The organism is Marinomonas sp. 63XJN7_7_ISO-PGPR-S23-202 (assembly GCF_056173505.1).
In genome coordinates this window covers 2104558-2162228 of record NZ_CM149677.1, presented here as the reverse complement: position 1 = coordinate 2162228, position 57671 = coordinate 2104558, and the positions used below count along the sequence as shown (strand labels likewise).

The 57671-nt window shown below is 44.2% G+C and carries 52 protein-coding genes, 15 tRNA genes and 1 pseudogene (2 of these 68 only partly in view); 19 read left to right on the top strand and 49 right to left on the bottom strand.

Features of this window, described 5'->3' with window-relative positions:
- The 9 genes and pseudogenes from AC0VYG_RS09955 to AC0VYG_RS09915 all read right to left on the bottom strand — a co-directional run.
- A pseudogene (locus tag AC0VYG_RS09955) lies at positions 1 to 1294 on the bottom strand (sulfatase-like hydrolase/transferase); it reaches 188 nt to the left of the window's first position.
- A gap of 15 nt (positions 1295 to 1309) precedes the next feature.
- Positions 1310 to 1441 (bottom strand): hypothetical protein, encoded by a 132-nt coding sequence (locus AC0VYG_RS09950; protein ID WP_475432122.1) that lies wholly within the window; start codon positions 1439 to 1441, stop codon positions 1310 to 1312.
- A 602-nt stretch (positions 1442 to 2043) separates the two neighbouring features.
- Positions 2044 to 2823: a cyclase family protein gene (locus AC0VYG_RS09945; RefSeq protein WP_475432121.1), complete on the bottom strand. Its 780-nt coding sequence runs from the start codon at positions 2821 to 2823 to the stop codon at positions 2044 to 2046.
- A gap of 7 nt (positions 2824 to 2830) precedes the next feature.
- Complete coding sequence (locus AC0VYG_RS09940; protein ID WP_475432120.1) at positions 2831 to 3991, bottom strand: alpha/beta hydrolase family protein; 1161 nt, start codon at positions 3989 to 3991, stop codon at positions 2831 to 2833.
- 800 nt (positions 3992 to 4791) lie between these two features.
- The gene (gene catA / locus AC0VYG_RS09935) at positions 4792 to 5709 is read right to left on the bottom strand and encodes a catechol 1,2-dioxygenase (RefSeq protein WP_475432119.1); all 918 of its coding nucleotides are present in this window, start codon (positions 5707 to 5709) and stop codon (positions 4792 to 4794) included.
- Between the two features lie 72 nt (positions 5710 to 5781).
- A complete protein-coding gene (catC, locus tag AC0VYG_RS09930; protein WP_199477639.1) occupies positions 5782 to 6060 on the bottom strand; it encodes a muconolactone Delta-isomerase in 279 nt (92 codons plus the stop codon).
- Between the two features lie 36 nt (positions 6061 to 6096).
- Entirely contained in the window at positions 6097 to 7215 is a 1119-nt protein-coding gene (locus tag AC0VYG_RS09925; protein ID WP_199477638.1) for a muconate/chloromuconate family cycloisomerase, read from the bottom strand.
- A 157-nt stretch (positions 7216 to 7372) separates the two neighbouring features.
- Complete coding sequence (locus AC0VYG_RS09920; protein ID WP_475432118.1) at positions 7373 to 8428, bottom strand: Rieske 2Fe-2S domain-containing protein; 1056 nt, start codon at positions 8426 to 8428, stop codon at positions 7373 to 7375.
- 142 nt (positions 8429 to 8570) lie between these two features.
- The gene (locus AC0VYG_RS09915; protein WP_475432117.1) at positions 8571 to 9530 is read right to left on the bottom strand and encodes a PDR/VanB family oxidoreductase; all 960 of its coding nucleotides are present in this window, start codon (positions 9528 to 9530) and stop codon (positions 8571 to 8573) included.
- A gap of 259 nt (positions 9531 to 9789) precedes the next feature.
- On the opposite strand from AC0VYG_RS09915, the gene AC0VYG_RS09910 reads away from it, so the two are divergent.
- Both AC0VYG_RS09910 and AC0VYG_RS09905 read left to right on the top strand, forming a co-directional pair.
- The gene (locus AC0VYG_RS09910; protein WP_475432116.1) at positions 9790 to 11547 is read left to right on the top strand and encodes a sigma 54-interacting transcriptional regulator; all 1758 of its coding nucleotides are present in this window, start codon (positions 9790 to 9792) and stop codon (positions 11545 to 11547) included.
- Between the two features lie 17 nt (positions 11548 to 11564).
- A complete protein-coding gene (locus AC0VYG_RS09905) occupies positions 11565 to 12467 on the top strand; it encodes a LysR family transcriptional regulator (RefSeq protein WP_475432115.1) in 903 nt (300 codons plus the stop codon).
- An 18-nt stretch (positions 12468 to 12485) separates the two neighbouring features.
- Here the strand turns inward: AC0VYG_RS09905 and AC0VYG_RS09900 are convergent, their stop codons facing one another.
- Positions 12486 to 13286, bottom strand: coding sequence for an IclR family transcriptional regulator domain-containing protein (locus tag AC0VYG_RS09900; protein WP_475432114.1), 801 nt, complete (start codon positions 13284 to 13286; stop codon positions 12486 to 12488).
- Positions 13287 to 13471: 185 nt separating this feature from the next.
- Between AC0VYG_RS09900 and AC0VYG_RS09895 the strand changes: the two genes are divergently transcribed.
- From AC0VYG_RS09895 to AC0VYG_RS09880, 4 genes are read left to right on the top strand one after another with little or no spacing between them, the layout of a single operon-like run.
- Positions 13472 to 14287: a CoA transferase subunit A gene (locus tag AC0VYG_RS09895; RefSeq protein WP_475432113.1), complete on the top strand. Its 816-nt coding sequence runs from the start codon at positions 13472 to 13474 to the stop codon at positions 14285 to 14287.
- Position 14288: 1 nt separating this feature from the next.
- A complete protein-coding gene (locus AC0VYG_RS09890) occupies positions 14289 to 15122 on the top strand; it encodes a CoA-transferase subunit beta (RefSeq protein ID WP_475432112.1) in 834 nt (277 codons plus the stop codon).
- Complete coding sequence (pcaF, locus tag AC0VYG_RS09885) at positions 15119 to 16330, top strand: 3-oxoadipyl-CoA thiolase (RefSeq protein WP_475432111.1); 1212 nt, start codon at positions 15119 to 15121, stop codon at positions 16328 to 16330. Before AC0VYG_RS09890 ends, pcaF begins: the two co-directional genes overlap by 4 nt.
- Positions 16330 to 17100, top strand: coding sequence for an alpha/beta fold hydrolase (locus tag AC0VYG_RS09880; protein WP_475432110.1), 771 nt, complete (start codon positions 16330 to 16332; stop codon positions 17098 to 17100). Before pcaF ends, AC0VYG_RS09880 begins: the two co-directional genes overlap by 1 nt.
- A gap of 168 nt (positions 17101 to 17268) precedes the next feature.
- Here the strand turns inward: AC0VYG_RS09880 and AC0VYG_RS09875 are convergent, their stop codons facing one another.
- The 6 genes from AC0VYG_RS09875 to AC0VYG_RS09850 form a co-directional block, all read right to left on the bottom strand.
- Entirely contained in the window at positions 17269 to 17772 is a 504-nt protein-coding gene (locus AC0VYG_RS09875) for a GNAT family N-acetyltransferase (protein ID WP_475432109.1), read from the bottom strand.
- 110 nt (positions 17773 to 17882) lie between these two features.
- Positions 17883 to 18185 carry a DsrE family protein gene (locus tag AC0VYG_RS09870; RefSeq protein WP_475432108.1) on the bottom strand — a complete coding sequence of 101 codons (303 nt, stop codon included), beginning with the start codon at positions 18183 to 18185 and terminating at the stop codon, positions 17883 to 17885.
- A 37-nt stretch (positions 18186 to 18222) separates the two neighbouring features.
- Entirely contained in the window at positions 18223 to 18954 is a 732-nt protein-coding gene (locus tag AC0VYG_RS09865) for an ABC transporter ATP-binding protein (RefSeq protein ID WP_475432107.1), read from the bottom strand.
- Complete coding sequence (locus AC0VYG_RS09860; protein WP_475432106.1) at positions 18939 to 19721, bottom strand: ABC transporter permease; 783 nt, start codon at positions 19719 to 19721, stop codon at positions 18939 to 18941. Before AC0VYG_RS09860 ends, AC0VYG_RS09865 begins: the two co-directional genes overlap by 16 nt.
- Before the next feature lie 9 nt (positions 19722 to 19730).
- Positions 19731 to 20750, bottom strand: coding sequence for an ABC transporter substrate-binding protein (locus AC0VYG_RS09855; protein ID WP_475432105.1), 1020 nt, complete (start codon positions 20748 to 20750; stop codon positions 19731 to 19733).
- Between the two features lie 231 nt (positions 20751 to 20981).
- On the bottom strand, positions 20982 to 22160 hold the full coding sequence (locus AC0VYG_RS09850) for a BaiN/RdsA family NAD(P)/FAD-dependent oxidoreductase (protein WP_475432104.1): 1179 nt from the start codon (positions 22158 to 22160) through the stop codon (positions 20982 to 20984).
- A 367-nt stretch (positions 22161 to 22527) separates the two neighbouring features.
- Between AC0VYG_RS09850 and AC0VYG_RS09845 the strand changes: the two genes are divergently transcribed.
- Together AC0VYG_RS09845 and AC0VYG_RS09840 are read left to right on the top strand one after the other, a co-directional pair.
- A complete protein-coding gene (locus AC0VYG_RS09845; protein WP_475432103.1) occupies positions 22528 to 23112 on the top strand; it encodes a hypothetical protein in 585 nt (194 codons plus the stop codon).
- 345 nt (positions 23113 to 23457) lie between these two features.
- Positions 23458 to 25746 (top strand): EAL domain-containing protein, encoded by a 2289-nt coding sequence (locus tag AC0VYG_RS09840; RefSeq protein WP_475432102.1) that lies wholly within the window; start codon positions 23458 to 23460, stop codon positions 25744 to 25746.
- Between the two features lie 199 nt (positions 25747 to 25945).
- Here AC0VYG_RS09840 and AC0VYG_RS09835 read toward each other — a convergent pair whose 3' ends face one another.
- The 23 genes from AC0VYG_RS09835 to thrS form a co-directional block, all read right to left on the bottom strand.
- A complete protein-coding gene (locus tag AC0VYG_RS09835; RefSeq protein ID WP_475432101.1) occupies positions 25946 to 27295 on the bottom strand; it encodes an OmpP1/FadL family transporter in 1350 nt (449 codons plus the stop codon).
- A gap of 403 nt (positions 27296 to 27698) precedes the next feature.
- Positions 27699 to 27775, bottom strand: a tRNA-Asp gene (locus tag AC0VYG_RS09830).
- A 34-nt stretch (positions 27776 to 27809) separates the two neighbouring features.
- Positions 27810 to 27885 (bottom strand) — tRNA-Val (locus AC0VYG_RS09825).
- Between the two features lie 326 nt (positions 27886 to 28211).
- Positions 28212 to 28288, bottom strand: a tRNA-Asp gene (locus AC0VYG_RS09820).
- Positions 28289 to 28322: 34 nt separating this feature from the next.
- Positions 28323 to 28398: transfer RNA gene (locus tag AC0VYG_RS09815), tRNA-Val, on the bottom strand.
- Between the two features lie 47 nt (positions 28399 to 28445).
- Positions 28446 to 28522: transfer RNA gene (locus AC0VYG_RS09810), tRNA-Asp, on the bottom strand.
- Positions 28523 to 28555: 33 nt separating this feature from the next.
- Positions 28556 to 28631: transfer RNA gene (locus tag AC0VYG_RS09805), tRNA-Val, on the bottom strand.
- A gap of 47 nt (positions 28632 to 28678) precedes the next feature.
- Positions 28679 to 28755, bottom strand: a tRNA-Asp gene (locus tag AC0VYG_RS09800).
- 34 nt (positions 28756 to 28789) lie between these two features.
- Positions 28790 to 28865 (bottom strand) — tRNA-Val (locus tag AC0VYG_RS09795).
- Positions 28866 to 29005: 140 nt separating this feature from the next.
- A tRNA-Asp gene (locus AC0VYG_RS09790) sits at positions 29006 to 29082 on the bottom strand.
- Positions 29083 to 29116: 34 nt separating this feature from the next.
- Positions 29117 to 29192, bottom strand: a tRNA-Val gene (locus tag AC0VYG_RS09785).
- A gap of 218 nt (positions 29193 to 29410) precedes the next feature.
- A tRNA-Thr gene (locus AC0VYG_RS09780) sits at positions 29411 to 29486 on the bottom strand.
- Positions 29487 to 29531: 45 nt separating this feature from the next.
- Positions 29532 to 29607, bottom strand: a tRNA-Thr gene (locus AC0VYG_RS09775).
- 44 nt (positions 29608 to 29651) lie between these two features.
- Positions 29652 to 29727, bottom strand: a tRNA-Thr gene (locus AC0VYG_RS09770).
- A 52-nt stretch (positions 29728 to 29779) separates the two neighbouring features.
- Positions 29780 to 29855: transfer RNA gene (locus AC0VYG_RS09765), tRNA-Thr, on the bottom strand.
- Between the two features lie 12 nt (positions 29856 to 29867).
- Positions 29868 to 29944, bottom strand: a tRNA-Pro gene (locus AC0VYG_RS09760).
- A gap of 344 nt (positions 29945 to 30288) precedes the next feature.
- Entirely contained in the window at positions 30289 to 30585 is a 297-nt protein-coding gene (locus AC0VYG_RS09755; protein WP_067016604.1) for an integration host factor subunit alpha, read from the bottom strand.
- A gap of 4 nt (positions 30586 to 30589) precedes the next feature.
- Positions 30590 to 32974 carry a phenylalanine--tRNA ligase subunit beta gene (pheT, locus tag AC0VYG_RS09750; RefSeq protein WP_475432100.1) on the bottom strand — a complete coding sequence of 795 codons (2385 nt, stop codon included), beginning with the start codon at positions 32972 to 32974 and terminating at the stop codon, positions 30590 to 30592.
- Between the two features lie 22 nt (positions 32975 to 32996).
- The gene (gene pheS, locus AC0VYG_RS09745; RefSeq protein ID WP_067016600.1) at positions 32997 to 33992 is read right to left on the bottom strand and encodes a phenylalanine--tRNA ligase subunit alpha; all 996 of its coding nucleotides are present in this window, start codon (positions 33990 to 33992) and stop codon (positions 32997 to 32999) included.
- A gap of 128 nt (positions 33993 to 34120) precedes the next feature.
- Positions 34121 to 34477, bottom strand: a complete 357-nt coding sequence (rplT, locus tag AC0VYG_RS09740) for a 50S ribosomal protein L20 (RefSeq protein ID WP_067016598.1) — start codon at positions 34475 to 34477, stop codon at positions 34121 to 34123.
- Between the two features lie 51 nt (positions 34478 to 34528).
- Positions 34529 to 34723, bottom strand: coding sequence for a 50S ribosomal protein L35 (gene rpmI, locus AC0VYG_RS09735; RefSeq protein WP_067343164.1), 195 nt, complete (start codon positions 34721 to 34723; stop codon positions 34529 to 34531).
- 95 nt (positions 34724 to 34818) lie between these two features.
- Positions 34819 to 35352, bottom strand: a complete 534-nt coding sequence (gene infC, locus AC0VYG_RS09730; protein WP_067016596.1) for a translation initiation factor IF-3 — start codon at positions 35350 to 35352, stop codon at positions 34819 to 34821.
- Between the two features lie 26 nt (positions 35353 to 35378).
- Positions 35379 to 37298 (bottom strand): threonine--tRNA ligase, encoded by a 1920-nt coding sequence (thrS, locus tag AC0VYG_RS09725; protein WP_475432099.1) that lies wholly within the window; start codon positions 37296 to 37298, stop codon positions 35379 to 35381.
- A gap of 245 nt (positions 37299 to 37543) precedes the next feature.
- On the opposite strand from thrS, the gene AC0VYG_RS09720 reads away from it, so the two are divergent.
- Both AC0VYG_RS09720 and AC0VYG_RS09715 read left to right on the top strand, forming a co-directional pair.
- On the top strand, positions 37544 to 38170 hold the full coding sequence (locus AC0VYG_RS09720; protein WP_475432098.1) for an O-methyltransferase: 627 nt from the start codon (positions 37544 to 37546) through the stop codon (positions 38168 to 38170).
- Between the two features lie 95 nt (positions 38171 to 38265).
- Positions 38266 to 38988, top strand: coding sequence for a GIY-YIG nuclease family protein (locus tag AC0VYG_RS09715; protein ID WP_475432097.1), 723 nt, complete (start codon positions 38266 to 38268; stop codon positions 38986 to 38988).
- A gap of 128 nt (positions 38989 to 39116) precedes the next feature.
- Here AC0VYG_RS09715 and AC0VYG_RS09710 read toward each other — a convergent pair whose 3' ends face one another.
- The 4 genes from AC0VYG_RS09710 to AC0VYG_RS09695 all read right to left on the bottom strand — a co-directional run bounded on the left by AC0VYG_RS09710 (position 39117) and on the right by AC0VYG_RS09695 (position 42045).
- Entirely contained in the window at positions 39117 to 40460 is a 1344-nt protein-coding gene (locus AC0VYG_RS09710) for a class II 3-deoxy-7-phosphoheptulonate synthase (RefSeq protein ID WP_475432096.1), read from the bottom strand.
- A gap of 97 nt (positions 40461 to 40557) precedes the next feature.
- On the bottom strand, positions 40558 to 41169 hold the full coding sequence (locus AC0VYG_RS09705) for a helix-turn-helix domain-containing protein (protein WP_475432095.1): 612 nt from the start codon (positions 41167 to 41169) through the stop codon (positions 40558 to 40560).
- A gap of 136 nt (positions 41170 to 41305) precedes the next feature.
- Complete coding sequence (locus tag AC0VYG_RS09700) at positions 41306 to 41740, bottom strand: protein tyrosine phosphatase family protein (RefSeq protein ID WP_475432094.1); 435 nt, start codon at positions 41738 to 41740, stop codon at positions 41306 to 41308.
- 26 nt (positions 41741 to 41766) lie between these two features.
- Positions 41767 to 42045, bottom strand: a complete 279-nt coding sequence (locus tag AC0VYG_RS09695; protein WP_475432093.1) for a peptidylprolyl isomerase — start codon at positions 42043 to 42045, stop codon at positions 41767 to 41769.
- A 101-nt stretch (positions 42046 to 42146) separates the two neighbouring features.
- Here AC0VYG_RS09695 and AC0VYG_RS09690 point away from each other — a divergent pair, with 101 nt between their 5' ends.
- Positions 42147 to 42944: a response regulator transcription factor gene (locus AC0VYG_RS09690; protein ID WP_475432092.1), complete on the top strand. Its 798-nt coding sequence runs from the start codon at positions 42147 to 42149 to the stop codon at positions 42942 to 42944.
- A 109-nt stretch (positions 42945 to 43053) separates the two neighbouring features.
- Here the strand turns inward: AC0VYG_RS09690 and AC0VYG_RS09685 are convergent, their stop codons facing one another.
- On the bottom strand, positions 43054 to 44295 hold the full coding sequence (locus tag AC0VYG_RS09685) for a GGDEF domain-containing response regulator (protein ID WP_475432091.1): 1242 nt from the start codon (positions 44293 to 44295) through the stop codon (positions 43054 to 43056).
- 166 nt (positions 44296 to 44461) lie between these two features.
- Here AC0VYG_RS09685 and AC0VYG_RS09680 point away from each other — a divergent pair, with 166 nt between their 5' ends.
- Together AC0VYG_RS09680 and AC0VYG_RS09675 are read left to right on the top strand one after the other, a co-directional pair.
- A complete protein-coding gene (locus AC0VYG_RS09680; RefSeq protein WP_475432090.1) occupies positions 44462 to 44746 on the top strand; it encodes a YkgJ family cysteine cluster protein in 285 nt (94 codons plus the stop codon).
- Complete coding sequence (locus AC0VYG_RS09675; protein WP_475432089.1) at positions 44743 to 46416, top strand: L,D-transpeptidase family protein; 1674 nt, start codon at positions 44743 to 44745, stop codon at positions 46414 to 46416. The genes AC0VYG_RS09680 and AC0VYG_RS09675 overlap by 4 nt, the downstream gene beginning before the upstream one ends.
- A gap of 109 nt (positions 46417 to 46525) precedes the next feature.
- Here the strand turns inward: AC0VYG_RS09675 and rlmM are convergent, their stop codons facing one another.
- The 5 genes from rlmM to puuE form a co-directional block, all read right to left on the bottom strand.
- Positions 46526 to 47578: a 23S rRNA (cytidine(2498)-2'-O)-methyltransferase RlmM gene (gene rlmM / locus AC0VYG_RS09670; RefSeq protein WP_475432088.1), complete on the bottom strand. Its 1053-nt coding sequence runs from the start codon at positions 47576 to 47578 to the stop codon at positions 46526 to 46528.
- Between the two features lie 49 nt (positions 47579 to 47627).
- Positions 47628 to 48299, bottom strand: a complete 672-nt coding sequence (locus tag AC0VYG_RS09665; RefSeq protein ID WP_475432087.1) for a TIGR01621 family pseudouridine synthase — start codon at positions 48297 to 48299, stop codon at positions 47628 to 47630.
- 99 nt (positions 48300 to 48398) lie between these two features.
- Positions 48399 to 49472, bottom strand: a complete 1074-nt coding sequence (locus AC0VYG_RS09660) for a GGDEF domain-containing protein (protein ID WP_475432086.1) — start codon at positions 49470 to 49472, stop codon at positions 48399 to 48401.
- A gap of 200 nt (positions 49473 to 49672) precedes the next feature.
- On the bottom strand, positions 49673 to 50239 hold the full coding sequence (gene uraD, locus AC0VYG_RS09655; protein ID WP_475432085.1) for a 2-oxo-4-hydroxy-4-carboxy-5-ureidoimidazoline decarboxylase: 567 nt from the start codon (positions 50237 to 50239) through the stop codon (positions 49673 to 49675).
- A gap of 37 nt (positions 50240 to 50276) precedes the next feature.
- Positions 50277 to 51188 (bottom strand): allantoinase PuuE, encoded by a 912-nt coding sequence (gene puuE, locus AC0VYG_RS09650; protein WP_475432084.1) that lies wholly within the window; start codon positions 51186 to 51188, stop codon positions 50277 to 50279.
- Between the two features lie 332 nt (positions 51189 to 51520).
- Between puuE and AC0VYG_RS09645 the strand changes: the two genes are divergently transcribed.
- From AC0VYG_RS09645 to xdhC, 6 genes are all read left to right on the top strand, one after another.
- Complete coding sequence (locus tag AC0VYG_RS09645) at positions 51521 to 53095, top strand: ABC transporter ATP-binding protein (RefSeq protein ID WP_475432083.1); 1575 nt, start codon at positions 51521 to 51523, stop codon at positions 53093 to 53095.
- Positions 53092 to 54159, top strand: a complete 1068-nt coding sequence (locus AC0VYG_RS09640) for an ABC transporter permease (protein ID WP_475432082.1) — start codon at positions 53092 to 53094, stop codon at positions 54157 to 54159. Before AC0VYG_RS09645 ends, AC0VYG_RS09640 begins: the two co-directional genes overlap by 4 nt.
- 9 nt (positions 54160 to 54168) lie before the next feature.
- On the top strand, positions 54169 to 55101 hold the full coding sequence (locus tag AC0VYG_RS09635; RefSeq protein ID WP_199477607.1) for an ABC transporter permease: 933 nt from the start codon (positions 54169 to 54171) through the stop codon (positions 55099 to 55101).
- 104 nt (positions 55102 to 55205) lie between these two features.
- Complete coding sequence (locus AC0VYG_RS09630) at positions 55206 to 56273, top strand: BMP family ABC transporter substrate-binding protein (RefSeq protein WP_475432081.1); 1068 nt, start codon at positions 55206 to 55208, stop codon at positions 56271 to 56273.
- 239 nt (positions 56274 to 56512) lie between these two features.
- The gene (gene uraH, locus AC0VYG_RS09625) at positions 56513 to 56866 is read left to right on the top strand and encodes a hydroxyisourate hydrolase (protein ID WP_475432080.1); all 354 of its coding nucleotides are present in this window, start codon (positions 56513 to 56515) and stop codon (positions 56864 to 56866) included.
- Positions 56867 to 56869: 3 nt separating this feature from the next.
- Positions 56870 to 57671, top strand: the 5' portion of a protein-coding gene (gene xdhC / locus AC0VYG_RS09620) for a xanthine dehydrogenase accessory protein XdhC (protein WP_475432079.1). 2 nt of this gene lie beyond the right edge of the window; 802 of the gene's 804 nt are visible here — the first part of the coding sequence; its start codon is at positions 56870 to 56872; only part of the stop codon is in view: it crosses the right edge, with 1 base visible at position 57671.

Sequence of the window (57671 nt, the reverse complement as noted above, 5' to 3'; positions counted from 1 at the left end):
TTGGTTGGTAGATCTTACGGCCTTTGTATTCTTTCCCCGGCAAACTAACATCCGCTGCGGCTAATAAGGTCGGCACGATATCTGTCACTTGAACTCGCGCATCTGACGTGGGTTTGGCCTTCTCTTCACCGTTTAACTTCACAATAAAGGGCGATAACGTACCACCTTCCGTTCCAGTAAAACCTTTAAATAATTTAAACGGAGCAGAACTTACCTGAGCCCAGTTTGCGCCATAAGCCACCACAGAACCTGGTCGCCCCATATTCTCTAATGAGTTATTCACCTTAGTGCCCGGAATTGGCAATTGAAACGATGGCGCGCCTTCTGCTCCGTTATCAGACATAAACATAATCAGCGTATTGTTGTACTCATGAATCGCTTTTAGATGCGCAATCAATTTGCCTACATTGCGGTCCAAGTTACTGACCATAGCCGCGTAAATTTCCATCGAACGCGCTGACTTTTGTTTTTCTTCGGATGTTAGTTAGTTCCAATGTTTAAGAATTTTCTGCCCTTGATCTGGCTTAATAACATCCTTCAACAAACCAAGTTTCTTCATACGCTCTAGACGTTGCGTCTTGATCACATCGTACCCCACATCGTAACGACCCTTCTGCGCATCAATATCCGCTTGCGGCGCCTGCAAAGGCCAATGGGGTGCTGTGTATGCAACGTAGGCAAAGAAAGGCTTTTCATCTTTGTGACTTGAATCAATGTACTCGATCATCTTCTGCGTATAGAAGGTGGTTGAGTAGAAATTCTTAGGAAGCTGTTTCGCGGGGAAAACATGATCGTTATCCGCATACATAGTTAAGTCCAGTGGAGTAGGAACCGTTGGCGGTGCATAATGAGAACCCGCACCATCAATAAGCGTGAACGATTTTTCAAAGCCACGCGCATAAGGCAGGGCACTTCGATCAATTCTAAACCAACGTTTATGCTTTGCATCCGACCAAAGCTCAGCAATAGTCTCAGTATTCTTGCTCAAATGCCCATCGTATTGATCTGGAATATTATCAAAATCATAGGTATTGGATTTTCCCCAAGGCGCATTGATAGGTTGGTTTTGAACAATGTTTAGCCCAACCACCTCAGCCATGTTGCCAATCCCAGCAAAATGATGATATCCCCCTGTCATTTAGCTTGAGCGGGTTGGCAAACACACGGCAGCGGTATGAAAGTTGCTCAGTACGCGACCTTGTTTTGCTAGCGCATCAATATTAGGTGTCTGGATTTCGCTGCCAAAAGCACTTAAATCGGAATAGCCCAAGTCATCCGCAACAATGAGAAGAATATTAGGACGAGATGTTTAGTGAGTGGTATCGGCTTGAACCGATGGTGAAAAAGACACAATGGAGGCCGTGACCAAGATAAAGCAAAGGTGAGGCACTTTAAAACGTAATAGTGTATTAACGTGATTACCAGTAAATCTATTGAACATAGTTACTTTCCACTCCCATAACAGTAATTATTTTTATAATCTCCCCAAATTAACAGGAGTATAAATAATGGGAAGCCATTAAAATTGCACATTCACATTGATAAAACAGAATCATAAAAACCGCTTTACTCGTTTAAAAAAAGCGGTGTTTTAGTGGATTTATTCACGTTTAAGGTGCAGTTCATACATGGCAAGACTCATTTTTCAGCGTCACTAAAATAGTCTTTAGCGAGCGAATTCCACATAATGATTCACATACTCAACACGCTCGTCACACCTTTCAGTAATACAAAGGCATGTCACCTTCTCTTTTTAGAAAAACCTTTTATCAGTGTTAACTCACCATAATGCCGATGCACTCACAAATAGCTTGTGAACCGTTGTGGTTATTTTGAACTTATTCAACAAGGAGTCAATATACAATGAAATTTCGACTCATCCTATTATTCACCTTGAACTCCCCCTTTATATTAGCTTTTTCAATTTCTAACCTTGGCATATAAATGCTTTTAGAGGGGGAACCAATAATGTTTCTCGAACAATCTAGTAAGTTTTTACTAATGTTATTAATCCAAAAATATTATCGCTGTTGGCGATTTACTTCAGTCATCAATAATAGCAACAGCGCGAGTCCAACCCGCTGAGCCACCGCGTACTTTATGAGGAAAACAAACAACGGTATAGCCAAAGGGTGGAAGGACTTCGAGATTATGAAGCTTTTCCAAATGACAGTAGCCTATGTCCCTACCGGCTTTGTGCCCTTCCCAAATCAGCGAATTATCACCCGTTTCAGCGACGCGTTTGGCAGTATGGCTAAATGGTGCATCCCAAGACCAAGCACCTGTGCCCGTCACGCGCACACCACGTTCAAGTAAATACATCGTTGCTTCATAGCCCATACCACAACCAATATTGACAAAATCAGGATCGCCAACCGCACTACCCGCAGCGGTATTCACCAAAACAATGTCCATGGGTTGCAGCTCATAGCCAATACGTTTCAGTTCCGCCTCGACGTCCGCTGCGGTCACAACATAGCCGTTTTCGAAATGACGAAAATCCAACTTCACCCCAGGACGAAAGCACCAGTCTAATGGCACCTCGTCAATGGTAATCGCTCTTTCACCATTGTTCATAGTGGGATGAAAGTGCCAAGGAGCATCCAAATGTGTACCATTGTGCGTGGTGAGCTTCACGGTCTCAGCCGCCGCAAATCCATGACCACCGGGAAACTCATCCGCCGCAACACCGGGGAAAAAGTGGTTCGCCTCTGGAACCGTTTCCTCATGCGTCTGATATGTAATCTCTGGACGCATAAACGGCGGATCAGTGATCACATCGTTCTCAAGATAAATCGATAAATCAATAAATTGACGAGCCATCTCTTTCTTACCCCCGTTTGCCACCCAACGTTTTGGCGAACCAATCAGCAATATAATCGCAACCAAAACTCATATTATCTGCACCAACATGCTCGACCCCGCCTTCACGTTCCGTAAAGATTTTAAATTCACGATTTGGTGAGTTGATTAGCTGGTCATAGCTTTGGTAAGCGTAATCCAAATTAATTTGACGATCTTTTTCTCCATGAGTAACAAGGAACGGCACCTTAATTTTGTCCATCACACCATTAAGATTCATCCCTTCTGTTTTAACAAAGAAATCATCCATATCTTTTGCTCCAAACACCCACATGACATGCGCCCAATAATGTGGAACAGGGTTTTCACCCTCACGCTTTAAGCGTTTCTGCTGCACTTCTGCCCAGTTATGATTTGCTCCCCATACAGCACCAGCTGCGAACCTTGGCTCATAGGCGACAGCTCTAGGCGCATAATGACCACCTAAAGAAATTCCCGTCATACCAATACGAGATGCGTCTACATCGTCTTGTTGCTCTAGCCAGTCAACCGCTTTGGATGCCCAAACTTCACTGTTATAAACCGCAGGCAAACCGTAAGTGCGCAATGTTTCACCAGTACCAGGTTGATCAACACAAAGCGTCGATATTCCTCGTTTGGCCAGAGACTGTGGTAGATTTGACCAATAGAGCATCTCTTTACAACTGTCCAAACCGTTACAATAAACGACTGTTGGGTGAGGGCCCTCTCCTTCAGCTCGAACATACAACGCAGGCATAATACCGCCGTTATCAAGTGGCACTTTTACATACTCACAATTATCTTTGCTGAGCCTAATGCTTTTACGGAATGTCTCTTGCGCTTTATCCCAAGTCTCTTTTCGATTCGGATGTCCTTGACCTTGCATTCGCTCAGCCACCATTAAATACAGCGCCGCTCTCTTTAGCTTGGTACCAGCCGAAAAGTAATTCCCTGCGTCTTCATCTTCATCAGCTAGTCCAATCAGTTTATCCGCCATATTGACCCACTGAATCAGAAATTCTGCTGTCCCCGCATCTTCGCCATTTTCTGCGGCTTCGCGTAAAGGCTTACACATATCAATAACTTCACCAATTTTGGCTCCGCTTCCTAATGCAATAGAAACGGATAAATTCCAAACATAGTTTGGGAAATATTCAAATAACGCCATAAGCTATTCCTCTCATTTTTATAGTTTTTTTAAAACAATATCCCATTCAGGAAAAACCAATATGATGACTTATTCTTTAGGATGCAGGTTTGGTTAATCAATAAAATCCAGAAATATTAAAAAAACACAATCAAATTTTTTATACGATGGTGAAAGCTTTTATTAAAGCTATAATATCGACTAATTTTTTTTAATCATCATATCCCTATCAAATACGTGGGCTAAACTTACACCTGAAGATATTGCATAAGTAGTGACCATCAACATAAATGGCTAAAAATAATAAACTACGTTTATGAATAATGAATTTTTATTCTCTTGTTAAGATCAACTTAATATAAACCACTGTGATATCTCACAAAAATCCTTTAAACAGAATCGTTCATTCGATCTCATAGAAAGATGGACATAACAAGGATTCGAATGATGACAACCATACTGTCTGCAAGAGATGAAAGGCTCATGTTGTAGAAGAGTTTTTCAGGAACTTGTTGATGACTGAAAAAAATCGCTGTTTTTAGTCCCCTTGCGTTACGGGCATTCAGCGCCTAAGGCTTTATTATGAGGGTTACAAATCAAAGAGACACGGCTTATCCAGCTGTTTATATGAAAGGATTTTTCTCTAAAAACAACCGGATTTTTTTCATTGTAGATTACATCGTTGGCAACTTTCGGGGACAGAAGTAAAGCGTTTTAGGCTCACTAGAGCCTAATGGCGTAAATTAAAAATCCCTTGTTGAGATCAACAAGGGATTTTCATTAAAAGCTAATTAGTCGACCAGAAGCAGTACTAATTAAAGTTAAGCTACTGTTGCTCGTGCACGAGCATGTTTGTCTTCTAATTCTGGCTTATCAGTTTTACAAATTTCAATATTGAACTCAACGTCCAAATATTCGCTATCAAAGCCATGGGCTTTGTCATTCAACGGTGTTGCCTCAACAACCAATTCATCTCGAGTCGCAAAAGCGAAGTCATCGTATGTATATGCATCACCAGCCAAGTTAATCTGTGTGGTTAGATGCTTGAAGCCTGGTTTAGATACAAAGTAATGAATATGAGCGGGGCGGTTACCATGACGACCAAGACTCTGAAGTACTTTAATGGTATTACCTTCTGGTGGAACGCCGTAGCCGTTTGGCACAATACTACGAGCGCTGTAGCAACCTTGAGCATCCGTTATCACTTTACGACGTAGATTGAATTTGCTTTGTGTAGGGTCAAAATGAGAGTAACCACCTTTAGAGTCAGCGTGCCAAAGGTCGACAACAGCTCCCGCTACAGGGTTACCCTCTTCATCCAACACTTTACCGTGAAGCCACATGCCTTGGCCCGGTGTTTTGCCATCATCCATACGTGCCTCACCTTCTGAGACTGGTGCATCCTGAACATATAGAGGGCCTTCAATAGTACGTGGTGTACCACCCGCTAGGCCTGCTGCTTCATCTTTAGCATCTTCACGAATATCTAAGAAATGATCAAACCCTAAACCTGGCGCAAGCAAAACGGCTTCTTTAGTCGTACCAAGGTCATTTACATAATTCACGCACATCCAAAACTCATCTGGCGTAATATCTAGGTCTTCAATCATTTTGTAAAGATCAGAAACTAGGCGATAAATGATTTCTTTCATGCGAGGATTGCCTTGGTCTTTATCCAAGCCAGCCACTTTTTTCAATAACGCTTGTACTGCTTCTGTTTGAATTGTTTTAACAGTCATTTCAATCTCTCCGCTTCTATGTGCCATCACAGCACTTTTATTAAATTTTATTTTTGTTCTAAATAGTTAGCGCTATTTTATGGAAGATGGATGTTGACATAAGGCTGTCACTTCCATCGTCATAAAAGGATACAAAGGTAAGCCTGTGAGGACTTCATGCAAATGAGCATTGTCTTTGACATCAAATATACTCACATTTGAATACTGTCCAACGACACGCCATAAATGCAGCCAAATACCCGCTTTTTGTAATTCTTGTGAGTAATTCTTCTCCTTCAATTTGATCGCATCTGCCTCTGCAACCGGAAGGTCTTTAGGAATATTTACTGTCATTTCAACTTTAAAAAGCATGTTCATTTCCTCATGATTGTTTGCGTTGGTGCTGTATTATTTACGTCGATAAAGCGCCAGCTTTTCTTCGTCAATTTCAATACCTAAACCAGGTGAATCTGGAACATCCACACCATTGTTATGGTAACGAAGCGGCTGTTTAATGATGTCATCTTGCAAAAGAAGAGGACCAAACATTTCACTGCCCCAATGCAATTTCGGTAAAGTAGACCAAGCATGAATTGAAACCGCTGTACCAATAGAACCTTCTAGTAAAGTACCACCATATAATCCCATACCTGACGCAGATGAAACGGTAGCCGCATAAAGTGCTTCAATAGGTCCACCTGCTTTGGCAATTTTCAAAGCGATACCGCCATTAAAACCACGTTGAGCAAGCTGGAAAACATCTGAGGCATCAGCAACACCTTCATCGGCTAAAATAGGAATCGTAAATTTTTGCGATAATCGAACCAAGGCATCCCATTCTTTTGCTGGAGTTGGCTGTTCAACTAAATCCACACCGGCTTCTTGAAGCGCCGCCATACCTTTTGTTGCCGTTGATTCATCCCACGCTTGATTCACGTCGACTCGCACACTTGCGCTATTACCCAAGGCCGCTTTAATAGCCGCCACATGGGCCACGTCATCATTCACATGTCGAGAGCCGATTTTAAGCTTGAAGTCGCAATGTCGACCGCTAGCGATAAGCGCTTTCGCTTCGGTAATATCTTTATCCGTATCACCCGATGCCAACACCCATAGACAGGGGATATGTTGGTGAATAGCGCCACCTAATAAAGTGGAAACAGGAACGCCTAAATGTTTGCCTTGCAAATCCAACAACGCGGTTTGCAAAGCCGATTTGGCAATCATATTACCCCGTACAGACATGCTTAAACGTTGGATAAGTAGCTTTATGCTATGAAGTGGCTGATCGATAAGTAGAGGCGCAAGGTAGGTATCGATGTTCATTTTAATGCTTTCTGGGCTTTCAGGACCATAGGCCAAACCACCAATAGTCGTGCCCTCGCCTAAGCCTTCACGACCTTGATCATCTTTGATACGAACAATCACCATGGTTTGCACGGCCATAGACGTCATAGATAATTTATGAGGGCGAATCGTGGGAATATCCACAAGCATTGTTTCAATATGAGTAATTTTCGATGTCATGCTAAGGTGCATCCGTTTATTGTTTTTACCTACACTAGACTCACCCGAAACAGAGAACAAATATCAATTTAGTTCCTAGCGATACCTATAAGGTATGGATTACCCATCGCTCAACTAAGCCTTTACTTCTAGAAGAACGACGGGTAACTGGTTGGCGTTAACGGCTCTCTTGCTCAGCCTCTACCATTTTTTTTAATAAGCGTCGCACTTTGACAGGCGCGGCATCGCTGGTAAGCAACACTGGGTTGAGACTAAATAGATCTGACGTACCCATCTCTTTATGGACAGCATCCAATACGGGGCCATCTTCCGCGACAAACGCTTCGTGCATGGCTTTGATCTTCATCTCGTTGTATTCAGCGTCTTCCTCAAGATGATTACGACGCGTTGCAAAGAAGTAATGGGTATAATTTTGAGAGCCTGGCGTACTGGTGTGGAGATCGTACTGACCGACAGTATGTTCTAGGTCTAAAGCCCCTTTATTTTGGTTTGCTCCCACAGTTAATTGGATATTGGCAGGTGGCGTCCATGTGATATCGAAGAAATGATCGGCTTCATCATCAGGCTTTGATAGGTGCTGATTAAAAATCAGCATGGCGGGCTTTTGCACCCATTCCCATCGCGCTGAAAGACTCCGCTCACCTTCTCGAATCAGAGGCACCTTTGGCGATAATTGACCTCGAGTGGTAATGATTTCGCCGTGTAAATGATCAATGTGACTCAGATCCATAACATTGTCGGTAATCAGCTCGTAGTGACATTCACGTGGCATGTAAGTGTAACCAACCGAGTTAGGATGCCCTTCGACCAATGTACTAAAATCAGGAAGCAAAGCTGGATCGGCTGCGTCTTCGCCCATCCAAATCCAGATGAAGCCATACTTTTCAATAATTGGATAAGACCGCACTTGAGCAGCCGTCGGTATACGATTATTCCCATGGGGGTTATGGTTACATTTACCCTCACAATTAAATTTCAGGCCGTGGTAGGCGCAGACGATGTCATCCCCTTCTCGTCGCCCCATACTCAGCGGTACAAAACGATGAGGGCAGCGGTCTTGCATCGCAACGGCGGTACCATCTTCAGTTCGGTAAATGAGAACCGATGTATCCAGCAATGTACGACTGAACAGTTCTTCTTTGCCTACTTCTGTAGACAAAGCGGCGACGTACCATACATTCATTAGATAAGGATTTTTATTATCTGAAGTCATAATTTCTCTCTCTTTTATTATTGTTTTACAAACGTACTTCATTTGAAAAATGGCTGACTGACGAGCCACCATAAACGACTAAGATGCCTTAGCCATTGGACCATTAAGTCCAAATTTGTATCGTCGTAGCGCTAGTTATTCACTAAATATCTAACACCAAGATTTGGCTGTGTGAGCGTGAGCAGCAGGGAGTAAACTGATTATTCCTTTTCTTCTCTGCCTCAGACTGAAACATGTCTCGATGATCAGGAATCCCCTCAACAACAGGGATCATGCAGGAACCACAAATGCCCTGTTCGCAGGACATGGCGACATCAATACCATGGTTAAGTAATGTCTGAGCGACAGTTTGATCAGCTCCAATCTCGATCACTTTGCCACTTTTTTGAAGACGAATTTCAAACACGCTGTCTTGGCCGCTAGTATTGCTTTGCTCCATATTAAAACGTTCAAAGTGAATACGCTCACTCGACCATTGGTTGTTGATCGCGACATCATTAATCCAATTGATAAAACCCGACGGGCCACAGCAATACAGGTGCGTGGTCGGCGCAGCATTCGCAATGAGCTCTTCTGCATCGATTTTTTGATCATCTTCGTTAAAATAGAAAGTCACCCTATCCACCCAAGGCTTCTGCGATAGAACCTGTAAAAATGCCATTTTCGCTCTTGAGCGGCAGGAATAGTGAAGCTCGAAACTTCTTCCAGATTGATACAGTAATTCGGCCATCGCAAAAATGGGCGTAATACCAATCCCCCCAGCAAATAACATGACATGCTCGGAATTAACTAACGGGAAATAGTTGTAAGGAGTTGAGACGGATATCTCATCACCTTGTTTCAGCGATTTATGAACATAGGCAGAGCCGCCACGGCTATTGGGATCAAGTAAAATACCTAATTTATACAACCCCACTTCGTCAGGGGAATTGGTAAGCGAATATTTCCGAGTGATACCATTGGGAAGTTTAACATCGATGTGAGCCCCAGCTTCGGCCGGAGGTAATGTCTCATCGTGAATAGCTTTCAACTCAAGACCAATAACATCTTCTGCTAGAAGATACTTATTGTGTACAGCAACCTGTAACCAAGAATCAGCCATACGTATACTCCTCTCTTATTTTTATAGTTTTGGGCGTCATTCAATGCATTAAGACACTGGCATTTATGTAGAGAACTAGAGCGAAAGATATGCCAGTTTCTTAAACCCTATCTAACTATATGTTTTATATGGAATTTATTTTTATCAACTGATACAGTAAAAATTATGAGAAATATTTTTCTACGCAAATGATGAAATTTTTATCTGTCTATAACGTGTTTTTTCTGCTATTGCTGAAAAAATAAGTGTGGAGATAACAATGAATAAAAATAATAAAACCTTGCACAACATAAATGAGATGATCGATGACGACGTACTGGCACAGTACTTAAGATTCACGCCTGATAGCGGCCATATCCACCTATTCGATCAGCGGATGCTCCTCATGCACTGCTTTTCAATGACGTCATTAAGACAAGAATTAATTGAACGGCTAGGCCTAGATAAGACCCGAGAGATATTCACCCGCATCGGTTATCAGCAAGGTGTCGTGGATGGTCGTTGCTTGCGACAACATGAAGGGGGAAACCTCAAGCACAGTATGGCGCTTGGACCTAGGTTGCGTGAGATAGAAGGCTTCATGCACAATCAAGCTGTCAACCGAATGGCCTACAATACAGACACGGGGGAATTTCATGGGGATTACTATTGGCAATCCTCATGGGAAGGAGAAGCGCACCATAACCACTTTGGGGTCGGAGGGAAACCGGCTTGCTGGATGATGACAGGGTACGCCAATGGCTTTACGACAACCATGATGGGGCGCCCAATCATCTGGCGTGAAGTTGAGTGTGTCGCCATGGGGCACTCACGCTGTCGAGTCATTGGTCAGCCACTGGAAGAGTGCGAGGATATCGAGCACGATCTTTCCTTTATGAAGCTGGAAAGTTTTGTGTCGGCTCCGGGCAGCCCTCCCCATACTAACAACTCCTTGCAAACAGGACGAACAGAGACAGCCGAACCCTTACCCGAACTCATCGGTGTGTCGGCTCCATTCAATGCCGCCATTCATTTGCTCAAGCGCGTCGGCTCAACCGATGCAACAGTGTTACTAAACGGTGAGAGTGGCGTTGGTAAAGAGCGCTTTGCTAAGACATTGCATGTCATTGGCCAACGATCTAACAAACCCTTTATCTCCATAAACTGTGCCGCAATTCCCCACGACCTTGTTGAAGCAGAGCTGTTTGGCGTGGAAAAAGGGGCGTACACTGGCGCAATCACTTCTCGGCGCGGACGTTTTGAGAGAGCCGATGGCGGCACTTTATTCTTAGACGAAATTGCCAGTTTACCTCTGCCTGCGCAAGGCAAGCTATTGCGGGTATTGCAAGAAGGCGAAGTGGAACGTTTAGGGGGAAGCGAGATCATTACCATAGATGTTCGCATTGTCGCCGCCGCAAACAGAGACCTTCGCGACGAAGTACGTGAAGGGAGGTTCCGCGAAGATTTATTTTTTCGGCTCAACGTCTTCCCCATCAATATCCCCTCCTTGCGAGAACGACGCGAAGACATTCCTTTGCTAATGAATGTGTTTGTGGAGCGTTATGCAAGACGCTTTAAGAAAAAAATTAATGGTATCACTCAAGCGGCCCATGCTGCGCTCTGGGCTTACGGTTGGCCTGGAAATGTTCGAGAATTAGAAAACATCGTTGAACGTGGTGTGATCATGGCCGACGACGGTGATAATTTAGACGTTTACCACTTGTTTTCTGGCGGTGAGCAAATAGATGACGTTCTGTTTAGGCTTGGCGAAGACGGCCACCTGCATAAAAACTCCCCGGTCCCAGATTCTGATAGCTTCGCTACGGAGCAACTGATTGAGAATCTAGTTGAAACAACGGGGTCACTTGAAGCTGTTGAAAAAATGGTGCTGACCTATGCTTTAGAACGCTGTCAGGGCAACATTTCGGCCGCAGCACGCAAATTAAAAATGCGACGCGGGCAATTTGAATATCGCCTAAAAAACATACAAAAAAAGCAGTCTCAAAAACATTTCAGTACACCAAACTCTAACCACTGACAAAAGGTAAAAATACAATGGAGTTAAGACATCTACGTTATTTCTGTGCAGTGGCAGAAGAGAAAAACCTTACTCGCGCGGCAGAAAAACTCTTTATTGCTCAACCGCCATTAACAAGGCAGATAAAGCAATTGGAAGACGATGTGGGGGCACAACTTTTTACTCGTCACTCCAGGGGGTTAACACTGACCCCCGCAGGAGAGTACTTCTGGGAACAAGCAAAGCAGCTGCTAGCAAAGGCCGATATGGTCATTGAAAATACTTGCCGAATAGCAGAAGAACAAAAGGCCGTTTTCAGCATTGGCTTTGTTCCATCCGTGTTTTATGGTCAATTACCCTCCCTCGTTAGGGACTTGCGTCAACAAACTAACGCGAAAATTTTGATGCATGATTTAAAAACCGGTGAACAAATCGAGGCCTTAAAGACAGGTAAAATTGATATTGGTTTTGGTCGTTTAATCATTCCCGACGAGCAAGTAGAGCAAACTATCTTATTCCAAGAACCCTTATTGGTGGCATTGCATGTTGGTCACCCTCTGCTAAAAAAAGGGGAACCGACGCTGGAAGAGCTGGCGAAGATGCCGATGATCTTGTATCCAGCAAACAGAGCCACTACGCCTACCTTCGCGGATATTTGTACTTCATTGTTTACCAGCCGAGGGTTAACCACAAACGTGACTCAACAAGTCAATGACCTCCAAACAGCACTAGGTTTAGTGGCTTCCGAAATGGGCTTTACTCTGGTGTCTGAACAAGTAAGACATTTTGGACGAGATGATGTGGTGTTCCTTCCTTTGCAAGATAAGTCCATCACCTGTCCAGTTATATTTAGCCGTCGAAAAGAACCCATGGATTCCATTACAACATTGGCCGTTAAAATTCTCAAAAACTTGATTGAGAATCGTCAGAGCGGCTTATAAGCATTGATTACGGCAAGGTTATTTTGTATGCAGGCGAATCTGTTCTGCTGCCTCCTGCAACACAGGTAAGTATTCTTCTATCAGGGTTTGATGACTTACCCGCGATGCATTGGTACTCAGATTAATGGCCCCCAGCAACGCGCCATCGAAAGTGAACGCAGGCACCGCCAAGGAGCGTAAGCCAAGATCCAATTCTTGATCCACTATACAATAGTTTTGCTCGCCGACCTGAACAAGCATTTGCTCAAAAGCAGACTTATCGACAATGCTATGCGGGGTATAGGCGTGAAGGAACACATTGTTGAGCCAGTCTTTTTGTTCTTCAAACGGTAATCTTGAAACCAATATCCGACCCATGGAAGTATATGCCGCAGGCAACCGTGTCCCAGCACTTAATGTTATCGACATCAAACGGTGGGCTGCTGGCGAACGCACCACATACATGATGTCTTGTTGATCCAACACAGCTAAAGACGAAGATTCCCCCAGTCGCGCGGTAATGTCATGTAGATAATGCTCAACCACATTGAGATGGTCGTTACTGACGTTATAAGCGTAACTGAGTGCTAACACTTTGGGCGTTAACGTGAACTTCCGCCCTTCTCGCTTAATGTACCCAAGAGCGTGCAGAGTCAGTAAAAAACGTCGGGCTTTGGCTCTATCCATACCAGTTTGCTCAGCCACTTCGGACAGAGTCATCTCTTTATGCTGCGGATCAAATGCCATAATGACGTCCAACCCTGATGCCAATGCCCCGACATAGTCACGATGATCCGGTGACAGTTTTTCCTCACTCATACCCTGTTTACTCATAGCCATTAATAATCCCGCCATTATTTATGATTCGTTACGGGCTCGCTAGAGGGAAGAGGCTTTTCATCGCATTTTTTATCTAAATCAAGAGAAAAAAGACAAATACAAAATTTTAACTTGACCACTAATCTTGGATTGATTTATCTTGTTCGTATTGCAAACTTAAATTCGTATAACGAACAGGATACATTATGACTAAGTTTATGACACTGAAAGACGCTGTCGCGACCTATGTAAAAGATGGTGACACCATTTCGCTTGAAGGGTTTACTCACCTCATTCCTTTCGCGGCAGGGCATGAAATCATCCGTCAGAAAAGACGCAACCTGTCTCTAATTCGTATGACTCCCGATCTCATTTATGACCAATTAGTGGGTGCCGGTTGCGTTCGGAAATTGACCTTCTCTTGGGGTGGAAACCCTGGTGTTGGCTCCCTTCACCGCGTTCGTGATGCCATAGAACATGATTACCCTTGCAAGCTAGAAACGGTTGAGCATAGCCATGCTGCTATGGCAAATGCCTATGAAGCCGGGGCTGCTGGCCTACCGCTGGCGGTTTTTCGTGGTTATGTAGGCAGTGAGTTACCCCTCGTCAATAAAGAAATAGCCACCATAACCTGCCCTTTTACAGGCGAGCAGTTGGCTGCCATTCCTGCCATTAGACCCGATGTGGGCATTATTCATGCTCAAAGAGCAGACCGCGCTGGCAATGTGCTTATCGAGGGGATTGTTGGTGTGCAGAAAGAAGTTGTCCTGTCTGCCAAACGAAGCATTGTCACAGTAGAAGAAATTGTCGATGACTTAGATGTCACACCAAATGCCTGCGTTTTACCAGCCTGGACAATTGACGCGATAGCCGTCGCACCTGAAGGCGCAAAACCCTCTTATACGCTCGGCTATTACGACAGAGACAACAATTATTACAAACAATGGGATCACATCAGTCGCGATAGAGACAGCTTCAACCAATGGTTGGAATCCCATGTGTTTGGCCAAGGAGACGTTTAATATGACAACGCATCAAGATACCACTCAATACACTTCTTCTGAAATGATGACCATCACAGCGGCACGTGCCCTAACCAATAACACCACCTGCTTTGTGGGGATTGGTTTACCTAGCGAGGCTGCCAACGTAGCACGTTTGACTCATGCGCCTGATGTGACCTTGATCTACGAATCAGGCACCTTGCAAACCAAACCGGATGTGTTGCCTTTGTCCATTGGCGATGGAGAACTATGCGAATCCGCTCTCACCACCGTCTCTGTGCCAGAAATGTTCCGTTATTGGCTACAAGGTGGACACATCGATGTTGGCTTTTTAGGCACCGCGCAGATAGACCGTTTTGCTAATTTGAATACCACGGTGATTGCAGCCAATCATCCTGAAAGCGGCAAAAATGGTGCTCACAGTTATGCCAACCCAAAAGTTCGTTTACCGGGTGGTGGTGGTGCCCCTGAAATATCCACCAATGCCAAAGAAGTCTTTATTACCGTGAAACACTCAAAACGTACCTTTGTAAAAGACGTAGACTTCATCACCACGATAGGTTTTGGTCGTGATGGCAAAGGCCGCGATAACTTACCGACTATTGGTCGTGGACCAAGTGTGGTAATTACAGATTTATGTATTTTAAAACCCGACCCAGCAACCAAGGAGCTGATTGTCACTAGCTTACATCCTGGTACAACAAAACAAGACGTTATTGAAGCGACGGGGTGGGAAATTAAATTTGCGGACTCTCTTGAGACCACACCAGCACCAAACGAAAAAGAGCTGCAGGTATTACGCGAATTAAAAGCCCGAACTGAAAAAGCACACAGTGCACAGGAGGCAAAATGAGCTCTGTTTACATCTGTCACCCTAAACGCTCTGCCATTGGCCGTTACGCCGGATCTCTTGCGGCTGTTCGTCCAGACGACATGCTAGCTCAAGTCATTCAAGCAGTACTCAAAGATGCCCCAGACCTTGATCCAGCCGCCATTGATGATGCAATTTTTGGCTGTGCCAATCAATCAGGTGAAGACAATCGTAACGTGGCACGCATGGCAACCCTATTGTCTGGTATACCCTATAGCGTATCTGCGACGACTATGAACCGCTTATGTGGATCAGGAATGGACGCTATTGGTACCGCATTCCGAGCCATACAAGCGGGTGAAGCAGAATTGATGTTAGCCGGTGGTGTTGAATCCATGTCTCGCGCGCCGTTTGTAATGGGGAAGCCCAATACCGCCTTCGATAGACAGCAAAAATTAGAAGACACCACCATGGGCTGGCGCTTTATCAACCCCGTCTTAAAATCCATGTATGGCACGGAATCCATGCCAGAAACGGCGGAAAATATTGCCGAACGCTACAAGATAGCTCGCGAACAGCAAGATGCATTCGCTTTGCGCTCTCAACAAAAAGCCAAAGCAGCACAGGAAGAAGGCCGCTTTGCTGAAGAAATCACCCCTATTACGATCCAGCCAAAACGTGGCAATCCAATAGTCGTCGATCAAGACGAACATTTACGTCCTAATACCACACTAGAAGATTTAGCAAAACTGAGAGCACCGTTTCGGGACAATGGCTCAGTGACAGCAGGCAATGCATCCGGTATAAACGACGGTGCCGCTGCTATGTTGATTGCAAGTAAAGCAGCCGTTGAAAGCCACAAATTAGACCCATTAGCGAAAATCATCGCGATGGCAACAGCAGGCGTTGAACCCAGTGTAATGGGCATGGGACCGGTTCCCGCCGTACAGAAATTACTAAAACGTACCGGCCTTTCTCTCGACGACATGGATGTGATCGAATTAAATGAAGCCTTTGCTGTACAAGGGTTAGCCTGTATACAAGAACTGGGACTTTCCCCAGAAGATGAACGTATTAATCCAAATGGTGGCGCGATTGCTCTCGGGCACCCATTAGGTATGTCAGGTGCTCGTCTATTACAATCTGCTGCTATGCAGTTAAAACGTACTGGTGGACGCTATGCAATGTGTACCATGTGTATTGGCGTCGGACAAGGCATTGCTATGCTAATCGAACGGAGCGACATTTAATGAAGAAGCTATTTTTTACACTTGAAGGCGACAGTAATAAGCCCACTATTGTGCTTGGTCACCCTTTGGGCATGAACAGCCGAGTTTGGGATGGTATTGTCCCAGAGTTATTGAAACAATTTCGAGTCGTTCGCTGGGATCTTCCGGGTCATGGACTAAGCGACGCACTTGATCCAAGCACTTCCCCATTAACAGCAAATGCCTTGATCAATCCATTAATTGAAAAATGTGATGAACTTGGTATCAAGCAGTTTCACTATGTGGGAACCTCCATTGGCGGCATGATTGGCCAACAACTGGTAACCCAATACCCTGAGCGTTTATTAAGCGCCACCTTAACCAACACGGGGGCAAAAATTGGCAGCAAAGAGGCGTGGCTAACTCGCCAAAAAGATGTCATGGCTCAGGGATTAGAAAGTATGGCGGCTACCTTAGTGTTACGCTGGTTTAGTGAAAACAGCGTGCAAACCAACCCAACCTTAGCAAGCTACTGGCAGGAGCAACTCGCCAAGGTAGACGACTTCAGCTATGGCGCACTCTGTGCCTGGCTTGGCAATATGGATCTCACCGATGAACTAGGGCCAACATCACTTCCGGTACAGTTAATCTGTGGTGAAAAAGACGTCGCCACCACACCGGAGTTGATGGAAACACTTGCTTCGTTACTTCAGGTTAACAAGCTAGAAACAATAGAGAAGATTGGCCATGTACCATCGGTAGAATCTCCTGTTCAATTTTTAGCTCTGCTTAAAAGCTTTATTCATAAATGATATTTTTGTTGAATCAAGGGCATTCATCCTCATGCCCTTGATTCGACAACTACATTTTACTCACCGTGGCGAATAACAAACCATTCACCGCCGGACATTTTGAACATCAATAAAAAAACCACTTCACCTTAAGAGCCACTGGCTTATTACTATCAGTAGATTGTTTTGTCACAGACTATGGTGATATTCAATACAATCCACAAAAGCCCCTTTGATCACCGCATAATCTTCATGGGTCTTTATTGGTAAAAAGCCGTTGTGCTGTAGGACTTTCTGCGAAGCGATATTATCAGCAGAGACATAGGCTATTAAGGTTTTTAGATTCAAGTAGGCGATTTGTGCAATCAACTCTTTTACGGCTTGTTTTGCAAGCCCTCGATTAGTAAAAGCTTCTCCTATTCGATAGCCTAAATAAGCAGATCGATCCTGCATATCAATGTCCCTAAGGTTAATCCGCCCGACTATCTCATCGCCACCATCCACTATCAGCATAGGAAGCATCTCTTGGCTTCGATACAAGGAGAGGCATTTAGCAATATGCTCGCTCACGCCATCGACACTATAAAACGCTACAGCCCTCGGATCTATATAGGACTCAAACCATCGCCTATTGTCTATTTCAAACGACAACAAGCAATGTACATCGGCTTCAGATAACAAACGTAGTACCATAGGCTCTTACCTAAATTTAACTTTTAGAACATGCTCCTGAAAAAATACATCGTTTTATCGATCCTTCCTCGAAGCACATTGCTAGTCATTTATAAGAAATAGCAAAACGTTTAGGCTCGGATGTAAGACCAACCTTTTAACTGCTGTTGCGCTAGGTACTGTACAGCAGCATCCACTTCCTTAACTTGGGGTTGGGCAGTCAGTCCCTGAGCATGCAGACTATTACGACAAAGCACCAATCGACTCAGAATATCCTCGTCATTCAAGGTGACTGCCGACGCCGTAGCAGGGCCATTTACGACGATTTCAACTTGAGCTTCCGGTTCTAATTTAAGCAAATTACGAGCGTTGTTCTGCGCTCGCTTCAAAGCATCCAAAGTTGGTGCGTGGATCAATAACTGAGTGACTGCCATCACGGTATCCTTCTAAAATGAAAGTGTCTTTCTAAAATTAAAGTGTATTCGCGATATCTTGAGCCAATTTTTGTAACGCATCGGAACCTCGACGACGAGGACGGGGCAGTTCAATACGTTGATCTAATACAATATTTGCAGGCGAGCCAGATAACACGACCACTCGATCTGCTAAATATACAGCTTCTTCAATGTCATGGGTGATAAACATCACCGCTTTACGTGTTTTTTCCCAAATTGCCAACAACTGATCTTGCAAATGTTGACGAGTGATAGCATCTACCGCACTGAACGGCTCATCCATTAATAACAAATGAGGTTTGACAGCTAATGCTCTGGCAATCCCGCCACGCTGAACTTGCCCACCAGATAATTGGTGCGGCCAGCGATCCGCCAATTCTTCCAGTCGAGCCAGTTTTAGCACATCATCCACTCGGGCACGCTTTTCTTCTGCCGTCAGATTAAGCCCTTTTAGGCCATAGGCAACATTACTGCGTAATCGACGCCAAGGCATCAAGCGACCATCTTGAAACACAATACCGCGAGAACGTCGGGTATCATTCTCCTCAACATTGAGTGAGATAGTGCCGTGGCTCGCCTTAGCAAGGCCTGCTACACAACGAAGTAGAGTCGATTTGCCGACACCAGAACCTCCCACAACCGCAATGAATTCATCTTTTTCGACCCGAAGATCCAAATCAGCAAATACGGGGTTTGGATTGTTACCATAGTGATAACTCAGACGATCAATATTTAGGATGGGCGCCATTTCAACACTCGCTTTTCAATCAAACCAAACAGTGTATCGCTCAGGGTGTAAACCAGAGAAATAACCAGCATGTAAACCACAACAACGTTGTAAGCTCCTACACCAGCAGCCGAATTCATTTCCTGCCCCATACCGGGAACCCCCAGTAATTCAGCAGCGATTAGCGTCATCCAAGCTTGTCCAATACCAGTGCGAATACCTGAAAAAATACCAGTAGCGGCACCAGGCAAGGTTACTTGAAGCGCCTGACGTAAATGACCATTTTGACCAAACGCATTGGCCAATTCGTAAAAGCGAGGGTCCACATTACGTACCGCTGAATACGTCGCAAAGTAGTTCACCCAGAACACGCCAATGGCAATAACAAACGCCGCCCCAGCATGGCTAACTTTGAACCAGGCAATAGCAAAGACAACCCAAGCCAATGGTGGAATCGGCCGTAGAATACGTGCCAGCCAAGCGTGCAATGCGTCTAGCAATAATGAGGATGCGGTTAAGGTGCCCACCATGAAGCCAAGAAAGGTACCAATCGCCAAACCCCAACTATAGTGGATCAAGCTAGAAAGTACCGCTGGCAACAAGCGCCCAGAGGTCCACTCATCGGCCAACGCTTGCGGTAAACTAAATGGATCAGGTATCGTTCCCGGCGCCCCCCAGCCTGCCAATTGAGCGTATTTCCATAGCAATACAAACGCCGCAACCCCGATAAAACCCAGCAAAGCACGCCCCCATCGAGAGCGTGTTAAAAAGTCGGTCTTGAATACCATGAGGGGGTATTACTCCTTAGTTAACTCGTTATAGAAGCTAACATCAAACAAGGTTTTGAGGTTCACATTCACTTTAAGTGTGCCCTGACTGGCTTGAAAATCACGCATGGTACGGGTGCCATCGATGATCGCACTTGGATCGGCTTGGAAATGATCCGCTGAATGCTTCAAGGCCGTTAACACAATTTTTGCTGGTAGACGGCCACCACCGACATATTTGCCAACGGCTTTTACAGCCTTTTCTGGGTGGTTGCGTAATTCGTTGGTTGCCGCAATATGTGCTTTCACCAAAGCTTTCACCACTTCAGGGTGCTGCTTAATCAAAGATTCACGCACAACCAATACGGCACCTGGCTGGTGAGGAAACATAGCAGAACCAGACGCCACAACTTTCGCATCCGGCCTACGATCAAGTACGATACTGACCACGGGCTCTAAAATCGCCGCTCCGTCTACCGCATCTGTCATCAGTGACTGTTGAACCTGAGCAGCGCCTTGGTAAACAATATCGATGTTGGCCTTAATCTCATCACGACTCATGCCCAACTGTTTTTGCAACCAGTACTGCAACACGGTTTCTGGTACGGACCCACGAGGAAAAGTGGAAATAACCGCTTTACGCCCAGTCGCTGCCTTGAAGCGCGCAAACGCCGTTTTGGCATCACCATTTTTAAAATAAGGGGCTAACTTGCCCAAAGCCACCATACTGATCTGCTCAACAATATCAGAAGCGACCACTTTGATATCCGCCCCTTTAGCACGCGCAACCATCGCCGGCCCAATACCGAGATACGCAACGTCTAACTGCCCAGCCAACAATGCCTGTACAATCGCAGGGCCATTTTGAAATTGATACAACTTAGGGTCATTAACGCCTGCCTTCTTTAAGGCATCACTTTCCAAAACAACAAATGCTTGGGAAACCGGAATAATGGGCATATAGCCAATTTCAAGGGGCTTGTTTGCAGCGGACACTAAACTACTCCAGCCACACAACACCAAAGCAATCAGAGTCACTAATCGACGCATGGACGCTCTCCAGATAATTAAGAATTGGCTGTGGATTATATATAAACTAAAAGAATATTAAAAATGAAATAAAGATCATTTCGAACTAAAGAAAATCAAAAAGTAACTAAGACAAGCCAAAATTGAAATAATATACATAAATATCAATTAGATAGAGTTTTTCTTGTTTTTGATCGCACCCGGCAAGAAATGCCTATAGTCGATATTCCAGTGGGGGTGCCGGAATACCAGTCAAACATACTGTCCAGCGCAATAACCACTTGCCCAAGCCCACTGGAAATTGTAACCACCCAGCCAGCCTGTAACATCGAGCACTTCCCCTATAAAATAAAGCCCTTTTTGTTTTTGTGACTCAAAGGTTTTGGATGAAACCTCATTAGTGTTCACGCCGCCCAGAGTCACTTCGGCAGTGCGGTAGCCTTCTGTGCCATTGGGTGCAATATCAAAATTTGCCAAATACTCGAACAAACTGTCGATTTGATCATTGGAAATTTGCGCGCTGCGTTCATTCAACCAAGGAAATTCAGCTTTCATCAACTCCACCAAACGTTTTGGCAACAAGTTCGATAAAACACCTTCGTAGCTTTTCTTTGGTGTGTTTTGGCGGACAGCAAGTAAATCATCTAACGATAAGCTTGGCGCAATATTAATACTTAGCGCCTCGCCGGGTTGCCAGAAGTTGGTAATTTGCAGAATCGATGGGCCACTCACACCGCGATGTGTGAATAACATAGGCTCTTGGAAAGTGATGCCATTGGCGGTGGCTGCAATATCACAGGCGATGCCAGACAATTCGGCAAATTGTGCTTTGCGTTCTGGCTGTACAGTAATTGGTACTAAACTGGCCCTAGTAGGCAGAATCTCATGACCGACTTGTTTGGCAATCTCATAGCCAAATCCTGTTGCCCCCATAGTGGGAATGGACAGGCCACCCGTCGCGATAACCAAAGAGTCACATGTGATATCACCTTGATTGGTTTTGAGTATCGTATGTCCGTCTTGAAAATCAATATGATGGATGTTGGTATTGAGCTTAAGTTCTGCACCAGACCATTCAATCTCTGTCAGTAAGATTTCGAGCAAGTCTTTAGCAGAATGTTTACAGAATAATTGTCCTGGGGCTTTTTCCACATAATCCAGACCATGACGGTCAACCAAATCAACAAAGTCTTGAGAAGAAAACCGACGTAACGCCGAAATACAAAAATGTGGGTTATCGGATAAGAAGTGTTTGGGTGCCGCATCCATATTGGTAAAGTTGCAACGTCCACCACCTGACATGAGGATTTTTTTTCCTGCTCTATTGGCGTGATCCAGCACCAGTACTCGCTTACCTCGGTACGCCGCCGTCGCGGCACACATTAACCCAGATGCCCCCGCCCCGATGATCACTACATCTCGTTTATCCACACTTAGCCTCTCTCATTTTTGTTGGCATGCATTATAAAGATTGGCCTTAATATTGCCATTAAATCTGCATTTCGAGAGAAAGTTGCTCTTTTCCTAACCATCAAATCAAAAACGAATCAGTCTATTTATATTGTCCACAGAATCCGTGAAGAAGGCTGTGGGAATCATCAATAATTTTTTTATATTCAATGACTTACTCAAAATCAAACATTATTTTAAGTAATTTTATTTCTTTTGATTTATCAAGGGGTTTGCACTGATTCGCATAAAATTTGAACGAAATATCACTTAATAGTATACATCTTTACTGTTTTTATATACAGTACTGTATAAACAAACAGTTAATTGATTTCTTGAGGTTGTGGATATGATTGGCATTACAAAACCAAGACACTACTTTAATCAGCTTATCATTGGCACTTTAGCCCTACTCGCACTCTATGCGCCGACGAAGGATCTAATCTCTTATCTTAATGGACTTTTTCAACACAAAAATATTGAGATCGTCGAAGCGTCCTTTGGTGCAAACATGCCTTGGCAAACCCAAGGCATGAGCTACGTAAAAGTCGCCCAAGAGATCAGACCTAGTTTTTCCAAATCCCAAATTATTTATACGCGATTGCGTTTAGATAACCCGACCTCTCAACCACAAACCTATCGCAAGATTTGGCTCAACTTTAACCATAGCAATGGCTCTCGGGAGTATACGACGGATTACACCTTATATAATGCAGAAACCCGTCAGCGACTCATCGGGCAAAGCGTACAAGTGGGGCCACACTCCAGTGTTGACGTTATCGCAGCATATCGTTTTATTCCAAGTTACCGTCACCAAGCTCCCTCTTCCATGAGTGTCTCTTGGGAAGGAAAAGACCTTATACGCGAAAATGCCTGCGATTATGATTTAAAAAACTTAATGACGAACAACTTTCATACTCAGTGTAGCCAGTAGAGGCTTTTCTGACCGTTTAGACCTTTAACAAGAGAGGACTTTCCTCAAGCTCTCTCTTAATTGGCTCATTACGTTCCTTCCCTAGTCATATAGATTTTGAGGCATACTGACGATAGCTGTAGGTAAAGATCGGCTATTGGCAAAGCACTACTCGCTCGGTTTTCAGCGTTATTCATAAAAAGCGCGTCCCATAAGACCTCCATCATAAGAAAATACCATTCATTACAAGCATAGTTTCCAAAAAAATACAGTTATAAACAAAAAACATGATAGTCATTAGGCTCTTTTTTCGGTAGCCTCTAATCTTGTTTAGTAACCCCTTCCATCTGTATATGAAGTTAATCGATGTTAATTGACTTTTTGAAAGCTTTTTTTCTAATTGAACCTGAAAATCAGCAACAGCATAGCAAGATAACGTTTCAGCAGAGCGCCCTTAAAATTCTGATCGTTGTGACACTATTAGTGTTCTTGTTTGTTGAAATAAATGGTCTGCTTATTCCGGAGTTTGAAGGAAAAACGTTTTTCCTTACCATCAATAGCAGCTACGTAGCCATCTTAATTGGATTGCTGGTATATTGTCGGCGCTATACCTTTACTGTTTCAGTACTGTATTTAATCGTCATGATAACCACAGGCATTTTGCTTATCACGATGACAACGAATACCAATGCCATAAAGTATGGACTGCTTTCACTCTACTCTTTGCCCCTAATAGCCCGCTTATTCTTTAATTTCCGTACCACATTAGCCATAAGTATTGCCAATATTGGCTCTTTTTACTTAGCTGTACATATGTCACACTCTTTGGAGCAAACGAGCGACACTATACTGCCTGAATTTACTTCGTTCTATTTTCAGCTGCTGACGTTTGCCACCCTCAATTTTGGCTTACCATTTGCGGTGTCGCGAATGGTTTATACGCTCGAAAGCAATACCACGCATTTAGAATCCTTGTATCGCAAACTCAACCTTAACAACACTCTATATGAAGAGATTTTCGAGCATACCGGAACACCAACCATGCTCTGCAATAAGGCTGGAAAAATTCTAAAGGTGAACGAACTGGCAAGACAGTTACTCTCCCACTCAGAAAGCCAACGAAATAAAATAGAAAACAGCCTAGTACAGCACTGGCTGACACCCACCGAAGACCGTTCTGAACGCTACTTTTGGCAATCGAACACTAGGGAATGCTCACTGAAAGCCAATTCTAATACGCTAATTGAAATGCATAGAGTCAGCCTGACGAATCATGGTCACTATATCCTGCATTTACAAGATATTTCGCAGATTAAAGCCTTAAAACAGCAACTGGAAAGCTCTCAACAAACCAACTCCCGATTAACAAATTTTGATACCCTCACGTTGCTACCAAATGTGAAGTTCTTTTGTCAGCAGGTAAATAACAAGCTAGCATTCGAAATAACCCATTATTCTGGCGCCATGATCATTATTCGCATTAGCCAGTTTAAGTTGCTTAATAAGCAATATGGCAAAGACAACGCCAATCGCCTCATCTTAAGTTTCGCCAAAATCCTCAAAAACAAGCTCTCAGATCAAACCTTTATCTGCCGTCTTCGAGGCGTAAAGTTCGCCTGCTTTGTCCCTCTTGGACAAACCTATTTAATCAAACGAAATCTATCCGCTCTGATTCAATCTACCCTACCAGATCAAATAAAAATGGATGGCAACCTATTAAATATGGATTATCAAGTGGGTGTTTCTTATTATCAAACCGATGGAAACAGCGCGGAAGAATTGCTTGATCGCTGCGAAATGGCGTTGGAATACTCATCCAACGCTGATCGAATTTCTTATTACAACAACCAGCTTGAAGACAAATTAGTAGAAGAACATCAGCTTGGACTTGAATTAAGTAACGCCATAAAATGCAACAACGTTGTTTTATGGTTACAGCCTCAAATTGGACGGGATGGCTACATCTGTTCCTTTGAAGCATTGGCTCGCTGGCAAAAAGCAGACGGCAGTTTTGTCTCCCCTATGACGTTTATCTATTTAGCAGAAAAGCTGGGGCTTCTACCCACTCTTGCAGAAAACTTACTTCGCTCTCTCATCCCAATTTTATCCGAGTGGCATAAAGAAAAAATCTACACGCCCATCGCTTTCAATTTAGCAGGCCAAGAATTAATGAATGATGTGTTTTTTGCTCATCTAATGTCTTTATCTGCGGACCATCCTTGGCTTGGTAAAATGCTTGAATTGGAAATTACTGAAACCAGCGCTGTAATGACTCATCCGATTGTCCACAAACGTCTCAAAGCCCTATCGCAGTACGGTTTTATTATTGCCATTGATGATTTTGGTACGGGCCTCGCTTCATTAGGGCAATTAATCGACATTCCCGCCAAAATCTTGAAAATAGACCGACGCTTTGTATCGCCCTTACCTGACGACCAACGACACCTAGATATTGTTAAGTCAACCATTCAACTTGCTCAATCACTTAATATGAAAGTCATCGCAGAGGGCATAGAGAGCAAAGAACAAGCAGATACACTTATCGATTTGGGCTGTCATATCATGCAAGGCTACTATTTTGGCAAGCCTGCTCCCATGACAGAATGGACAGAAAACAACCACGCCAAAGCAAAACATTTAAGACTGGTTCGCTAATAACAACATAAGGGGTTATCCTCCAAAGATTTTATCTGGTATAACCGCCTTAATTTTCCATGATACAGGAAAAAGAAACAAAAAAGCCTGAGCATTATTAATACTCAGGCTTTGATCATCTTATTTCTCAACCTATCATCATTAAGGGTAAAACTCGTAAAAAGCTGAAAATAGAAAGCTTTGAACGGTTATCTAACACCTAGAACGCTTTCGTATAAGCCAAGGAAACCACATTTGCTGAAGAGTCATAATCGGCTTTATAGGTCCCTCTTGAAGCATCTTCTGGCAAACTACCATCACGATTCACACTCACATTCTCTATAGCGACATGGGTATAAGCAAAGGAAGCGGAGCTGGAATCATCAATGTGATACGTCGCGCCCACGGAGTACCACTTACGATTACCATCTGGCGTTCTTGCTGAACGGTATTTATCTGTCACAGGTGTGTTATCCATAGCAATACCAGTGCGCAATGTCCAAGCTTCGGAATAATCGTAAGTTAAACCTGCTGAATACATCCACTCATCATCAAAGCCAAAAGTGAGGACGGAGTTAGGCTGATTACTACCAAACTTAATGTTAAGACCATCCTTCATTGAACTCCAACCTGTGTGTATTGCACTTAAGCCAAGACGCAGTTTATTCGTTAAGGTTTGATCCAAACTGATGGTTAGCACATCAGGAAATTTAAGGCTATCTTCAGCGCTTGTATTTACCAACTGATAGCCCGCTCCCAGTTTAGCAAGACCTTGGTTTACCCCAGCAACATTGTCGTACTTAACCCCACCTTTGAAATCAAATTTCACTTTGCTTCGATAACCGATACCGATACGGGTTCCTTTAATGGGCTCCATTAACACCCCCAAACTGAACCCATATCCGGTTGCCGCAGCCTTAATCTTACCCAGCCCTTCACCTCCAGCATAAGGGTTAGCTGTTCCCACTGCAGAGGCTAACACAACATGAGCACGATGGACTTGCACACTGGCACCAGCAGAAAACCAATCATTTACTCTATGAGCGACGGAAAAAGCTAAAGCAATGTCTTTTAAAGACGTTTCAGTCGCATGGAAACGGCCTGGCCAAGTATTACCATAGTCCCCAGACAACCCAAAGGGCGCATTTAAAGAGACCCCAGCCACCGTGCCTTCAGACAAAGGCATCGCATAATAGAAAGCAGGAATAAGAGCATTATCGACAGAATTAGTGTTTGACGTTGAAGAGGTTGCTAAATTTGTTGGTCCACCTACTTTAGCAGGAGCCGCATCCTTTGCCTGAATATTCGTTACGTCCATTTTTGGCATAACATACGCGCCCGATACATAAAAGGTATTTTTCTTAGCATTCAGAAAAAGGGCGGGGTTCCAGTAACTAAAAGAAATGTCTTCACCAGAAGCTGCAGCACCAGCTAAAGCATTTCCTGATGCCGTCGTACTATGATCATTTAAAGCAAAGCCCGCTGAGTAAGCGCTAGAAGCCGACGCTACCGCCAAAGCGACCACACTTGCTTTAAATAAAACGCAAGAACGAGTTGATAAGGTTGTCATATTAAGCTCCATTTTTTATTTTTATTGGTGAATCTTTAGGGAAATTTGACAAATCCCCCTATACGGTCTGAGTATAGTACTCCTCGACATGATATTACCAGTAGGCATCACGACTTTATTTGAATATTTACAAAAAACATTTCATAAAAATGCGCTCACTGCACAAGACGCAGCAAGTTTGCTTCAGATGACAATCTATATGTCATTGAAGTCGAAAATTAAAAACTATTAAAGTGGTTTTTTTTATAAAATTTAATAATAGAGAAGACCAATAATGATAAACTGAATTATTGAAAACAGTGAAAAAATAGAAAGACTGAAAAATGATATTGCTAGAGAAAGGAGATATTTAGTTATCTATCTAAGAGGCTATTGATAGATTTTGATTTTTACTAGATGAAAATGGCGGAATGGACGGGACTCGAACCCGCGACCCCCTGCGTGACAGGCAGGTATTCTAACCAACTGAACTACCACTCCGTTGTTATAAGCTGTTTAGCCACTGTCTTATAAGTGGTGGGTGTGGAGAGGTTCGAACTCCCGACATTCGCCTTGTAAGGGCGACGCTCTCCCAACTGAGCTACACACCCAATCAACATTTTACATCTGGTCGATGTGGAGTTCGTGAACTCCCACTGATATGCGCCTTGTTAAGATCAATTTCCCAACTAAGCTACACACCCAATCAACATTTTACATCTGTTCGATGTGGAGTTCGTGAACTCCCACTGATATGCGCCTTGTTAAGATCAATTTCCCAACTAAGCTACACACCCAATCAACATTTTACATCTGTTCGATGTGGAGTTAGTGAACTCCCACTGATATGCGCCTTGTTAAGATCAATTTCCCAACTGAGCTACACACCTATCATAATGATGGTACTGCTACCAACTTACTTCTCATCAAAAGTAAGTGGCGGAATGGACGGGACTCGAACCCGCGACCCCCTGCGTGACAGGCAGGTATTCTAACCAACTGAACTACCACTCCGTTGTCATAAGCTGTTTAACCACTGTCTTATAAGTGGTGGGTGTGGAGAGGTTCGAACTCCCGACATTCGCCTTGTAAGGGCGACGCTCTCCCAACTGAGCTACACACCCATCATAATGATAGTTTTACTTGCAACTTACTTCTCATCAAAAGTAAGTGGCGGAATGGACGGGACTCGAACCCGCGACCCCCTGCGTGACAGGCAGGTATTCTAACCAACTGAACTACCACTCCGTTTCATAGGTTGTTTAGCCACTTCCCTATAAGTGGTGGGTGTGGAGAGGTTCGAACTCCCGACATTCGCCTTGTAAGGGCGACGCTCTCCCAACTGAGCTACACACCCATCATAATGATAGTTTTACTTGCAACTTACTTCTCATCAAAAGTAATTGGCGGAATGGACGGGACTCGAACCCGCGACCCCCTGCGTGACAGGCAGGTATTCTAACCAACTGAACTACCACTCCGTTTTCATAAGCTGTTTAACCACTGTCTTATAAGTGGTGGGTGTGGAGAGGTTCGAACTCCCGACATTCGCCTTGTAAGGGCGACGCTCTCCCAACTGAGCTACACACCCAATAACATTTTACATCTGTTCGATGTGGAGTTCTTAACTCCCACTGAATATGCGCCTTGTAAAGAAACATTTTCCCAACTGAGCTACACACCCATCATAATGATAGTTTTACTTGCAACTTACTTCTCATTAAAAGTAAGTGGCGGAATGGACGGGACTCGAACCCGCGACCCCCTGCGTGACAGGCAGGTATTCTAACCAACTGAACTACCACTCCGTTGTTATAAGCTGTTTAGCCACTGTCTTATAAGTGGTGGGTGTGGAGAGGTTCGAACTCCCGACATTCGCCTTGTAAGGGCGACGCTCTCCCAACTGAGCTACACACCCAATCAACATTTTACATCTGTTCGATGCGGAGTTCTTGAACTCCCACTGATATGCGCCTTGTAAGGAAATATTTTCCAAACTGAGCTACACACCCAATCAACATTTTACATCTGTTCGATGTGGAGCTCTTAACTCCCTCTGATATGCGCTTTATTAAGATCAATCTCTTAACTGAGCTACATAACCATTTTTAACACTTCCATCCCTTTTGATAAGGATGGTGCCGCCACCAAGAGTCGAACTCGGGACCCTCTGATTACAAGTCAGATGCTCTACCAACTGAGCTATAGCGGCTTAGTGCCAAAACAATTTTTTAATTTACAAACCGAAGCAAGTAAATGGTGCCGCCACCAAGAGTCGAACTCGGGACCCTCTGATTACAAGTCAGATGCTCTACCAACTGAGCTATAGCGGCATAATACATACGCGCAGTTTACTTTTAAGTACTTCTATAAGAAGTGGTGCCGCCACCAAGAGTCGAACTCGGGACCCTCTGATTACAAGTCAGATGCTCTACCAACTGAGCTATAGCGGCTTTAATAAAAGCAAATTGTATTCTTACTCTCAAAGAGAGCTTTGACCAAAATTGGTGCCGCCACCAAGAGTCGAACTCGGGACCCTCTGATTACAAGTCAGATGCTCTACCAACTGAGCTATAGCGGCAAACTCAAATTATGGTCGGGACGGCAGGATTTGAACCTGCGACCACTAGCACCCCATGCTAGTGCGCTACCAGGCTGCGCTACGCCCCGAAACTGACAACTGAAAAGTAAAACTCTGTCCGTGTCAGCGGGTGCGTATATTACTATAACGAATTGAAAAGGGAAGAGTTTTATTCAGTTTTTTTAAAAATTAATCACGACCTGAGCCTTTACAGCAAAAATTGCTTAGCTATTGATCTAAATATACTTATAACCGAGCAAATAACCACCCACTCTTTAGAACTGCACGACTCTCTTAGAAGAAGTAAGGCAAACAAAAAAGCCATCCTTAGTGCTAAGAATGGCTTTCTATCCAACAACCAACTTGTGCCAACCGACTCAGCAACAGAAAGTGGTTATTAATAAAGGTAACTCAGTACATTGCCTAAGCAAGGTTACTCATGCATGTAATCTTCTACCTTTGACTTAAGTTTTTGCCCAGGACGAAAAGTCACAACAGTCCGTGCGGTAATAGGAATCTCCTCCCCCGTTTTGGGGTTGCGACCAGGACGCTGACTCTTCTCGCGCACCTCAAAGTTACCAAATCCAGACAACTTTACCTGCTGTCTTTCAACCAGCGACTCACGAATGACATCAAAAAAACCTTCGACAAGATCTTTTGCATCTTTCTTAGACAAACCGATAGAGTCTACCAAGTTCTCAGCAAGATCCGCTTTAGTCAACGATCCCATAACACTACCCCCTTACAACAGCACTAAGCTCTTCTGATAATGCAGCAACAACCTTTTCAACAGAATTGTTCACTTCTTCATCACTAAGAGTGTGTGAAGGATGCTGCCACGTCAACCCCAAAGCAACACTTTTTTTCGTTTCATCAATGCCTTGCCCCTGATAAACATCAAAAACTAAGACATTTTTGAAGGCATCTCCAGCCGATGAACGAATCACCTTCTCTAAATCACTTACAGGTACGGAACGATCTACCAATAACGCCAAATCGCGACGCACTTCTGGAAACTTAGAAATTGCTTCATATTCTGGTAAACGCGCATTGAGTACTGCTTCTAAGGCAATATCAAACACGTAGAGCGACTGATTAGCCCCGAGCGACTTCGCAAGTTGTGGATGCAACTCACCCATGAGACCAACAAAACGACCATCAACAAAAATATCCGCCGAGCGGCCTGGGTGCAGAAATTCGCAAGCAGAGCGTTCATAAGTGGGTTTTACACCATTATTCAAAGCAAAGATCATTTCTACATGGGCTTTAAGGTCGTAAAAATCCACCTTTTCCCCATTATGATACCAAGCCTCACCATCACGAGACCCTGCCAACAATCCTGCAATCTGTAACTGTTGATCCAGTTCCGCCAACGCGTCAACCGACCCAATAAATCGACGCCCTGTTTCAAACAAGCGGACACGAGACTGTTGACGGTTTTGGTTATACAGATACGCCTTAACCAACCCAGGCACCAAACTTGGACGCATAACGCCCATATCGGCAGATATCGGATTAGCCAATGGCACTGGCTCAATATTTGGCAAGAACTGCTTACTTAACACAGGGTCAATAAAACTATACGTAACAGCTTCTTGATAGCCCTGCGAGACCAATACAGAACGCAACAATTGTATTTGCGTTTTTGATTCGGACAAAGGCGTGAAGTTTACCGCCGCCTTAGGCATGGAAGAAGGAAGATTATCATACCCATAGATACGAGCAATTTCTTCGATCAAATCCGCTTCGATAGCGATATCAAAACGATGAGACGGCACTTTCGTTGTCCACGCATCATCCGTCACGTCTATCATTTCCAAACCTAAACGGGTCAAAATATCCGTTACCAGCGCTTTTTCGATAGACATAGCTAGATATTGATCTAACTTCTTACGACGTAAAACCACCGTCTCTGCTTTTGGTAAAGAAGCCTCATTAACGGCATGAACAATTGGCCCTACTTGACCGCCAGCAATTTGCAACACTAGCGCCGTCGCACGCTCAATCGCCTTCTCTTGCAATGTTGCATCCACACCACGTTCAAAACGATGAGAAGACTCTGTATGTAAGCCATAAGAACGCGCCTTACCCGCCAAAGCAAGTGGCGCAAAGAATGCACTTTCCAAGAAGATATCTTTTGTCTCTGAGTTGACGCCAGAGCCTTCACCTCCCATCACACCGGCAATGGCCAACGGCGCCTTCTCATCCGCAATCACCATGGTGTCGTCACGCAACGTCACTTCCTGACCATCAAGCAAGACGATTTTTTCGTCTTTATTCGCCATACGCACCACAATTGAACCGGACAAATTCGCCAAATCAAAAGCATGCATCGGCTGCCCCAATTCCAACATGACATAATTCGTAATGTCGACGATCGGATCAATCGAGCGAATACCACTGCGACGCAATTTCTCTACCATCCATAGAGGTGTAGCCGCTGACACATCAACACCGCGAATAACTCGACCCAAATAACGAGGGCAAGCGTCTGTGACGTCGACACGAACGGGAAATACATCATCAATGGCTACTGCAGCGGGAGCAATCTCAACGGGTGTTAAATCTATTTTATTTAAGACGCCAACTTCGCGAGCCAAACCAGCGACACTTAGACAATCACTGCGGTTGGGCGTTAAATCGACATCAATAATCTGATCATCCAAGCCTAAGAAAGCACGAAAATCTTGCCCTGTCACAGCGGAATCAGGCAACTCCATGATGCCATCATGGTCATCACTCACCCCCAACTCAGAGGCAGAACACAACATGCCGAACGATTCAACTTGGCGCAGTTTGGCTTTTTTGATTTTAAAATCGGCACCAAGCACAGCACCAATTTTAGCAAATGGAACTTTAATGCCCGGGCGTGCATTGGGCGCACCGCACACCACCTGAAACTGCTCAGCACCGTCAGACACCTGACAAACTTGCAATTTATCAGCATTAGGATGAGGCTCAGCGCTCATAATTTCACCCACTACCACACCGGAAAACGCGGCTGCAGCAGGCAACACTTCATCCACTTCAAGGCCAGCCATAGTAATCTGGGCCACCAAATCATCACTACTGATATTTGGATTGACCCACTCTCTTAGCCAATTCTCACTAAATTTCATATAAACATCCTAGATCGACTGGTTACTTGAACTGTTTAAGGAAGCGTAAATCGTTCTCAAAAAACATACGAAGATCATCTACCTTGTACCGCAGCATGGCAAAACGCTCAACGCCCATTCCAAAAGCAAATCCCGTGTACTTCTCTGAGTCAATTCCTGACATTTCAAGCACTTTTGGATGAACCATGCCACAACCCAACACTTCCAACCAAGACTCTTCACCTTTGCTATTAGTGCGCATAATATCCACTTCAATAGATGGCTCAGTAAATGGAAAATAGCTAGGACGAAAACGCACTTTAAGGTCATCTTCGAAAAAGACATTCAAAAACTGTTGCAATATGCCTTTTAAATCTGCGAACGAAATATTTTCATCGATCAACAAGCCTTCCACCTGATGAAACATAGGCGTATGCGTCTGATCCGAATCACAGCGATAAACACGACCAGGACAAATAATACGGATCGGTGGCTGAGTATTTTCCATAGTACGTACTTGAACAGGTGATGTATGGGTTCTAAGCACGGTAGTAGGATTGAAGTAGAAGGTATCTTGCATTGCCCGAGCAGGATGATGCGCCGGAATGTTCAAAGCTTCAAAGTTATGGTAATCATCTTCGATTTCTGGACCGGCAGCCACATCGAAGCCAATACCACGAAAAAAGGTTTCAATTCGTTCCATAGTACGCGTCACTGGGTGCAACCCACCCACTTCTTGACCCTTACCAGATAACGAAATATCAATGGTTTCAGTCGCAAGTTTGGCATCAAGTGCCGCCTTTGCTAACGAACTCTTACGCTCAGTAATTTTTTCCTGAACTTGGCTTTTTGCCTCATTAACCATTTGACCAAACTTTGGTCTATCCTCTGCAGAAACATGACCAAGCTGTTTCAACAAAGCCGTAAGAGCGCCCTTCTTACCCAAATAATGCACACGTACATCATCCAGTGCGGACTCACTCTCAGATGCAGCCACTGCGCTTAGCGCATCAGCAAGAATCTGCTTTAGGTTCTCCATTTATACACTCCAAAAAATAAAATAGGGGAAGAACCATTGGCTCTTCCCCTATCAAAGACTGCATTGAGTAACTCGATCTATTAAGACAGAATCTTTCAAGACTGAATCACCCTAGGGCTACGTCAGAATTAAGCCAAGCTTGCTTTCGCTTTAGTAACGATAGCAGCAAAAACTTCTTTCTCGTACACAGCAAGATCAGCCAATACTTTACGGTCAATTTCAATGGCCGCTTTTTTCAAGCCAGCGATGAAACGGCTGTAAGACAAACCGTTGATACGTGCAGCAGCGTTAATACGAGCAATCCACAAAGCGCGGAATTGACGTTTACGCTGACGACGGTCACGGTACTGATACTGACCTGCTTTGATAACAGCTTGTTTCGCTACACGAAATACACGACTACGTGCACCGTAGTAACCTTTAGCTTGCTTTAAAATCTTCTTGTGACGGCGACGAGCCTGAACACCACGTTTTACGCGAGGCATAATATAAACCCTTTACTAGTGAAATGAATGAACTAAAAAATAAATCTAAACTTAGATGTAAGGCAACATGCGTACAATTAACGCTTTGTCGCTCTGCGCGATCTGGTTCATAGAACGAAGATGACGCTTACGCTTAGTCGATTTCTTAGTCAAAATGTGACTAGTATGAGACTGTTTATGTTTAAAACCATTCGCGGTACGTTTGAAGCGCTTAGACGCGCCACTGTGTGACTTAATTTTGGACATGATAAAACCACTCTCGCATTCGTTAATGTTAATGTAATTTCTTAATAATATGGTCTTTTAAAAAGCCTAAGCTTTTCTTAGAACATTATTTAAAATTACTTCTTCTTTTTGGGGCCTAGCACCATCGTCAATTGACGACCTTCCATTTTCGCGGCTTGTTCTACTACACCATATTCCTCTAAGTCTTGAGCGACTCGATTCATAAGCTGCATGCCAAGCTCTTGATGGGCCATTTCACGACCGCGATATCGTAGTGATACCTTGGCCTTATCCCCGCCTTCAAGGAAACGTATCAGGTTGCGGAGTTTTACCTGATAATCCCCTTCCTCCGTCCCTGGACGGAATTTCATTTCTTTAACTTGGATCTGCTTAGCATTTTTCTTTTGAGCGGCTTTCGCTTTTTTTGCCTCAAAAATATGCTTACCGTAGTCCATGATTTTGCAAACAATTGGATCTGAATCAGCAATTTGCACTAGATCTAAAGAAGCGTCCTGCGCAGCTTTTAGTGCCTCGTCTAGCGAGACAACGCCAACTTGTTCGCCATCGGCTGCGATTAAACGCACTTCGTTAGCTCGGATGTTTTCGTTGATTAAAGGACGCTGCTTACTGGCACTACGTCCACGATTCATATTACCTTTTATAGCTATATCTCCATTTATTGTTTACGGCTACGGCGAGCAACTTCGTTTTGAAGCAATACTTCAAAATCGGAAACACTCATTACCCCAAGATCTTCGCCAGTACGAGTACGAACAGCAACCTGTTGTTGTTCTACTTCTTTATCTCCAACGACAATCAAATAGGGTACGCGTTGAATTGTGTGCTCGCGGATTTTAAACCCGATCTTCTCGTTTCTCAAGTCAAGTTTTGATCTAAAGCCGTTTGAATTTAATCTTTTTTCCAAATCAGAGCAGTAATCTGCCTGACGATCTGTGATATTCATGATAACAACTTGTTCAGGCGCTAGCCAGAGGGGAAATGCCCCTTCGCTCTCTTCAATCAAAATACCGATAAAACGTTCCAATGAACCAACGATGGCACGATGCAACATTACGGGTGTCTGACGAGAGCCATCTTCAGCCACATATTGTGCCCCAAGACGAGTCGGCATAGAGAAATCTACCTGAATAGTACCACATTGCCAAATACGGCCAATGGCGTCTTTCAAAGAAAACTCTATTTTAGGGCCATAAAACGCCCCTTCACCTGGCAACTCCTCCCAGTCCAAATGAGCTGAATTCAATGCATCGGCCAGCGCTTTTTCTGCTTTATCCCAAACCTCATCCGACCCGACACGTTGTTCAGGACGAGTAGACAAGCGATAAATAATATTATCAAAGCCAAAATCCGCATACACCTCATGCAACAAGTCGATAAACTCAGATACTTCTTGCTGAATTTGACCTTCTGTCACAAAGATATGGCCATCATCTTGGACAAAATTACGTACACGCATAATGCCATGCAACGCGCCAGACGGCTCATTGCGGTGACAAGAACCAAACTCCGCCATACGAAACGGTAAATCTCGGTAGCTCTTAAGGCCCTGATTGTACACTTGGATATGACAGGGACAATTCATGGGCTTAACGGCATAGTCTCGGTTTTCTGAATGGGTAGTAAACATGTTTTCATGGTACTTACCCCAGTGACCAGATTTCTCCCATAAAACGCGATCAACGATCTGTGGCGTTTTCACCTCTTGATAGCCATTCTCACGCTGTTTATTACGCATGTATTGCTCAACAGCCTGATACAAACTCCAACCTTTAGGGTGCCAGAACACCATGCCAGGAGCTTCTTCTTGGACATGAAACAAATCCAGCTTCTTACCTAACTTACGATGGTCACGCTTTTCCGCTTCTTCAATACGTGTTAGATACGCTTTTAACTCTTTCTTGTCGTTCCAAGCGGTACCATAAATACGCTGTAACATTTCATTATCAGAATCGCCACGCCAGTACGCGCCAGCCAACTTCATCAATTTAAAATGACGTAAAACACGGGTATTTGGCACATGAGGACCACGACACATATCCACATATTCTTCATGATGATACAAGCCAACACGCTCAACAGAATCATCCATATCGTCAATCAAAGCGACCTTGTAGGTTTCGCCACGGTCCACAAAAAGTTGACGCGCCTCGGCAATAGGGGTCATGTGCTTAACAACATCGTAATCGGTTTTTACCAATTCTCCCATACGTTTTTCAATCGCCGCTAAATCTTCTGGTGTAAACGGACGCTCGTAGGCGATGTCATAATAGAAACCATCGCTAATTACAGGCCCAATGGCCATTTGCGCCGTTGGATACAATTGCTTAACAGCATGTCCAACAAGGTGAGCAAAAGAATGGCGAATAATTTCCACACCTTCAGGGTCTCGACCCGTAATGATGTTCAATTCAGCGTCGTCAGAGATCAATTCACAAGCATCAACTAGCACGCCATTAATGCGACCAGCCACCGTTGCCTTTGCAAGACCTGGGCCGATATCTTCAGCCACTTGCATAACAGTAACTGGGTTAGAAAAAGTACGTTGGCTGCCATCTGGCAGAGTAATTACAGGCATTTTATTCCCCTATCGGAGTCAGTGGTGCTCCATACCAAAGAGCACATGTCAATTTCAGGCCGATAAACTACCATTTTTCGTCCCATCTTGCGAATCCTTATTTGGCAGAAAAAAGACAAACAAACCAATGAAAAAGGAATCATAGAAAATCAAGGTATTTTTCTTTCCTTTTGCCATAGACATTCTTGAGAGGCAGAGTAAAATTGGCATCCGTTTCGCAACACACTTAATATCTGAAAGGCCTTATGGATCTTAATACTCTTGACAACTACTGCATTGAGACAACTCAATCAGAACCTGATCTATTAATTGAGTTGGTTGAGAAAACCTACTCAGATATGGGTTACCCAAACAAGTTGTCAGGTAAAATCGTTGGTCGTACTCTGAAACTTCTTAGTACGATCAAACAGCCTAAGCGCGCACTAGAGATCGGTATGTTTACTGGTTACTCTGCTCTATCCATCGCCGAAGGTATGCCCGAAGATGGTGAACTAATCTGTTGTGAAACCAACCCAAGAGCAATCGAGTTTGCTCAGTCCTTTTTTAATCGTAGCCCTAACGGTCACAAGATCACGCCGATTTTTGGCCCCGCTTTGGATACGATTCAAGACCTTGAGGGTCCCTTCGACTTCGTCTTTATTGACGCCGACAAACGCAACTATTTGAACTATTATGAAGCAGTTCTTCCTTTAGTTGTTTCTGGCGGGCTTATCATCATTGACAACTCTATTTGGCAAGGGCGTGTCCTTGATCCAAAAGAAGACAGCGATATTGCGGTCAATGATCTTAATCATCTGATTGCGCAAGATAACCGAGTCGAAAATGTCCATCTCAACGTCCGCGACGGTCTGAACCTCGTCGTAAAACGTTAATTCCTATTTTTTAGAAACTTGGCTCGCTTGAGAATTTCAAAAGCGAGTCGAGTTTATATGCTATTTAAAAGACATTAAGTTAAGAGGCAGCGATTTTGGTCGTTTTTAAAATCACAAATACTATTACTGGCAAACATTATATAGGCACTTCATTCAATAGTGGCTTTCAACGCTTTGAGCAATATGTTGAGGCGGCCAATGAAGGGTTAGACTTTCCACTATATGATGACATTCGAGAGCACGATCTTAGTGCCTTCTCCGTTGAAGAACTGTTTGAAACCGATGATAAAGAAGAGCTTTATGAGCTTGAGAAAGACTATGTCTCAATTTACAACGGTGAAAGCCTTCGTGGTTACAAAATAGGTCAAACAACCACCAAAGCCGCGACACTGAGCTTTGGCAAAAAAGCCTTGTTTGACTCTAATGGCGTTTCAACTGCTGAACAACCTAAAAAAACCAGAAAGGCCGCAACAAAAAAGTCAGTTGAGCTCCCCATCAAAAAAGAGGTAGAGCCAAAACCGACGGCTCGTTCCTTTTTTGGCGAGCTCATTGGTGAAGATCGTTTGGATTCTCCTGCATCGGCCGCAAAAGCAGCAGACCCTAAAAAACCATCAGACGTCTCTAAAGTAGAACGCCCTAAAAGCAAAGCCAGCATTCAACGCATGCTGCGCGAAGCGGAAAAGGCAGCCAAAAAAGAGCGTGAAGACAAATTAAAAGCACAACAACAAGCCGAAGCGGAAGAAATGGCATTGATTATGGCAAAAATTGATATCACATCAAAATCAGCCATGTCAGCCTTTCGCCGTCGTAAAGGGTAATACTGAATAGTAGAGCCCATTAGCCCTACAACTAAAACACGCATAAAAAATCCCAATCATGATAGCTTGATTGGGATTTTTTTTTGAAAAGAGATAAAGCCTGCATCAATAAGCAAGCTCGCCGACAGTTACGCCCGCGCTTTTTTCAAGGTTTCAGAAATCATAAAGGCCAACTCAAGAGACTGATCCGCATTCAAACGTGGATCACAATGGGTATGGTAACGATCACCAAGGTCGGATTCTGACACCTGGAACGCCCCGCCCACACACTCTGTCACATTTTGACCCGTCATTTCGAAATGCACCCCGCCAGCATAGCTACCTTCTGCTTTATGCACTTGGAAGAACTGCTGTACTTCACGCAACACATGATCCACATGACGAGTCTTGTAACCAGAGCTGGCTTTAACCGTATTGCCATGCATGGGATCACTGCTCCAGACAACCTGCTTACCTTCACGCTGAATCGCCTGAATTAGCTTAGGCATGCCCTCTTCAACTTTATCAGCTCCCATACGAACAATAATATTCAAACGTCCCGCTTCGTTTTTAGGATTCAACGCATCACATAAACGCAACAAATCTTCAGGGTCCATTGTTGGGCCAGCTTTCACACCAATTGGGTTTTGTACACCCCGCAAAAACTCCACATGAGCACCGTCCAGCTGGCGAGTACGATCCCCGATCCACAACATGTGTGCAGAACAATCGTACCAGTCACCAGACAAGCTATCTTGGCGCGTCAGAGCTTGCTCATAAGGCAACAGCAAGGCCTCATGGGAGGTATAAAACTCGGTTTCGTGCAATTGACTCACATTACCGATACCACAGGCCTCCATAAACTGCAGCGCGTCATCGATTTTATCGGCAATACCTTGGTATTTTTCACCGGCTGGACTGGCTTGCAAAAAGTCATTATTCCACTTGTGCACCTGATGAAGATCTGCATAGCCCCCCTGAGCAAAAGCTCGTAGCAGATTCATTGTCGAAGCACTTTGGTTATACACTTTAATCAAACGCTCTGGATCAGGTATGCGAGCAGACGAATCAAATTCAATGCCATTGATAATATCACCACGATAACTGGGTAATTCAACACCATTAACGGTTTCCGTACCAGCGGATCGAGGCTTTGCAAACTGCCCCGCCATGCGGCCCACTTTTACCACAGGACATTTACCTGCATAGGTCAACACCACAGCCATTTGCAGCATGACTTTGAAAGTATCGCGAATGTTATTAGCATGAAATTCCGCAAAGCTTTCCGCGCAATCCCCACCTTGCAACAAAAAGGATTCACCTTTAGCCACTTTAGATAAGGCTTGTTTTAACTGGCGAGCTTCACCAGCAAACACTAAAGGCGGCATTTTCCCCAGTGTGTTTTCAACTTGCGCCAAATGCTCTGCACTTGGGTAAACAGGCTGCTGCAGGGCCGTCTTCGCCCTCCAACTCTCTAAACTCCAGTTACTCATATCGTTTTGACCTTATTGTATTTAAATTCACTCTTTTCTATGACTGGTTATCCAGGCAATAAAAACCAACATTCTCTTAAAGTCGATTACCTTTCCTTTAGCGAGCCACCACCCAAAGGATTAATGCATCTTTACTAGAGGTAGAGACAACCACATGACCCATAGTGGCATCATAATACACACTGTCCCCTTCTTTTAATTCAATTGGTTCATAGAACTCAGAGAAAAAATTAATTTTCCCTTCCAACACCAATAAAAACTCTTCTCCATCATGACGCACCCACTCCTTAAACTCACCAAAGGAGCGCGCCCGCACCGTCGTTTTAAACGGCACCATTTTTTTACGGCTAATGGAGAAATTCAATAACTCATGCTCATAGGTTGCCGTTGGGTGAGGTTCCCCCCTACCTTTACGAGTAATATCTCGGCGACCCGCAATGGAATGTTCACTTGCTTCAACAAACAGTTGAGGCAAATCCATCCCCAACCCCTGGATTAACTTTTGCACAATTGTGAAACTTGGCGATACCTGATCATTCTCAATTTTCGACAATGTTGATCGAGCAATCCCTGTACGCTTACTGACTTCCTCAAGCGTCCACCCCTTTGTCAATCGAATCTCTTTTACTCGTTTACCTAGCTCTAAAGGTTCAACAAATCGGTCGGGGTCTGACGCGGTAGCCGTTTCTAAAGATGGTCGACTTACCATAATTCACCTATCACGTTGATGTACTGAAAGTTTACTAAAAGACACCACGTTAACCTATCTAATATTTGCCCCCATCATGCTTACCCATTAAAAAACCTGCTACTGCAGGTTTTTGTGGCAACACCATTCACTAGACTTACGCGTTGTTAGTAGCCAGGGGCTGCATTGCCGCCTCACAACGTGCAAGATCAAAACCTTTGGCAGATACATAGTCAACCAACGTCTGGTAATCCTGGCCCTGAGCGTTATTTACCAACACCCACGCAACAGAAGAACGAGTGCCAGTACGACAAAATGCAAAGGTCTTTTTACTCTCTTCAAGAGAAGCTTGCTGTTGGGACACTTGCGCCTGCCCTAGGGCATTCAAGTTAACTGGATTATAAACGTATTCTAACCCCTGTGCCCGCGCCGCCATCTCAAGATCGGCAGAAGCAGGCTGTTCCTCAGCCTCACCATCGGGGCGATTATTAATCACTCGCTCAAACCCCATGGCTTTTAGTTTTGCAAAATCCTCAACCAAAATCTGAGGACCAACAAAATACATCTCATCTAGTGCAATCGGATTATTCATAACTCTCTCCTTTAAATGTCTTTCAATTAGGATCGGTACAACACTTTAATCAAATGGTAACCGAATTGTGTCTTAATAGGACCTTGAATTTTCAACAACGGGCCAGAAAATGCCGCCTTATCAAACGCTGGCACCATATCTCCTTTGTGAAACTCCCCCAAATCGCCCCCTTTTTTCCCTGACGGGCAAGTGGAATATTGCTTAGCTAACTTATGGAAATCCTCTCCCTTATCCAGTCTGACTTTAATCGATTCCGCTTCTGCTTTCGTTTTTACTAAAATATGACAGGCGCTGGCTATTGCCATAATAATACTCTCCACCAAATAACCGTGACTAAATAGCTCATTTTAACCTAACTGATGTGCTAGGATTGTATAAGATGGATAAAAAATAGGATAACTCAACGATGATAGGCTTCACCGCAATAAAAGATCTTTCTCTACTCCTTGTCGAACCGTCCGATATGCAAAAAAAAATTATCGGCAAAGCCCTGAAAGATGCGGGTGTAAAGCAAATCGATTACACCAACAATATTAAGGAAACACTGGAAAATCTCGCCAATTTTCCACCAGATTTAATCATTTCTTCCATGTACTTGCCCGACGGTACAGCTAATGACCTAATCGATACCATCCGCAATAACCCCGAGACAGAAAACCAGTGTTTCATGCTCGTCTCAAGTGAAAAGAATCGCGATCATCTAGAACACCTTAGACAATCTGGCGTACTGGCTATCCTTCCCAAACCCTTTTCGAAACGCGATTTACAACGGGCTATTTACTCGGCCATTGATTTGATTGCCGAAGAAGAAATCGATTTGGAACTGTTCGACCCAAGAACTTTGCGCGTTCTCGTAGTAGATGACAGCAAGATGGCCCGCAAGCACGTTAGTCGAACACTCAACACCATGGGAATAGAGCAAATCCAATTAGCGGAGAATGGTCGACAAGCCATTGAAAAACTCAACACAGAAGAATTTGATTTAATTGTCACGGACTACAATATGCCAGAAATGGATGGCAAAGAATTAACCGATGCCGTCCGTCAAAACCCAGCCATTGCACACATCCCCATTCTTATGGTCAGCTCCAACTCTGAGGACAGCCAACTCTCCAACATTGCCCAAGAAGGCGTCGACGCCATTTGCGGCAAGCCTTTCGAACCAGGCACAGTAAGACAGCTGCTTGCACAAATACTAAATTAGCCTCTTTTCTGCATTCGTTTACCAGTCTGCATTTGCTTACAAGGGTTTCGAAAAACTTGTAAGCATTAAACCTCTCATCTATCACATACGCAGCAGATTAAAAACGCAACTAATCAAACTCTATTCTATCGCGCCCATTACTCTTAGCTTGATACAGCTTTTTATCGGCAACTCTCACGGCATCATCAAGACTGACTTGATTTTTGCGACACACACCAATACTACACGTCACTTTTATCTTCGCCCCGGTAAACTCCTTTTCTCGCAAAGATACCTGAAAGTCAATAAGCCTTTGCTCAAATACATCATCCTCTTCATCCGACACAATACAGAACTCTTCTCCACCAAATCGGCAAGCCAATGATTCAGGGAAAGCGAGGCCGATTTCTTTGCCAACCAACTCCAACAAAGTATCGCCCACCATATGACCATAGGTATCGTTAACGGATTTAAAATGATCCAAATCCAGCATAGCAAATCCTGCCCCATCACCCTGGGAAAGTGCCTGCTGATAAAAAGACTCGCCTTCATCGAAAAGATAACGACGATTTTTCAACTTAGTCAGCACATCAATATTGGCCAAATCTCGAATGGTTTCGAGCATTTCTTGTGATTCCAAGTTATGAGTAATACGACAATGAAACTCTTCGTGGTAAAACGGCTTTTTCAAAAAATCGTTGGCCCCAGCTTTGATAAACTTTGCAGACAACGAACTGTCATTACCCGTTGACAACCCAATCACCACTAAATTTTTAAAGCGATTATTATGACGCAACATACGCACCAGATCGTAACCATTAATTATGGGCATATTATGATCGGTAATAAAAAGACGAATCTCAGGATCTTCTTCCAATTTTGCCAGTGCTTGCTGGCCATCTTCTGCCTCAACCACATTAAAACGGTATTGCTCTAATAAGGTTTTTACAAACAAGCGACTGGTGCGAGAATCATCCGCGACTAATGCTTTAATATGTTGATTTTTTCTTAAACGCTCGACCACTTTCATAACATGATCAAAAGAGTAACGACTGTCTTTCGTTATGTAATCCAATACGCCTTTATTCAACAACGCTAAACGAAGGTCATCATTAAAATTCCCCGTCAGCACAATACAAGAAACACCTGCCCCCAATACTAAATCGACTATTTCACCGTTAGGAGCATCAGGCAGATTCAAATCCACTATGGCAGCAAAAAACTCTTTTCCATTTTGGGATGCTAAGGTCGTTTCGGCTTCCTGATAGCAGGAACAGACAGTTGGCACATAACCCGTTAGCTGACTCAACAAATGCTTTAACACGTTTTGCACAACAGGACTGTCTTCAACCACTAATATTTTATACACCATGAAAAAAACAACACCTTATAAAATCACATGCTTATTTAGATTATCCTCTATGACCAACGGCCTCGATACACTAAAATACCTATGAAATATGAAAATCTAAAAAACTTGGTCAAATGCATCTTTAAATGCTGCCCATCTTATTTATTAAAGAAGGTAATTTGCTTTTATGCAATGTCGTCCGCATTGTGGTGCTTGTTGCATAGCACCTTCCATATCGTCCCCTATTCCTGGAATGCCTAACGGGAAAGCCGCAGGAGAAAAATGCATACACTTACTTGAAGATTTCCGCTGTGGCATCTTTAATAGCCCTAATCGGCCAACGGTCTGCCAAGCATTCACCGCTGAAGAAATGATTTGTGGTCACTCAAGAGAAGAAGCCTTACTCATCATCTCAGACTTAGAAAACGCTACGTTATCAACGGACGAAACCAAAACCAGGAGCAATCAATGACCAATGCGTTAACGAGACTTGTGACCCTAGTCTTTTTTACAGTCCTTTTGAGCGCCTGTGCCAGCCAGCAAACAGGCCAAGGGTTGGTAGCCAAACCGCCTAGCGACTCACAAATAGAAAGCAGTGTAAAAGGCCAAGTCGCCTTGATGCTGCATGCCTTTACCCCTGTAGCCGGACAAGCCATACCGAATAATACGGTACTGGATGTGTATAAACATCGTGGCTATAGCCCTATGTGGATCAAAGACAAACAGATCAACTTGTCTATCTACAAACTGGTCGACATTCTGGAAAAGGCCAATACCCATGGTCTCAATCCGATCCATTATCATGTGGGCATCATTAAACATTACCTTTCTCTCAAAAATCCAACCCCTCAACAATTGGCAGAAATGGATGTCATCACCACCATCGCTTTGGCAAGTTACGCCCACGATTTGAGTAATGGACGCTATGAGCCACAGCTTATTGATCCTAACTGGCAACTGGATGCACCCAGCAATGACTGGAAAAAGCTGCTACAAATGGCTTCCGTCAACGACATGGTCAATTCATTACATTTGCTAGCGCCAAGAAGTCCACAGTATCAAATTTTACAGAAATGGCTGGTCTACTATCAGGAGTTATCTAAAAAAGAGAAAGACATTCTGGTCACACCCGGCAAGCCTCTCGCTATTGGTGATCAAGGCCCACGCGTTGCACAGTTACGTGCTCGTCTTGTACAACTGGGCGACATTCGTTTTTCCACTCGAAAAGTAGATGAAGATCGCTTTGACATGCAACTTAAAAAAGCATTAGAACGTTTTCAGAATCGCCACCACCTTATTGCCGATGGAGCAGCCGGTCCAAACACCATTAAAACTCTCAATGTCCCACTTAAACGTCGTGCAGAACAGATTGCCTACAACCTAGAAAGATGGCGCTGGCTACCAAGTCAACTGGAAGCCAATCGTATATGGGTCGATTTAACCAATTATTCTGTTGATATGTATTTAAATGGCAATCACACCACCATGAAAGCCATTATTGGCAGGCCAGATAGGAAAACCCCGGTTTTTAAAGCCATCATGACTTACATGGTGGTAAACCCAACATGGCGGGTACCGGATCGTATCGCACGTGAAAATTTGCTACCCAAGCTACAAGCTGATCCAAACTACCTGAGCAAGCATGGCTATAAAGTGTTTGCCAACTGGGGAATTGGCGCAAAACAGCTAGATCCGACACAAATCAATTGGAAAGCCATTTCACAAGAAAACCTAGCGTTTCGCTTCGAACAAACACCAGACAAAAACAACGCGCTTGGCTCTTACAAATTCATGTTTCCTAATAGAAATGAAATCTATTTGCATGACACCCCAGCCAAGCGCTTATTTAGAGCGAGAAACCGTGCTTTTAGCTCAGGCTGCATCCGCCTTGAAAGACCCGCTCTTTTCGCAAAAAGCTTAATGACCGATGCCAAAGACCTCAGAGAGCTAGCCGCCGCAATGAAAAGCAAGAAAACCAAAGTGCTTACCCTGCCCCATTATATTCCAGTGTATTTGGTTTATTTTACGGTGGTAGCCAATGCTAACGGCATGCTAGAGTTTCGTAATGACATTTACGGTCGAGACAAGTTAATGGAAGAAGCCATGGGGTACAAAGCCTTCAGCCCAAGCGACTCTATCTAGCATCATAGATAATGAAAAGCCCCACTATGATCCACATAGTGGGGCTTTTCATATTTATGCAGAGCTTAGATCACCTCATCAAGCAAGATTCAGACAGCATTTAATCGGCTTAGCTCGCAATAATGCATAACGTCACTTCTTCCCTATCGTGATAAAGGTGCTTTATTTGGTATTGAAAGCCAACCCCCGCTTTATGGAGCCTTTCTTCAATAAGCTCAATGCACAACATCACTTCTTGATAACGTTTTTTCATAGGCAGCTTCAAATTAAAGATCGCGCGACGCGTCCAACGCTTAGCAAACCAATCGGCCATCAATTCAGCCACTTTAATTGGACGTTCCACCATGTCACATACTAGCCAATCAACCGTATAGGGCGGCTCATACTTAAATCCGTCCGCTTTTTCATGCTGGACCAAACCGCTCGACATCAGTGCTTTTTGCATTGGCCCATTATCGACCGCAAACACATGAATGCCTCTTTTAACAAACTGGTAAGTCCAACCACCAGGCGCAGCGCCTAAATCCACTGCGGTCATTCCTTCCGTTAAATCCTTAGCCAGTTTTTTCTCTGGAACAAACTGCAAAAAGGCTTCTTCTAACTTCAACGTAGAGCGGCTCGGCCCAGCAGCAGGAAAGCGCAGACGACGAATACCCATGGGGAATTCACTTCGACAAGCCGCATAGGACACACCCAAATAGGCAGACTCACCATCCAGCAAAAACACATGATGACGAACACCAATGGCTTTGTTTCGCAGCACCCCGGACTTTTTCCAGCCTTGCCTTAACGGCTTGTCTAATTTTTTAATCAAACCAGACAAGGCTTTGGCATCATTCGTGTCCGCTGTTTCTATCCATACTTCTTCCGCAAGAGGCAGCTGACGCGCAGCACTTAACAAAGACTCCACCCGTGAACCGGATTCAAAATGGATCACTTCATTGACTGCAATTATTTGACGAGCAAAAATCAAACGATTAAAAACCCATTGCTCAATCAAGGTCTCAGCAGGCTCTGAATGATCAAAGTGATACACCACAAAGCCTGAGTCCGGCACCACTTTCGCGTAACCATAAAACCCTTTTTCCGATGATATTTGTGCCAATTCCGCCGCACAATCTTTCTCAAAACCAGGTCGGCAATATGCCAAAATATTCTTCATTCATTATCCCGTCCTAAGTCACCTTCATTACAAACAAGGCGCCTAGGTTTTATTTGCCAGAAGGCCATTTTAAAAATTTCTCAGCGAAGTGCGCACGAACAAAATCACAGAATTTGGCATTAAAGTGTTCACCGTTTGAAGGCATGACACAATAACTTTTTAATTCACCCGCCCATTCAAATGACACAGAGTAAGCATGTAGATAGCCACGATCTGCTGGCGTTCCACTATAACGATCATCGCCAAAAATAGGCGAACCAAGGCTTTTTAAGGCCACACGAATTTGGTGTGTCTTGCCAGTCAGAGGCCGTACAATGAAAGCTCGAAAACCATCGAAAGAAGTGGAAAAGAATTGCGTCACCGCCAAGTTGTCATTTTCTGTGGTTAAACGCCATTGCCCTCGGCGACTTGGCACCATACCACCTTTCACCGCCCCTTGTTTCTTTTTAGGCTTACGGTCCGACAAAGCTATGTAACGTTTTTCTATTTGATGCAACTCGAACAACTCACCAAACTTTGCCGCTGCTTCTTTGTTCAGCGCCACCAGCAAAATTCCCGATGTCATTTTATCAAGACGATGTACAGGATAAAACGTCATACTGGGGTAATCTTGCTTTAATGCTTCCATCACTCCTCGCTCATCAGATTCAGCGTGGAAACTCATACCAACAGGTTTATTTAACACCCAAAAATCATCACAACGGAAAATAACGTTAAGCAAAGCAACCTCATATATAAGGATAAAAAAGGCATATAAATAACAGCGCCTCCCTCAGGCTATCAGAGAAAGGTCACAACACATAAAAAAACATCAAGGTAACTAATACACTTTATTACGACCCGCTTTCTTCGCCTTGTATAACGCTTTGTCAGCCAGCGCCAATACATCTTCAAAAATAGTCGTTTCTTTAGACATGGACGCAACGCCAATACTGACCGTGACAGGAATACGAATACCGTGACTCGACACAATATTCAAAGACTCAATCGATGCCCTTAAAAGTTCCATTTTTGACACGGCCTCTGAAGCATCCGTATCAGGCATAATAATAACAAACTCTTCACCACCATAGCGGCCTATTTTATCGTGTTTTCGCAAACAAATGGACATCGCCTCTGCTCCTTTTTGCAACACAAGATCACCCGCTTCATGGCCATAAGAGTCATTAATCCTCTTAAAATGATCAAAATCGATAATAGCAAATGAGCACGCACTAGAAGAGTCTAACGCCTCGTTAAAAATGGCCAATGCTTCATTTAATACCTTACGACGATTCGGCAACCCCGTTAATACATCTCTCTCAGCCAGCTCTCTTAATTTCATATTGACACGAAACAAACGACCAACCAGCGCTTGAACAGCCACCCCAAATGCCAACAAAGAATAGACAAAGACTAAAATAATCGAAACAACCTGCTCGGATTTATCCAATAAGAGACCACTGCGTGGGGCATATAGCTCACATAAGACAAACGCTAAAAATGAACTAACAATAGTGATGGCTTGCCAAAACCGCTCATTTTTCTGAAAACTTAAAAAAGAGTAGGACGAAAACATGGCCAAAAGCCATTGTAGGCCACTTCCGGAACCCAATACCAAAAAACAAGAAAGAATTATTTGAGCAATGGCCAAAAATGGGGCGATAATCCTCATCCATCCAAGCCATTTGCTTCGGTTAACCAAGAAAAGTCCAATAGAAAAGACAAAGCCGACTAAATAGGACAAGCTTGCGAATAGATCTGGCCGAACTAGTAAAAAAAACATCAATAACAAAAAGTCCACTAATGCCACTAACAGCAGGACTAAATTAACAATGTATTTATCACCAAAATCGACATCTGTCTCCAGTTCCCCTTGACTCAGTAGCCTTTCAAGCAAATTATATGAGCACAATATCGCTATATTCCTAAAACAAGACAACGGCAATTCAATCCCTGACTCAGGGAGAACAATCAACTGGAAACTTTGTATAAAATAAAGGCGCTACTCTACCATTTTCTATCAGTAAAGTGTATAGAAATCACATAAGGCAAGGAACAGAATCCCCCCGAGATAGACACAGTCACGCTGTATCGGTACTTGGGGGGAGGACGCTATTTCTCGGCTAAACGAAAGCGAGCAATTTGATGTACCTGTCGCATAGCCATGTTAAACTCTTCCTGTGGAGAATGATGAATCCTTTGGTCAAAAGCCGACAAAATAACCTCTTTGGTCGCACCTTTTACCGCCATGATAAAAGGAAAACCAAAGCGCGATTTGTAACGGTCATTATAATCGGTAAAACGCATAAGCTCTTCGGGCGTACATTGATCTAAACCAGCGCCAGCTTGCTCACTACTAGAGTCTTTAGTCACTTCTCCAGCCAATGCCGCCTTACCCGCCAAATCTGGATGAGCACGTAATAAAGCCAGTTTTGTATCATTCGTACTTTGTTCGACCACATCAAACAACAAACGCGCTAAATGCTCTTTCTGATCATAGTCAATCAGGCTGTTTTTGTGGTTCATTGCCTGCCATGCCTGTTCAGCAACCCAAGCAGAGTGCTCATACACTGAACCAAACACCGTAATAAACGCCTCTTTCGTCATGGTACTTGGTTTAGCGTCAAACACTCCATCCAACGCCTGAAATTCCATCGAAACGGACAGTTGGTCTGTCATGTTTTTCTCCATATAACTCATCATTTTGTATAATCAATTAAGCGGTTGCCTGATAAGGAAAATGCTCATGCCAATGTTTGGCAATATCAATACGTCGTGCACACCAAACATCATCAAATTGACTCACATAACTGAGGAAGCGTCTTAACCCTGCGATGCGAGCAGGACGACCGATCAGACGACAATGCAGTCCAATAGACAACATTTTTGGTTGCGTTTTACCCTCTTCGTATAAGGTATCAAACGCATCTTTTAAGTATTGAAAAAAATGCTCGCCTGTATTGAAGCCTTGCATCGCCGCAAAACGCATATCATTGGTATCAAGGGTATAAGGTACCATTAATTGAGGCTTCCCGCCTTCCAAACGCCAGAACGGTAAATCATCACTATAGTCGTCTGCGTTGTATAGAAATCCTCCTTCCTCCGCGACCAAACGACGAGTATTGGGTCCTGTTCGTCCTGTGTACCATCCTAAAGGACGTTGACCCGTCAGCTTAGTAATGACATCAATGGCTTTTTTCATATCAGCACGCTCGGTTGCTTCATCCACGTACTGATAGTCAATCCATCGATAACCATGGCTACAAACTTCGTGTCCTTCCTCAACAAAGACCTTAGCTATTTCTGGATGACGCTCAAGAGCCATACCAATGGCAAAGATGGTCAACGGAATTCCCATCTCTTTAAATAACGCCAGAACACGCCATACTCCAGCACGACTACCATATTCATACAGGGACTCCATACTCATATGACGAACACCTTCTCTGGCATCCGTCCCGATCATCTCAGATAAAAACGCCTCCGAGGCCTTATCCCCATGCAGAATACAATTTTCTCCTCCTTCTTCATAATTCAAGACAAACTGCAACGCCACCTTGGCATTCTTAGGCCAATGCGGATGAACTGGTTTTCCTGCATAGCCGATTAAATCACGATCATAAGACATCACATCACCCCATTAAAAAGACAATTCCATGGCAACTTCACCATACACAGTAGATTGCCACACAATACATAAAAAAATTGGCACAAATATTGATTAAAAGAAACAAACATTTCATATAAACAAAATGAGCTAAGTGAACCAATCAGTCAACTATTTTTTAAACCCCAAAAAGGGGCAAACAAAAAACCAAAGCACAAAAAGAGTGCGGTTTTTTTTAATTAAACGCGCTAATAAGAGACATGAACTGGCGTGGCTTGTGCAGTATGCAGTTTATATACCGAGTCACTCTATTGTTAATAACACAGCCAGACATTTAAAGATGGGAAATTTTTGTGAATAACACCAAAACCGCACAGCATATTTCACCTAGACTGGAACTGATCAATATCAGCAAGCAGTATCCTGGCTGTCTTGCCAATGACAATATTAGCCTGAGCCTCATGCCTGGAGAAATTCATGCCCTATTGGGAGAAAATGGTGCCGGCAAAAGTACTCTAGTCAAAACCATTTATGGCGTCGTCGCGCCAGACACAGGGCAACTTATCTGGGATGGTAAAGAGATAGAGATTAAATCACCTTCCACGGCGAGAGAGCTTGGGATAGGTATGGTCTTTCAGCACTTTTCTCTGTTCGAAACACTAACAGTCAGCCAAAATATCGAACTCTGTTTGAGCAAACCTCAACTAACCTCTATTGGCAATCTCGCTGAGAAAATCCGTCAATTATCCCAAGAATACGGTTTGGATATTGACCCCCATCGTTACGTACACTCACTCTCAATTGGAGAGCGGCAACGGGTAGAAATAATGCGCTGTTTAGTCCAATCGGTAAAACTCTTGATTCTGGACGAACCGACCTCCGTATTAACCCCTCAAGAAGTGTCTGGTCTTTTTAGCGTACTACGCACGCTTGCCAAAGAGGGGTGCAGTATTCTATTCATTAGTCACAAACTGCATGAAGTCACCGAAATTTGTGAAAAAGCCACCATTTTACGGGGTGGCAAAGTCATCAATACTTGCTCACCTGCAGAAGAAACCTCCCATTCCATTGCTAAAATGATGGTGGGCGATTTAGCAGAACAAGACGCTGGTTACTCCAAAAAAGAGGGAACGGAGGTACGCTTTCAGATTCATGACCTCACCCTTAGCACACAACACCCCTTTGGCACCTCACTAAAACACATCAATCTTGAGCTAAAAGCAGGCGAAATTCTCGGTATTGCAGGTGTCGCCGGCAATGGACAAGACGAGTTAATGGCCATTATTAGCGGCGAAGACAGCCGTCCCGTCAACACTCACCTAACCATGAAAAGCCAACCAATTGGCAATTTAAAAACCGCTACACGACGACAGTTTGGGATGGCTTATGTCCCCGAAGAGCGCTTGGGCCGAGGCGCGGTTCCCGATATGAGCTTAACGGAAAACACCCTCCTCACCCACAGTCAAGGCTTTATCAAATATGGCTTAGTCCAATGGAAGCAACTAAAAGACTATGCCAAACAACTGATCAGTGATTACAGCGTCAAATGCCACGGCGAATTTTCTGAAGCAAAAAGCTTAAGTGGCGGGAACTTACAAAAATTCATTATGGGACGCGAAATCGGTCAACGACCTGATGTATTGATTTGCGCCCATCCGACATGGGGAGTAGATGTCGGTGCAGCATTAGCGATTCACCAAGCGTTATTAGAACTACGCGACCAAGGGGCTGCCATTTTATTGATATCAGAAGACATTGATGAACTATTCTTACTAGCAGACCGAATGGCAGCCGTATGCGATGGTTATTTGTCTCCTATTGTCCGTACCCAAGACACCAACATAGACCAAATTGGCCAATGGATGGCAGGGACCTTTATTAACAACCAACAGCATGATGCTGACATGTTACAGGAGACCACAGCATGATGCGTATTCAAGCGCGAACGCAACCTAGCCAATTAATGACACTTGTCTCGCCCCTGCTGGCGATTACACTCACCCTTATTTTTGGCTGTATTCTTTTTTCAGCGCTCGACAAAAACCCGATTGAGGCGCTGCATGTATTACTCATCGCCCCCCTGTCTGATGGCTATAATGTGGGAGAAATGCTGGTAAAAATGTGCCCTCTGCTACTTTGTGCCGTGGGCTTATCACTTTGTTATCGGGCCAATATGTGGAATATTGGTGCGGAAGGCCAATTACTCGCTGGAGCATTAGGGGGATCTGCGGTCGCACTAGCCTTTGGCGATTCCACCAGCGCCTTAGCCTTGCCTTTAACACTTTTGGCCGGCGTTGCCTCGGGTATTGCCTGGTCTGCCGTTCCCACCTATTTAAAACTACGCTTCAACTCGAACCTTATTCTCACCACCATTATGTTTAACTACATTGCCTTTTATCTACTGGTGTGGGCAGTCAATGGGCCACTGCGGGATCCTGATGGCTACGGTTTTCCTGAATCCGCTATGTTTTCTGATCAAACCATGCTGCCGATTCTTGTTGAGGGAACTCGAATTCATTTAGGCATTTTGTTGTCTCTACTGTCTGCTGTTGTGGCTTGGTTTATCTTGTCTAAAACCCACTTAGGCTTTCAAGTGCGCGTCTTTGGCTCTGACGAACCTGCGGCGACCTACGCTGGCTTTAGCAGCAAAAAGCTCAGTTGGTTTGTTATGCTCCTTGCTGGTGCGCTGGCAGGTCTAGCGGGTGTATGTGAGGTGACTGGCCCCATAGGCCAATTGGTACCTAACGTCTCCCCTGGATATGGCTATTCCGCCATCATCGTCGCCTATCTGGGCCGCTTACACCCTCTGGGTGCGATTATTGCAGCCATCTTTTTGGCCGTACTCTATATGGGGGGCGATCTGGCACAGATTCAAATGAATATTCCCACTGCGGTGGTCGGTATGTTTCAAGGCGTTTTGCTTTTCTTCTTACTGGCGTGCGATTTCTTTATTCGCAACCGCCTTGTTTTCACTCATCAAGCCACGGCTTAGGAGCCTATTTTGGACGCAGATTTCATAGCACAAATCTTATTCTCCGCAATAAAAACAGGCACTCCCTTGTTATTTATTGCTCTTGGCGAAGTCATATGTGAAAAGTCTGGGGTACTGAACTTAGGCCAGGAAGGGATGATGCTCATGGGAGCCGTCGTTGGCTTTTTGGCAGCCTACTCAACTGGCAACATGGCGTTTGGCGTGCTTGCGGCAATGGCTATGGGTTGTGTCATGAGCCTTATCTTTGGTGTTTTAGTGTTGCACCTTGGCGCCAACCAAGTGGCCACGGGGCTCGCATTAACCATCTTTGGCACGGGATTAAGCGCCTTTGTCGGATCGGATTTTGTCGGCAAAACCATTCAAGGCTTTAATCCCATCCCCATCCCGTACCTATCCTCCATTCCGTACCTTGGCAAAATTCTCTTCGAGCACGATCTGTTGGTCTACCTTTCTTTCATCATGACCGTGCTCATTATGTATGTTGCTAACAAAACCCGCTTGGGACTAACACTCAAAGCCGTCGGTGAAAACCCCAATGCCGCCAATGCCATTGGCATCAAGGTACTTCGGGTCCGCTATTTGGCCATTATGTTTGGTGGTGCCATGACGGGGATCGCCGGAGCTTACATGTCCTTAGTCTATACCCCTATGTGGGCAGAAAACATGACAGCCGGCCGTGGCTGGATTGCCCTTGCGCTGGTGGTCTTTGCTTCTTGGCGGGTAGGACGCATTATGCTGGGGGCCTATTTGTTTGGCTTGGCCAGCATTATGCATTTGGTTCTCCAAGGATTCGGTTGGACCATTTCGACCAACTTATTAGCCATGTTGCCTTATGTGGCAACGGTATTCGTCATGGTCATCATCAGTGCGGATAAATTTAAAGAAAAACTGTTGGCGCCACGATCACTCGGAAAACCGTTTGATCCAAGACATATGGCCTAACCATGCGTCAATTTGAGCTGTCAAAGGCCACAAAACCAATAAAAATAGTATAAAGCGTTCCATTAACAACGACAAAATCGCCGAAGGGCACAAGGAGTTTCATCATGAAGTTAAAGAGTTTATTACTTGGCGTAGGTCTCATGCTTGGCGTGACCATGGCCCAAGCAGAAGAACCTTTTAAAGTTGGCTTTGTATACGTTGGCCCAGTGGGAGATCTGGGCTGGAGTTACGAGCACGACCAAGGCCGCAAAGAAATGGAAAAATATTTCAAAGGGAAAGTAAAAACGACGTATGTTGAAAACGTGGCAGAAGGTGCAGACGCAGAACGTGTCATTACCCAACTGGTCAAAGCAGGCAACAAAGTCATCTTTACGACATCATTTGGCTTCATGAATGCAACCGTTAAAGCGGCCAAACGCTTTCCTAATGTAGTGTTCGAACATGCCACAGGGTATAAACGGGCAAAAAATTTAGGCACTTATGTTCTTCGTACTTACGAAGGCCGTTATATTTCTGGTGTTGCCGCTGGATTGCTCACTAAAACCAATACCATAGGTTACATCGGAGCCTTCCCTATTCCGGAAGTTATCCGTGATATCGATGCGACCTACATGGGGGCAAAAAGTGTTAACCCTAATATCAAACTAAAAATTGTTTGGGCAAACACTTGGTATGACCCAGGTAAAGAAACTGATGCCGCCAATGCTCTAATGGATCAGGGAGCAGATGTACTGATTCAGCATACTGACAGCCCTGCGCCATTGATTGCCGCACAAAAACGTGGTGCTCGTGCCATTGGTCAAGCATCGGATCAGAGTAAATTTGCCCCTCAAGCGCATATTTTCTCAGTACGTGATCACTGGGCACCCTTCTACATAAAAACCGTACAACAAGTGATGAACGGTACTTGGAAGTCGCAAGATTTCTGGGGGGGATTCCATGACAACATGCTGCAACTGGCTTCCATCAATCCTAATTTGCCCAAAAATGTGCGTGCTAAAATTGAGGAAACATTGGCAGCCATCAAATCTGGCAAACTAAAACCGTTCACCGGACCTATTAAAGACAATACCGGAAAAATCGTTGTGCCTGCTGGTCATTCGTTGACAGACCAAGAACTAGCAAGAGTAAATTGGTATGTTCAAGGCATTACCGATAAAATCCCCCACTAGCAGTCGTTTAATGTAAATGGGTTATCGATTCTCTATAGGCGGAGGATCGATAACTTTTCATCTATAATTAAAAAAACGGATAGAAAACAACGAAAGCGCTATTGATAAAAAAGCGAAAGCACTTTATAAAACACCCTACCCCCTTGGCAGAACACCTGTAACGTCACACTTTAAACAGTGTCGCTTTAAGTAGTGGATCAACCGGCATAAGAAAAAGCGAGCACAGGAGAGAAAACCATATGGGATACCTAACGACACACATTCTGGACACAACACACGGCACCCCAGCGGCGGGCGTAGCCATCACGCTCTATGAGCTGATCGATGGCAATAAAGTCCAACTTAACACCAGCATCACAAACAGTGATGGCCGCTGTGACCAGCCTATTCTGCCTGAGAAAGACTTTCACCAAGGCGTGTATGAACTAGAGTTTGCCATCGGAGATTATTATCGCCGCTTGGACAAACAGCTTGCAGAGCCACTGTTTTTGGATGAGGTGGTGATTCGCTTTGGTATTAATGACGACACCAGCCACTACCATGTTCCCGTTTTAGTTTCCCCCTATGGCTACAGTACATATCGAGGTAGCTAAACCATGGATACAAAATGGGTTCAAGAAGCGGCTAAACTGGAAAAATCAGGCATCGATTTTGTGATGGTATCTGTTTTTGCCATAAAAGGGTCTACACCAAGGGAAATAGGCGCTCGTATGCTTGTTACACAGCATGCCACTTATGGTACCGTCGGCGGTGGTCATTTAGAATGGAAAGCCATTGCGAAAGCAAGGGAAAAGCTTAGCGAAAAAGACAGTCAAACAAGCACCGAGGATTACCCTCTTGGGGCGACATTAGGACAATGTTGTGGTGGCTTTGTGACATTGCTGTTTGAAAGTGTCCTGCAATCTCCATTAACCATTGCAATTTTTGGTGCGGGGCATGTTGGGCGGGCTATTGTACATTGCTTAGAAAATATCCCTTGCCATTTAATCTGGGTAGACAGTCGTCAAGATGAGTTCCCCACACAGGTATCGGACAAGGTAACCACTAAAATCAGCGATTACCCCGTTGATGAAGTCGCCGATATGCCTGCCAATACTTTTTATCTGGTACTCACACACAATCATCAACTGGATTTAGAACTGACTGAAGCCGTAATAAAACGTAACGATGCGGCCTTTATCGGGGTTATTGGCTCGAAAACCAAAAGCGCTCGGTTCCGCCATAAGTTAGCCAGTAAAGGCTTCAGTCAGGTTCAAATAGACCAAATGCATTGCCCAATGGGTGAACCCAATTTGCGCTCAAAGCAGCCTGGAGAAATCGCCATCTCTGTCCTTTCCCAGCTGTTAAAAGTACGCGCATCACAACACACAAAAGCATCCCTAGCGATGCCCGTTAAAT

Bases quoted from the DNA above. Each gene is read 5' to 3' on its own strand.
- AC0VYG_RS09950 (WP_475432122.1), bottom strand. From the start codon at position 1,441: ATGTTCAATAGATTTACTGGTAATCACGTTAATACACTATTACGTTTT.
- AC0VYG_RS09945 (WP_475432121.1), bottom strand. From the start codon at position 2,823: ATGGCTCGTCAATTTATTGATTTATCGATTTATCTTGAGAACGATGTG.
- AC0VYG_RS09940 (WP_475432120.1), bottom strand. From the start codon at position 3,991: ATGGCGTTATTTGAATATTTCCCAAACTATGTTTGGAATTTATCCGTT.
- catA (WP_475432119.1), bottom strand. From the start codon at position 5,709: ATGACTGTTAAAACAATTCAAACAGAAGCAGTACAAGCGTTATTGAAA.
- catC (WP_199477639.1), bottom strand. From the start codon at position 6,060: ATGCTTTTTAAAGTTGAAATGACAGTAAATATTCCTAAAGACCTTCCG.
- AC0VYG_RS09925 (WP_199477638.1), bottom strand. From the start codon at position 7,215: ATGACATCGAAAATTACTCATATTGAAACAATGCTTGTGGATATTCCC.
- AC0VYG_RS09920 (WP_475432118.1), bottom strand. From the start codon at position 8,428: ATGACTTCAGATAATAAAAATCCTTATCTAATGAATGTATGGTACGTC.
- AC0VYG_RS09915 (WP_475432117.1), bottom strand. From the start codon at position 9,530: ATGGCTGATTCTTGGTTACAGGTTGCTGTACACAATAAGTATCTTCTA.
- AC0VYG_RS09910 (WP_475432116.1), top strand. From the start codon at position 9,790: ATGAATAAAAATAATAAAACCTTGCACAACATAAATGAGATGATCGAT.
- AC0VYG_RS09905 (WP_475432115.1), top strand. From the start codon at position 11,565: ATGGAGTTAAGACATCTACGTTATTTCTGTGCAGTGGCAGAAGAGAAA.
- AC0VYG_RS09900 (WP_475432114.1), bottom strand. From the start codon at position 13,286: ATGGCTATGAGTAAACAGGGTATGAGTGAGGAAAAACTGTCACCGGAT.
- AC0VYG_RS09895 (WP_475432113.1), top strand. From the start codon at position 13,472: ATGACTAAGTTTATGACACTGAAAGACGCTGTCGCGACCTATGTAAAA.
- AC0VYG_RS09890 (WP_475432112.1), top strand. From the start codon at position 14,289: ATGACAACGCATCAAGATACCACTCAATACACTTCTTCTGAAATGATG.
- pcaF (WP_475432111.1), top strand. From the start codon at position 15,119: ATGAGCTCTGTTTACATCTGTCACCCTAAACGCTCTGCCATTGGCCGT.
- AC0VYG_RS09880 (WP_475432110.1), top strand. From the start codon at position 16,330: ATGAAGAAGCTATTTTTTACACTTGAAGGCGACAGTAATAAGCCCACT.
- AC0VYG_RS09875 (WP_475432109.1), bottom strand. From the start codon at position 17,772: ATGGTACTACGTTTGTTATCTGAAGCCGATGTACATTGCTTGTTGTCG.
- AC0VYG_RS09870 (WP_475432108.1), bottom strand. From the start codon at position 18,185: ATGGCAGTCACTCAGTTATTGATCCACGCACCAACTTTGGATGCTTTG.
- AC0VYG_RS09865 (WP_475432107.1), bottom strand. From the start codon at position 18,954: ATGGCGCCCATCCTAAATATTGATCGTCTGAGTTATCACTATGGTAAC.
- AC0VYG_RS09860 (WP_475432106.1), bottom strand. From the start codon at position 19,721: ATGGTATTCAAGACCGACTTTTTAACACGCTCTCGATGGGGGCGTGCT.
- AC0VYG_RS09855 (WP_475432105.1), bottom strand. From the start codon at position 20,750: ATGCGTCGATTAGTGACTCTGATTGCTTTGGTGTTGTGTGGCTGGAGT.
- AC0VYG_RS09845 (WP_475432103.1), top strand. From the start codon at position 22,528: ATGATTGGCATTACAAAACCAAGACACTACTTTAATCAGCTTATCATT.
- AC0VYG_RS09840 (WP_475432102.1), top strand. From the start codon at position 23,458: ATGTTAATTGACTTTTTGAAAGCTTTTTTTCTAATTGAACCTGAAAAT.
- AC0VYG_RS09835 (WP_475432101.1), bottom strand. From the start codon at position 27,295: ATGACAACCTTATCAACTCGTTCTTGCGTTTTATTTAAAGCAAGTGTG.
- AC0VYG_RS09755 (WP_067016604.1), bottom strand. From the start codon at position 30,585: ATGGGATCGTTGACTAAAGCGGATCTTGCTGAGAACTTGGTAGACTCT.
- pheT (WP_475432100.1), bottom strand. From the start codon at position 32,974: ATGAAATTTAGTGAGAATTGGCTAAGAGAGTGGGTCAATCCAAATATC.
- pheS (WP_067016600.1), bottom strand. From the start codon at position 33,992: ATGGAGAACCTAAAGCAGATTCTTGCTGATGCGCTAAGCGCAGTGGCT.
- rplT (WP_067016598.1), bottom strand. From the start codon at position 34,477: ATGCCTCGCGTAAAACGTGGTGTTCAGGCTCGTCGCCGTCACAAGAAG.
- rpmI (WP_067343164.1), bottom strand. From the start codon at position 34,723: ATGTCCAAAATTAAGTCACACAGTGGCGCGTCTAAGCGCTTCAAACGT.
- infC (WP_067016596.1), bottom strand. From the start codon at position 35,352: ATGAATCGTGGACGTAGTGCCAGTAAGCAGCGTCCTTTAATCAACGAA.
- thrS (WP_475432099.1), bottom strand. From the start codon at position 37,298: ATGCCTGTAATTACTCTGCCAGATGGCAGCCAACGTACTTTTTCTAAC.
- AC0VYG_RS09720 (WP_475432098.1), top strand. From the start codon at position 37,544: ATGGATCTTAATACTCTTGACAACTACTGCATTGAGACAACTCAATCA.
- AC0VYG_RS09710 (WP_475432096.1), bottom strand. From the start codon at position 40,460: ATGAGTAACTGGAGTTTAGAGAGTTGGAGGGCGAAGACGGCCCTGCAG.
- AC0VYG_RS09705 (WP_475432095.1), bottom strand. From the start codon at position 41,169: ATGGTAAGTCGACCATCTTTAGAAACGGCTACCGCGTCAGACCCCGAC.
- AC0VYG_RS09700 (WP_475432094.1), bottom strand. From the start codon at position 41,740: ATGAATAATCCGATTGCACTAGATGAGATGTATTTTGTTGGTCCTCAG.
- AC0VYG_RS09695 (WP_475432093.1), bottom strand. From the start codon at position 42,045: ATGGCAATAGCCAGCGCCTGTCATATTTTAGTAAAAACGAAAGCAGAA.
- AC0VYG_RS09690 (WP_475432092.1), top strand. From the start codon at position 42,147: ATGATAGGCTTCACCGCAATAAAAGATCTTTCTCTACTCCTTGTCGAA.
- AC0VYG_RS09685 (WP_475432091.1), bottom strand. From the start codon at position 44,295: ATGGTGTATAAAATATTAGTGGTTGAAGACAGTCCTGTTGTGCAAAAC.
- AC0VYG_RS09680 (WP_475432090.1), top strand. From the start codon at position 44,462: ATGCAATGTCGTCCGCATTGTGGTGCTTGTTGCATAGCACCTTCCATA.
- AC0VYG_RS09675 (WP_475432089.1), top strand. From the start codon at position 44,743: ATGACCAATGCGTTAACGAGACTTGTGACCCTAGTCTTTTTTACAGTC.
- rlmM (WP_475432088.1), bottom strand. From the start codon at position 47,578: ATGAAGAATATTTTGGCATATTGCCGACCTGGTTTTGAGAAAGATTGT.
- uraD (WP_475432085.1), bottom strand. From the start codon at position 50,239: ATGACAGACCAACTGTCCGTTTCGATGGAATTTCAGGCGTTGGATGGA.
- puuE (WP_475432084.1), bottom strand. From the start codon at position 51,188: ATGTCTTATGATCGTGATTTAATCGGCTATGCAGGAAAACCAGTTCAT.
- AC0VYG_RS09640 (WP_475432082.1), top strand. From the start codon at position 53,092: ATGATGCGTATTCAAGCGCGAACGCAACCTAGCCAATTAATGACACTT.
- AC0VYG_RS09630 (WP_475432081.1), top strand. From the start codon at position 55,206: ATGAAGTTAAAGAGTTTATTACTTGGCGTAGGTCTCATGCTTGGCGTG.
- uraH (WP_475432080.1), top strand. From the start codon at position 56,513: ATGGGATACCTAACGACACACATTCTGGACACAACACACGGCACCCCA.